Below are 57,671 nucleotides of genomic sequence, written 5' to 3' on the forward strand. Positions count from 1 at the left end.
TAGACGCGCAGCACGCCTGATGCAGGCTCCAGCCATCCCTGCACAGTTTCTTTGCGTGCGTAACTGCTGGTAACAAGCCAAATAACCAGCAATACCAACCACAGTAAAAAGAAGAGCAAAATTGTGCTGTGCGAGAGACGTGGTAATAGCAGGATATCTCCATGCAGGCGATCCGCTTGACGCTGCAATACTTTTTCTCGGAACAACCCTGACACTGCGCTCATCCCTCTGCAATGACTAGACAAGGAGCGTTGTTTTACACGGAGAGGAATTTAATTTCAAAGTTGATTCATTACAATCAATTACAGGATGTCTAGCTTTATTCGGACAACTGATATGTCGAAATTTTTTCCAATAGACCTAAAAAATGTTCTGTGATTTATAGATAAAATTCTATCGGTTCTTAAAAACCTTCAGCCGCTACGCCTTAGTGATTACATATCTATTTGTGAACGCTTCTTCTAGACCAGAAGGCTTTTATCTATCATTGATCTAATATTTTTATTTAGTAGAGACAACGGAAAGCATGCGGCTAATCCTTGCCGGCGATGTCATGACCGGACGGGGTATCGACCAGATACTTCCGAATGCGGGTAGTTCACGGATCTACGAGTCCTGGCTAAAATCAGCCTACGACTATGTAGTCCTTGCGGAGCGTCGCAACGGACCAATTCCCCTGCCAGTTTCTCCGGGCTACATTTGGGGTGACGCTCTTGAAGTCATGCAGGCCCGCCTGCCTGACTTTCGGGTCATCAACCTGGAAACAGCAGTTACCACCAGTAATGACTGCTGGCCGGGCAAGGGAATTCAATACCGGATGCATCCGGCCAACCTGGATTGCCTCACAGTTGCAGAAATTGATATCTGTAGCCTTGCCAACAATCATGTACTCGACTGGGGCTACCCAGGGCTTGGAGAAACATTGACAAGCTTGCACAAGACAGGCATTAGAACTGCGGGTGCGGGCTTGGAAAGTGCGGAGGCCTGTACTGCCATTACTGCGCACTGCGGCAATGCCCGATTGGTGATGTTCGCCTGCGGTCATGGCAGTAGCGGTATCCCACCGGTATGGGGGGCAACGCCCGGTCGGGCCGGGGTGTGCCGGGTTGCCAATCTATCCAACGAGACGGCTGACGATATTGCTCACAGGATAAATGCTGCGCGGCAGCCCGGAGACATCACCATGCTGTCCATACACTGGGGCGGTAACTGGGGCTACGCCGTCCCCACCGACCAGCAGCGCTTTGCCCGCCGGCTGGTAGAGGCCGGCGTTGATATCGTATGTGGGCACTCTTCCCATCACTCAAAGGCGATAGAGATCTACCGCGACAGGCCGATCCTTTACGGCTGCGGCGACCTGATCAATGACTATGAGGGTATCGGTGGCCAGGAGCAGTTCCGGTCAGACCTGCGGGTACTCTACTGCGTAGAGCTCAGTAAAGATGGGGGACTCCAGTCGCTGGAATTGATCCCATTCCAGTCCCGGCGGCTGCAACTGGAACAGGCGCCTGAGAAAAACCGACGGTGGCTCAGGCAGAAGCTTGACAGCGAATGCGGCCTATTCGGGGGGCATCTTCGCTCAGGAACGGCGGATATCAGCTTCTTCCTGGAGTGGTAGCGGCAATGCCCACGACCTATCCAGACTTGGGCGCCCCCTTTCAGTTGCGATCAGCCCTGATATCCCTGCGACTTCCGTGATTACCAATGCCAGGCACAGGTCCCGCCGGATATCCTCGACCACCAGCTTGCTGGCGCCATATGGATTGGTGGTGCCGGCAGGGAATTCTTGCCGGGTCGGGGCGCTGGCCGGGTCGCTTTAGGCGGAGGTATAGGAGCTAAAGGTCGGCGCCCCCCGTGCGCACCCTAAATGTGCGTGCGAATGTGGTTAAGGCTAATGCAACCTTATTCCGGTAACAGTGTAGTGGCGGGGCCAAAGATCACCCGCGGCTTTCAGCCCCGCAAACTGGATTGTCGCCAACGCCTTATACGGGAATATCTTTCCGTCAGGTGATTTCTGATTTCCCTCAACGATTTCGGCGCGAGAAATGTAGTCCTCCTGTCCGGTTGCACTGGAGCGCCGTCTCACTGCTATTACTGGGATCCTCCGCTGCTGGCACCCGGCGTTGATCCGCGCCACTGAGCTGGGACTGAGAATCTGCCGGTTCCACCACTCACGAGTATTGCAATCCGCCGCGCTCCTGCAATTTTCACGTCGGCCTGAGCCCATAGCACATCGCAAAACTGCCGCCTTTTTCAACGCCTATTGGCGCTAACGAGGCGCCGTAGTTGAAGGGGAGGCTATGCTGGAGAGGCGAGTGCAAAAAGTGAATTTTCCTCGCCAGGCGCGCCCAGGTGGCGCCACCCGGTCACATTAGAGCCGGACATAAAGATAGTTTTTGGTTTTGTGCGCAGTGGCGCATCCAGCACCAGTGTCGCCCCCGGGGCGCCACCATCCCCCGACAGTCCATGGCAAGGCTGCCACCCGGCGCAGTATCCCGCGAGCCCGAGCCCCGACTGGAAAACGATGGCCGCCCGACACGCTACAGGGAGTTGTTAATGAACACGATCTTCAGTCATTACCTGGAAAGGTATGAATCCATTCAGGAAGAGGAACTCAGTATCCAGGAGTACCTGGAGCTGTGTAAGGCCGACCCGAGTGCCTATGCCACACCCGCGGAAAGGATGCTGATGGCCATCGGCGAGGCCGAGTTGATTGACACCTCCCGCGACCCACGCCTGTCGCGAATTTTCTCCAACAAGGTCATCAAGCGCTACGCGGCCTTCAGTGAATTCTACGGCATGGAGGAAGCTATCGAACAGATCGTCTCGTTCTTCCGCCATGCGGCCCAGGGGTTGGAGGAGAAGAAGCAGATCCTCTATCTGCTGGGTCCGGTCGGTGGCGGTAAATCCTCGCTAGCCGAACGCCTCAAGGCGTTGATGGAGAAAATCCCCATCTACGCGATCAAGGGCTCGCCCGTATTCGAGTCCCCGCTCAGCCTGTTCTCCCCCGAGGAAGACGGCCAAATCCTGGAGGAGGATTACGGCATTCCGCGCCGCTATGTGAACACCATCATGTCCCCCTGGGCCATGAAGCGTCTGCATGAATTCGAGGGAGACATCAGCAAGTTCCGCGTGGTCAAGGTCCGTCCCTCGATTCTGGACCAGATCGCCATCTCCAAGACGGAGCCAGGTGACGAGAACAACCAGGATATCTCGTCGCTGGTGGGCAAGGTGGATATCCGCAAGCTGGAGGACTACCCGCAGAATGACCCAGATGCCTACAGTTTCTCGGGCAGCCTCTGCCGCGCGAACCAGGGACTGATGGAATTCGTCGAGATGTTCAAGGCGCCCATCAAGGTACTGCACCCGCTGCTCACTGCCACCCAGGAGGGTAACTACAACAGCACCGAGGGCCTGGGTTCCATTCCCTTCAACGGCGTAATTCTCGCCCACTCCAATGAGTCGGAGTGGCAGTCTTTCCGCAATAACCGGAACAACGAGGCGTTCCTGGACCGGATATATATCGTCAAGGTTCCCTACTGCGTGCGGGTGCTGGAAGAGATCAAGATCTACCAGAAACTACTAGAGAACAGCTCTCTGTCCAAGGCACCGTGTGCGCCGGATACACTGCGCATGCTGGCACAGTTTTCTGTGCTGTCGCGGATCAAGAACCCCGAGAATTCCAGCATCTATTCCAAGATGCGCATCTACGATGGTGAGAACCTCAAGGATACGGACCCCAAGGCGAAGACCATGCAGGAGTACCGCGACAACGCGGGTGTGGATGAGGGCATGAATGGCCTGTCCACACGATTCGCATTCAAGATTCTGTCGAAGGTCTTCAACTTCGATGCCACCGAAGTGGCTGCCAACCCGGTGCACCTCCTGTATGTGCTTGAGCAGCAGATAGAGCAGGAGCAGTTCCCACCGGAAAACCAGGAGAAATACCTCGGCTTTATAAAGGAATATCTCGCCCCGCGCTACGTGGAGTTTATCGGCAAGGAAATCCAGACGGCCTACCTGGAGTCGTACGCGGAATACGGTCAGAACCTGTTTGACCGCTACGTGACTTATGCCGACTTCTGGATCCAGGACCAGGAGTACCGTGATCCCGAGACCGGGGAGATCCTCGACCGTGGTGCACTCAACGAGGAACTGGAGAAGACCGAGAAGCCCGCCGGCATTTCCAACCCGAAGGACTTCCGCAACGAAATCGTCAATTTCGTGCTGCGCGCACGCGCCAACAACCAGGGCAAGAACCCGGATTGGCGCTCTTACGAGAAATTGCGCGCGGTCATCGAGAAGAAGATGTTCTCCAATACCGAGGACCTGCTGCCTGTAATCTCCTTCAACACCAAAGCATCAGCAGACGACAAGAAAAAGCATGCCGATTTTGTCGCCCGCATGGTGGAGCGTGGCTACACCGAGAAACAGGTTCGGCTGCTTTCGGAATGGTACTTGCGCGTGCGTAAATCGCAGTAACCGGCAGTAGGCGAGTATGAGCTACATCATCGACCGTCGGCTCAACGGCAAAAACAAGAGCACGGTGAACCGGCAGCGCTTCTTGCGGCGCTACAAGGCGCATATCAAGAAGGCTGTCGGCGAGGCGATGAACAGTCGCTCGATCACCGATATGGAGAAGGGCGAGCAGATCAGCATTCCCACCCGGGATATCAGTGAGCCTGCGTTCAGCCACGGCCCCGGCGGACATGTGGAGCGCGTCCTGCCCGGCAACAAGCAGTTCTCCACCGGCGACCGCATTCCACGCCAGGGCCAGCAGGGCGGCGGCGGGGGTGGCGGCGGGAATGCCAGCGACAGCGGCGAAGGGGTGGATGACTTCGTCTTCCAGATTTCCCAGGAGGAGTTCCTCGACTTCATGTTCGAGGGCCTGCAGCTGCCGAACATGATCAAGCGCCGTCTCGCTGGCAATGAGTCGTTCCAGGTGGTCCGCGCCGGTATCAGCAACGAAGGCACGCCCGGCCGCATCAATGTCGTCCGCTCCCTGCGCGCTGCCAACGCCCGCCGGATCGCACTTACCAGTAGCAAGCGACGCAATATAAAGCTGCTCGCAGAAGAGCTGGAGCAGGAAGAGCAGAAAGACCCGGCGCTTCGCGACCAGCGACGCATCGAGTTCCTGCGGCACAGGATCGAGGATATCCAGGCCCGGGTGAAACGCGTTCCCTTCCTCGACGACTTCGACCTCAAGTACAACCTGCTCGTGCGCCAGCCGCGCCCCCGTTCACGGGCGGTCATGTTCTGCCTGATGGATGTGTCCGGCTCCATGAACCAGGCCACCAAGGACATGGCCAAGAGATTCTTCCTGCTGCTGTATCTTTTCCTGCAGCGCAGCTATGAATATACCGAGGTGGTATTCATACGCCACCATACAAGCGCCAAGGAAGTGGACGAGGAGGAATTTTTTTACTCCCGCGAGACCGGCGGCACCATCGTATCCAGTGCACTCAAGCTCATGCGGACCATTATCCGCGAGCGATACCCCGCCAGCGAGTGGAATATCTATGGCGCCCAGGCATCGGATGGCGACAACTGGAATGATGACTCCAGCACCTGCCACAAGATCCTGATCGACGACATCATGCCGCACGTGCAGTACTACTCCTACGTGGAGATCACCCCACGCGACCACCAGGCGCTGTGGGAGGAGTACGAAAGTGTAAAGGCCCTCTTCCCCGAGCACTTCGCCATGGAACAGATTGTGGATGTCCAGGACATCTACCCGGTATTCCGCCAGTTGTTCAGCCAGAAGGTGAGCGCGTAATGTTCGACCAGTACAGTTCTGCGCCGGATACCAAGCCCGAAGGGCCTATCTCCACCTCTTCCGAGTGGACCTTCGAGCTGATCCGGGAATACGACGAGGCTATCGGCGAACTCGCCGGAGAATTCGGGCTCGACACCTATCCCAACCAGATCGAAGTCATCAGTTCCGAACAGATGATGGACGCCTACTCTTCGGTAGGCATGCCGGTAGGTTACAACCACTGGTCCTTCGGGAAGCAGTTCATCAGCGTGGAGAACAACTACCAGCGCGGGCTGATGGGGCTGGCATACGAGATTGTGATCAATTCCAATCCCTGTATCGCCTACCTGATGGAAGAGAACACCATGACCATGCAGGCGCTGGTCATCGCGCACGCCTGCTACGGCCACAATTCTTTCTTCAAGGGCAATTACCTGTTCCGTTCCTGGACGGATGCCAGCAGCATCATCGACTACCTGATATTCGCCAAAAACTATATCCGCGAATGTGAGCAGCGCCACGGCCTGGACGAAGTGGAATCAGTCCTGGATTCCTGCCACTCACTGATGAACTACGGCGTGGACCGCTACAAGCGCCCGTATCCTATTTCGGCAGTGGAGGAAGAGCGACGCCAGAAGGAGCGGGAAGAATATCGCCAGCGGCAACTCAACGACCTCTGGCGCACCATTCCCAAGCTGGGAGAAGAGGGCGATGGTGTCGAACCGCGCCGCTTCCCCGAAGAGCCACAGGAAAACATCCTCTACTTCATCGAGAAGAACGCGCCCCTGCTGGAGAACTGGCAGCGGGAGCTGGTGCGGATTGTGCGCAAGCTGGCGCAGTACTTCTACCCACAGCGCCAGACCCAGGTCATGAATGAGGGCTGGGCCAGTTTCTGGCACTATACGTTGCTGACCGAGCTATACCGGCGTGGCCGGGTGACCGAGGGATTCATGATCGAGTTCCTGCAGAGCCACACCAACGTCATCTACCAGCCGGCGTTCGACAGCCCCTATTACAGCGGTATCAACCCCTACACACTGGGGTTCAGTATCTTCAGCGACCTGCGGCGAATCTGCGAGGAGCCCACGGCAGAGGATCGCGAGTGGTTTCCGGATATCGCCGGCAGCAACTGGAAAGAGACGCTCCAGTTCGCCATGCGTGACTTCAAGGATGAGAGCTTTATCCTGCAGTTCCTGTCACCGAAAGTGATGCGGGACATGAAACTGTTCTGCGTCAGTGACGACGACCGCGACAGTGAGATCGTGGTAAATGCCATTCACGATGAGGACGGTTATCGCCAGTTGCGGGCTAATCTCGCCGGGCAATATAACCTGGGAAATCGCGAGCCAAACATCCAGGTATTCTCGGTGGCCAATCGCGGTGACCGCTCGCTTACCCTGCACCACACCCAGCACCGTCGGCGCCCCCTCGGCAAGGAGACCAAGGAAGTCATGCGGCATATCCACCGCCTGTGGGGATTTGATGTGCACCTGCACAGCTTCAATGGCGACGAACTCACCGCCAGCTACCACTGTCCCGATGAGGGACGCGACCGGGCGGAGCGGGAGGAAGAGCCAATGCTGGTCCCCAAACCCATCTAATACCGACCGGGCTGGCCGCCGCCAGACTTACATATCCAGCAGCAGCTTTACCTTTGCCACCAGCTCGGCGCGGTCAGCGGGCCCCTGGATCACTGCGTCCGCGCCGCCTTCCAGCCAGCGCTGCGAGTCATTGTCCCCGGCCTCGGTCACTACCAATACCCGCACGTTGGCAAACTCGCCGCGCGAACGCAGGTGGTCGATGATGGCGAACGCATTGGCCTGCTCCAGGCCGGCATCGATGACCAGCAGCGCCGGCTTCGCCGCCGCAAGCATGGTCCCGGCCACGAAGCTGTTGCCGGCGACCTCCACCTCAAAGCCGCCCTGCTGGAGTGCCTGGCGCCCGGTTGCAATCAATTCGGGCCTCTGTGCCAGCACCAGCACCTTGCGGCTTGCGGCGGCAAGCTCCGTCGGCACCGGCATTGCATTGTCCTGCAGGAAGCCCACGAAGTCCTCAACGCAGATCCGGTGGTCGCCGCGCCCGGGCAATTTGTAGGCCTTCAGCTGGCCGCGCTCGATCCAGCGGATCACGGTGCGAAAGTTCACCCCACAGTAGCGCGCTGCCTCACCGGTGGTGAGCACATGCAGTTCGTTCATCGTTCTTGTTCCCCCAAACATCTGCGGTTACTGACCGGCCCGTCGATGCAGGTGCCGCAACCCACGAGAACGGACTCTCCCCGCGCTCATTTATGCTGCAATACCAGCCGAGCCTTATAATTTATGCTGCTCGCTCTTGCAAAATCAGCCGTTAACTCGGCCGTCTAATGTATTAACGAATGTAATCCAAAGTCCCTCAATAAAATCCCGAAATGAATTGTTGACAGGTAAGACAGGTTTAATAGAATTGTCACCATCATACGCTCACCCTGGTGACCGGGCCGGTAAGCCCGGCTGCCCGCCCTTCCCCGGGCACAGTCTTTTCCGGCCCCGCGCCGGCGCGTATACCCTAAGACCCTGGGCCCCCTTGTTTTTTCGGGGCCTTTTTTTTATCTTGCGGAAGCCTTATCCCCCCTTTCACAACGCTCTCCACGGCGCCGGACGCAAGGATTCAAAGTGGTACAGAGCCGACCCCGGCACATACTCATTCCGACCGCGAGGTTCCCGCGGTGAAGATCTACCTGGTAGGTGGCGCAGTCCGCGACAGGCTGCTCGGGCGCCCCATCCATGAGCGCGACTGGGTGGTCGTTGGCGGCACCGAGAACGACATGCGCGCACTGGGCTATACCCCCGTGGGGCGCGACTTCCCCGTCTTCCTGCACCCGGAGACCAGCGAGGAGTACGCCCTGGCCCGTACCGAGCGCAAGAGCGGCCACGGCTATGGCGGGTTCACCGTCCACGCTGCACCCGACGTCACCCTGGAACAGGACCTGCTGCGCCGCGACCTGACTATCAATGCCATGGCCGAGAGCGACAGCGGCGAGCTAATCGACCCCTACGGCGGCCTTGCCGACCTGGAAGCGCGGCTGCTGCGCCACGTCTCCCCTGCCTTTGCCGAGGACCCGCTGCGCATCCTGCGGGTCGCCCGCTTCGCCGCCCGCTACCACCACCTGGGCTTCCGCATCGCGGACGACACCATGGCACTGATGCGGGAGATGGTGGCTGTCGGGGAGGCGGAGCACCTGGTGGCAGAACGGGTATGGAAGGAAATCAGCAGGGCTCTCACCGAGCCGGACCCCGATATATTTGTACGCGTGCTGCGCGAGTGCGGCGCCCTGGCGGTGCTGCTGCCGGAGGTGGACCGCCTGTTCGGCGTACCCCAGCCGCCGAAGCACCATCCCGAGGTGGATACCGGCGAGCATGTGCTGATGGCCCTGCGCGCGGCCCCGGCCCGCCTACCGGTGCGTTTTGCCGTATTGGTACACGACCTGGGCAAGGGCATCACCCCGGAGGAGATATTGCCCAGTCACCGCGGGCACGAGCGCGCCGGCCTGCCGCTGGTGCGCGATGTGTGCAAGCGGTGGCGGGTGCCGAAGCAGCTTACTGCGCTGGCTGCCGGGGTGTGCGAGTACCACCTGCACTGCCACCGCGCCTTCGAGCTGCGCCCGCAGACACTTATGAAGATGCTGCGCGCCCTGGACGCGCTGCGCCGCCCGGAGCGGTTCGAGGACTTCCTGCAGGCCTGTGAGGCAGACGCCCGCGGGCGCGAGGGCCTCGCCGACCGCGATTACCCGCAACCAGACTTCCTTCGCCAGGTACGCGCCGCCGCCGCCGCCGTTGGGGTCGAGCCCCTGATCGAGCAGGGCTACGAGGGCGCGGAGCTGGGCAAGGCACTGGACCGCGCGCGGATCGAGGCCATCACCGCCGTCAAGGAAGCCCGCGAAAAGAGGGAACCCGATGCGTAACGTACTGGTGACCGGTGCCGCTGCCCGCCTGGGCCGCGCCATCGCCCGCGAACTGCACCGCGACCACCGGGTGATAATCCACTACCGCAGTTCCGCCAATGCCGCGCGGGCACTGGTGGAAGAGCTGAATGCCATCCGCGCCGATTCCGCCGCCGCCGTCCAGAGCACGCTCGGCAACAAAGCCGACTGCGAGGCGCTGGCGAGTGAGGCAACCGCGCAATGGGGCGGTATCGACGTACTGGTGAACAACGCCTCCGCCTTCCATCCCACCCCCATCGGCAGCGCCGACGAAGCCGCCTGGGACGAACTGGTGGGCAGCAACCTGAAAGCGCCCTTCTTCCTCAGCCAGGCGCTGGCACCCAGCCTGTCGCGCGACAACGGCTGCATCGTCAACATGGCCGATATCCACGCCGAGCGCCCCATGCCGCAGCACACCATCTACTGCGCCGCCAAGGCCGGGCTGGTGATGCTGACGAAGAGCCTGGCCCTGGAGCTGTCGCCCAGGGTACGCGTGAACGCCGTGGCCCCCGGTGCCATCCTCTGGCCGGAGAAAGAGGACGAGGCCGTAGACAGCGACACCCAGGCAGGGATCCTGGCCCGCATCCCCATGGGCCGCACCGGCCGTGAGGCAGACATTGCCCGGACCGTGCGCTTCCTGGTCAGTGGCCAGGATTACATCACCGGACAGGTGCTGGCGGTGGACGGCGGGCGCAGCCTGAATATCTGAGGCCGACCTGCGCGGCCAGACCTGCGCGGCGCGATTTCACTGCAATTTCACCGGGAAGTTGCCACAATGCCCTTCCAAGTCGGCAATCGGAAAGCCCCGGTGAACAGCCTCAAGATTCTCCTGATCGAAGACAATCCCACCCTCGCCCGCCAGACCGGCGAATTCCTCGAGGGACATGGCTGGCATGTGGATTTTGCCGGTAACGGGCGGCACGGCCTGAAGCTGGCGCTTGAAGAGGTTTACGACCTCATCCTGCTGGACCTGAATTTGCCCGACATGGACGGCGTTGAACTGTGCCGCCAGTTCCGCCAGCGCGCGACGGTCACGGCGCCGGTGCTGATGCTCACAGCCCGCGACGCCTTCACCGACAAGGCGCTTGGCTTCCATTCCGGTGCCGATGACTACCTCTGCAAGCCCTTCGACCCGCGCGAACTGGCATTGCGCTGCAGCGCCCTGGCACGGCGCCGCGAGCTGCACCGCAATGACGAAATCCAAATCGGCGCGTTGCTGGTCCGGGGGCGCGGGCGCGAGGCGGTGCGCGACGGCCAACCCCTCAGGCTCACCGCGATTACCTTCAATATTCTCTGGGAACTGGCCTGCGCCTACCCCGAGCCCCTGAGCCGCGCGGAACTCTGCCACCGCATCTGGGGGGACGACCCACCGGACAGCGACGCATTGAAATCCCATATCTACAGCCTGCGCCGCCAGCTTGATCGGCCGTTCCCGGCCCCCATGCTGCGCACGATCAGCAATATCGGCTACCGGCTGGAGCAACCCGGTGAAAGCTGAGCAACCGCAGGGGAGCCTGCAACGACGGGTTTTTACGGTATTTGGCAGTTTCACCCTGGTGCTCTGCCTGGTTTACACCGGAATCGGGATACTGGCGGCGTATGTCATCGAGGACCAGCTGCTGGACAACCTGATATCGGACGAGGTCCGCTATATCGAGCGGCAATTCCATGCCCGTGGCACCCTGCCGGCACCGCGACTCCCCAACTTCCACCTGTACCCCTCGAGCGGTGACGCTCCCAATACATTCCAGGCCGCTTTGGCAGGCGGCCGGAAAAGCGCCGAGCTGTTCGTTGCCGGGGAACAGCATTACCACCTGCGCCGGCTGCAAATCGGGGACAGGCCCATACTCGCAGCCGACGTGGGTAACCTGCTCACGGTGACACACCAGTCCGGCCGCCTGCTGTGGCTCCTGCTGGCAGCACTGCTGGCCACTACCGCCCTCGCCCTGTGGCTGGCCCACCGCCTGGTCGCCCGCACCATCCGCCCCCTGCTGGGTCTCGCCCGGGAAGTGCAGGCCGGGCACAATGACCTCAAACCGGTCGCACTCTCCGCCACCAATAACCAGGACGAGATCGGTTTCCTGGCGCGGACGCTGGAGCGCAGCATCAACGAACTGCAACAGGCCCAAAAGCGGGAAGCCGAGTTTACCCGCGATGTCAGCCACGAACTGCGCACCGGACTGGCCATAGCCACCAACACCCTCGCCCTGTCCCGCGAGCGTGAACTGCAGCACAGCGAAAAACAGGAACTCTGGTCAACGCTGACGGCGATGGAGAGAACCGTCGCTACGCTGCTGGCCCTGGCCCGCGCCGAGTCGATCGAGCGCTGCGCTTTTGACCTGCGTCCACTGCTGGAGAAAAGGCTGCTGGCCCGGCGCGAGATCGCAACCGGCCAGGGTTTCCAACTGGATCTCGCGCTACCGGAGAGGCTGCCGGTCAGTGGCAATCCCCGACTTACCGAACTGCTGCTGGATATCCTGCTGGACAACGCCATCCGCCATGCCGCAGGGCCCGTCCTGCAGATTCACACCAACGGCAGCGGGTTGAGCTTCGTGAACCCGGTGGAAGACAGCACCAATACAGAAGAAATCTTCCTCCCAGGCACCCGCAGGCCGGGCAGTGACGGTCTCGGCCAGGGCCTGTATCTGGCGAGCCGCATTCTCAATGCGCAGGGATGGGGCTATGGGGCCAACTGCGAGAAGCAGCTGTTTTCAATATCCATCTATCCCGCCTGACATCCCGCCTGGCCCGCGCCATTTTCCAACACCGCGACGGCCGGGCCCGCCCCCAATCCCCACAACATTTCCCGGGGATTTCACCCGCGCTTCACGTGCACTGTCCCACGATGCTCCTGATACAGAAAGGAGACCAATCATGGCCAGGAAAATTCTCGCAACAATATTCTTCACTGTGGCACTGCTCGCCGGCACCGGCTTCTGGCTAAAGGGGTTGATCCCCCCACCGCCGGATCACCACGCCCTGGCGCAGACACAGCCCGAGGATATCCCTTACCTCCAGCAATCCCGGCCGTCCGATGACCGCGGCCGAATCCTGATGGTGGTGACCAGCGCCTCTACCATGGGTGAGCACGGCAAGGACACCGGATACGAACTGACTGAGCTTGCACGGTCCTACTACGTATTCATTGCCAATGGCTTCACCGTGGATATCGCCAGCCCCCGGGGCGGGGAACCGCCCGCGGTGATCGACCGGGACGATATGGGGCCGATTGAATACGCGTTCCTGAACGACCGGCAGGCGATGGCAAGGCTGCACGACAGCATCCCGGTGGCACGGGTCAATGCAGACGATTACCGCGGCATCTTCTTTGTCGGTGGCAAGGGCGCCATGTTCGATTTCCCCGGCAATGCCGACATCCACAACCTGGTTCTATCCATCTATGATGACGGCGGGGTCGTCGGCGCGGTCTGCCACGGACCGGCAGCGCTTGCCGACATGGAACTGGAGCCGGGAGTGCCGCTGTTGCAGGGGCGACGCATCAGCAGCTTTACCAACGAAGAGGAACTGTTCCTGATCCCGGAGGCGGAGCAGGTATTCCCCTTCCTGCTCGAATCCCGGCTGCGGAAAAATGGCGCCGTGTTCGAGGCGGGTCCGCCCTACCTGCGCCAGGTCAGTGTCGATGGCAGGCTTCTCACCGGGCAGAACCCCTGGTCGGTATGGGCGCTCGCCGAGGAAATGGTGAAGACACTGGGATATCAACCGGTCCCGCGAAAAGTTACCAGTGAAGAAAGAACCGTGGAGCTGTTACTGGCCTATGAAGCCGATGGCCACGCCGGCGCCAGGGCCAGGCTGGAAACATTCCAGCAGGCTGCCAACGGTGAGGGGGAAGCAATCAACCGGCGATTGCTAGCGATGCACGGCATCGTCGCGGTGATGCAGGGACGGGTCGGCAAGGCAGTGGATATCGTGCGGCTGCTGTCCACCGCAAAAAAGTGACAACAGGAGAAACAGGTGGAACAAGGACCATCGCCCCGGCTTCGTATTTTCATGTGAGCCAGGCCGCAACCAGCCAGCGCAGCCGGTCCGCAACCTTCACTGCCTCCCTGCCAGCCCCGGTGGGCTCATAGAGCCCACCGCCTGTGGACCAGGCATCCGCCCGGCATGGCAATCCTGCATCGCACACGCTTCGGCCGGAATTTTCACCCAAATTTTACCGGGCCACCTGCAGACTTCTCCTATCAATCAGGAGAACCACATCATGAGTAGCAAACTGAGCTTTACCACCCGAATGATCCTTTTAGCAGGGCTGGCCATCGGCTGCCTTACCGCACTCTGGTATACCTTTGTTGCGCTGAAAGAGGAGCCGGTACCCCGGGATGAAATCGTGGCGTCCTACGCTTACCGGGCGCCGGCTGATATCGGAATGTCGGTGAATGAAATCGGAGAGGGCCTGTTCGAGTTTTCGTACCGGAGCTTTGACGGGGCGCAGGTCAACGGCCGCATCAGCTACCCGCCCGCAAAACAGGAAAAATACCCCGTGCTGGTCGGTGTCGCAGCCATGGGGAGAGGCTACCAGCGCTGGTGGGTGGACTCCTTCAAGGGGCGCCCCACGGTGACGAGGGTGAATGAGATTACCGAGCGCGCCAGCGCCAAGGGTTATGTGGTGGTCGCCATCGATGCCCGCTTTCACGGCACCCGGAAAGACCCCAACCGTACCCTGGGGTCGATCATGAATGACCTGCATTACTTCGGGGACAAACGGGACTACGAAGCAATGATCCGTAACACCGTCCTGGATTACCGGGTCCTGATGGACTGGATTGCACAGCAGCGGGACCTGGACGGTGGCAACCTCACCCTGGCGGGTTACAGCATGGGAGCGCAGGTCGCCCTGCTGGCCTCAGCCCTCGACCCGCGCGTAAACAGGGTTATCGCCATGGTGCCCCCACATATAGATGATAAGACGGCAATCGTGGCGCCCAAGAATCTCGCCAGCCTGATTAAAAGGCCGAAGGTTCTGCTAATCACTGCAGATGATGATGAGTATGCGTCGAGAGAAGATAACCTGCACCTGTACGAGGCGATTGCAAGCCAGGACAAGAGGCACCAGGTTTTTGAGGGAGGTCACATACTCCCGGCTAACTACATAGCCGAGGTGGGGAGCTGGCTGTAAGGCAGCGCAGCCGTTGGTCCTTGCGGGTGGGCCCGCGGCCCTGCGACCCGGTATTGGCACTGGGCCCCGGGCGCAGCACAAACATAGTCAGGGCCAGGGAAAATGTACCGGCCAGAGCTTCTGCCTATCCTTGTCGTAGTCATCCCACATCTTGGCGAAGGTCTTGCCGGTAAGCGGGTGGCGGTGCTGCGGGGCCAGTTCGGCCAGCGGCTGCAGCACGAAGGCGTTCTTCACGATTTCGCCGCGGGGCAGCTTCACCCCGTCGAACTCGCCCACCAGGTCATCGTAGGTGAGGACATCGATATCCAGGGTGCGGGCGCTGAACTTGGCTCCGCCGCGGACCCGGCCGTTGGCATCCTCGATCTCCCGCAGGCGCGCCGCCAGCTGGCCCACCGGCAGGTCGGTGTGCAGGCCCACCACCAGGTTATAGAAGTTGTCGCCGTCGAAGCCCACGGCCTCGCTCTCGAATACCCGCGAGACACTCAGGTTGCCGAATTCCCGCGCCAGCGCATCCAGGCCGGCGCGGATATGCCTTTCGCGATCGATGTTGCTGCCGAGACTGAGGTATACCTGCGCCATGCTCACACCCCCGCCGCCGCACCGCTGGCCGGGCGCTCGCCGCGCTCGATAATCACGCCCACGTCGCGCGAGCCGCGCACCGCGCCGGGCTTCGACAGGCGCAGGCGCAGCCAGGACACTCCGAATTCATCGCGCACGATCGCAGCCGCCTGCTCGGCCATGGTCTCCACCAGCAGGAACTCGCTGCCCTCTATAAAGGAGATCAGCCGCTTGGCCACGGCCTTGTAGTTGAGGGTGTGGTCGATATTGTCGGTGCGGGCAGCCTCGGAGATATCGAAGGCCATCTCCAGGTCCAGGCTCACGGTCTGGCGCACCTCACGCTCCCAGTCGTAGATCCCGATGATGGTGTTCACCTTCAGGTCGCGTATATAAACGATATCCATCAGCCGGCCAGGCCTCCTTGCAATTCTGTCATCGGCCAGCGCGGCCGCACTTCCACCCCCAGGTCGGCGCGCTGGCCAGCTTTCAGGCGCAGGTAGCCGGCATAGGCGATCATGGCGCCGTTGTCGGTGCAGAATTCGTGGCGCGGGTAACAGGCTGTGGCGCCCTCTTTCGCCAGCGCCGCCTCCAGCCGCTCGCGCAGCAGTTTATTGGCGGACACGCCACCCGCCACCACCAGCGTCTTGCGCCCCGTGGCCTTCAGCGCCCGACGGCACTTGATCACCAGGGTATCCACCACCGCCTCCTGGAAGGCCGCGGCGATATCCGCGCAGGTCTGCTCGTCCGGCAGGCCGTCTTCCAGCGCGTTATCGCGCACCGTGGTGAGGGTATAGGTCTTGAGCCCCGAGAAACTGAAGTCCAGCCCCGGCCGGTCGGTCATCGGCCGCGGAAAGGTGAAGCGGGAAGGGTCGCCCTTCTCCGCCAGGGCCGCCAGGCGCGGGCCGCCGGGGTAGTCCAGGTCCAGCATCTTGGCGGCCTTGTCGAAGGCCTCGCCGGCGGCGTCGTCCAGGGACTCGCCCAGCAGTTCGTACTCGCCCAGGCCGCGCACATCCACCAGCTGGGTGTGGCCGCCGGAGACCAGCAGGGCGACAAAAGGAAAGGCCGGCGGGTTCTCCTCCAGCATTGGCGCCAGCAGGTGGCCCTCCATATGGTGGATCTCCACCGCCGGGACATCCCAGCCATAGGCCAGCGCGCGCCCGGCGCAGGCGCCCACCATCAAAGCGCCCACCAGGCCCGGGCCGGCGGTATAGGCAATGCCGTCCAGGTCAGCCGGCGCGGTGCCGGAACGTTCCATTACCTGGCGCACCAGCGGCAACAGCTTGCGCACATGGTCGCGACTGGCCAGTTCCGGCACCACGCCGCCGTAGTCGGCGTGCAGGTCCACCTGGCTGAATAGCGCGTGCTCCAGCAGGCCACGCTCGCTGTCATAGAGCGCAACGCCGGTCTCGTCGCAGGAGGTCTCGATACCCAGAATCCGCACTTGGTCTCACACTCGTGAATGAATCAAAGGGCGCCTATCATACTCGATAAGGGTAGTCGGGGTGCAGGCGCCTCCCGGCAGGTGCCCGGAGAGCCCGAAACCGTGGCGTGGCGCGCGGTTTCACCCGACTCCCTGTCCCCGCCCGGGACACGAAATGAAGGGCCGAAGAGGCTTGCGATCACCGATCCAAGTGTTTAGAATTTGCGCCCTCGCTGTGAACCGGCCCCCGGATTGCAACTGCGAGAGCAATTGCCGGAAGGCCGAGAGAAACGAATTTTACAGGTAACTTATGCCCTCTGTACGAATCAAAGACAACGAACCCTTCGATATCGCCCTGCGCCGCTTCAAGCGCTCCTGTGAGAAAGCCGGTGTACTGTCTGAAGTACGTCGTCGCGAGTTCTACGAGAAGCCGACTGCCGTTCGCAAGCGTAAAGCTGCCGCGGCCGTGAAGCGTCACGCCAAGAAGCTGCAGCGCGAAAACCGCAAGTTCCAGCGCCTCTACTAAGCAGCAGCCTCCGGGGCTGCCTTACGGAGGCCGGCCGGGCGAACCGCCCGGGGCGGCAATCGACAAACGGCGTGCGAGCCCGACTCGCACGCCGTTTTGCGTTGTTCGGGAGCCCAAAACGGCTGCCTGCAACGATTCTCCCGCCGGAGCGGAAGCGCTATGCTTGGCCGGAGACCCGCAACAACAACTTTAAAGAACCGGACGGAAAGCCATGAGCACCCTCAAGGAAACCCTCGCCCAGGCCACCAAGGACGCCATGAAGGCCCGTGACAAGGACCGCCTGGCGACACTGCGACTGATCAACGCCGAGATCAAGCGCGTCGAGGTGGATGAGCGGATCGAACTGGACGACGCGCGCATCCTGGCCCTGCTCGACAAGATGACCAAGCAGCGTCGCGACTCCATCGCCCAGTACGAGAAGGCCGGCCGCCCTGAGCTGGCGGCGGTGGAGCAGGCCGAGATCGATGTCATCAAGGAATTCCTGCCGGAGCAGCTGGACGAGGCCGAGATCGCCGGGATCGTGGACAAGGCGGTGCAGGACACCGGCGCCAGCGGCATGGCGGACATGGGCAAGGTAATGGCCCAGGTGAAACCGCAGGTGCAGGGCCGCGCCGACATGGGCACGGTCAGCAAGCTGGTCAAGGCCCGGCTCGGCTGACAGACAATACCCCGCGACTGCCGCGGCCCCCGCAGGCCGCCGGCAGCGCCCCTTACGCAGCAACAGCAGACACCTCTCGGAACCCCTGAATGGCCGGCAAGATTCCCCAGCACTTTATCGACGACCTGCTTGCGCGGGCCGATATCGTTGAGGTGATCGACAGCCGCGTGAAGCTGCGCAAGACGGGGAAAAATTATTCTGCCTGCTGCCCGTTCCACGATGAAAAGACTCCATCCTTTACCGTAAGCCCCGACAAGCAGTTCTACTACTGCTTCGGCTGCGGGGCCAATGGCAACGCCATCGGCTTCCTGATGGAGTACGACCGCATGGGCTTCCCCGAGGCGGTGGAGAAGCTGGCCGGCAGCCAGGGGCTGGAAGTGCCCCGCGAGCAGCTCGCCCCCGGCGTCGAGCGGCGCCAGCGGGAGAGCCAGTCGCTCTACCAGCTGACCGAGAAAGCGGCCGATTTCTACCGCGCCCAGCTGCGCGCGCACCCCGCCGCGGGGCGAGCGATCACTTACCTGAAACAGCGCGGCCTGTCGGGCGAGGTCGCCCGCGACTTCGGCATCGGCCTGGCCCCGCCGGGCTGGGACAACCTGCTGAACCACCTGGCGGACACGGCGGAGAAGGCCGACCAGCTGGAGCACGCCGGCCTGGCCATTCGCCGCCAGGACAGTGACGGCCGCACCGAGCCCGGGCGGCGCCACCATTACGACCGCTTCCGCAACCGCATCATGTTCCCGATCCGCGACCAGCGCGGGCGCACCATCGCCTTCGGCGGGCGGGTGCTCGGGGACGAGAAGCCCAAATACCTGAATTCGCCCGAGACCCCCATCTTCCACAAGGGCCGCGAGCTCTACGGCCTGTGGGAGGCGCGCCAGGCCAACCGTGAACTCAAGCGGCTGGTGGTGGTGGAGGGGTATATGGACGTGGTGGCGCTGGCCCAGTTCGGCATCCGCTGCGCTGTGGCCACCCTGGGCACAGCCTGCGGCGAAGACCATATCCAGCTGGCATTCCGCCACACCGGCGAGCTGGTGTTCTGTTTCGACGGCGACCGCGCCGGGCGCAGCGCGGCCCAGCGTGCCCTGGAAGCCGCCCTGCCCCACATGCAGGACGGGCGCAGCGTGCGCTTCCTGCTGCTGCCCGAGGGCGAGGACCCGGATACCCTGGTGCGCCAGCTGGGCGGCGAGCGCTTCACCCAGTTGCTGGACGAGCAGGCGCGCCCGCTGGAGGACTTCCTGTTCGACCTGGTGGGCGAGGGTATCAACCTGCAGACCATGGACGGCCGCGCGCGGCTGTCCAAGCTGGCCGCGCCACTGCTCGACCGCCTGCCGGCGGGGGTCTACCGCCAGCTGATGTTCCAGCAACTGGCGGCGCGCACCGGCCTCGACCGGGAGATGCTCGAGGAGATCATCGAGGCCGAGCAGGCCCGCAAAGCGAGCCGCGCACCCGAGCCGCCGGCGGCAACGCGCGCGGAGCCCGCGCCTGCTGCCGACCCGCGCCAAGCCGCACCCGCCCCGGAGGGCATGCCGCCGGCGGAACTGCCGCCGGCCGGCGACTACCCCGATTATGCCTACGCGGAGCAGGCGCTGCCGCCGGACGAGCCCGTGGAGGCACCGGCCCCCGGCCCCGCGCCGCGCCGGCGCAGCGGCCAGTACCGGCTACCACCGGAACGCATGCTGATCGCCCTGCTGCTGCACCACCCGGAGCTGGCCGGCCAGATCGACGACAGCAACCGGTTCCGCAACCGCGGGCTGGCCGACCTGGACCTGTTCGCGGAACTGGTGGAGCTGCTCAAGCGGCGCCCGGACTACAATCTGAACCAGTTACTGGGCTACTGGCGCGCCCACCACGGCGCCGAGTCCTGCGACACCCTGGCACAGCTGGCCGCCTCCCAGCTGGTGAGCGGCGTGCGCCAGCTCGCCCGCGGCGACGCCGGCCTTGAATATGACCCGCAGGCGGAATTCAGCGACTGCCTGCAGCAGCTGGAGCGGGCCGACGCCCGCGAGCACAAGCGTGCCCTGCTGGAGCAGCTGCGCGGTGGCGACGGCGGCGGGCAACTGAGCGATGAACAGCGTGCGCTGCTGGCCAACTGGCAGCGCAAGCAGGATTAACCGTGGCGCAGGCCTTGAAATACTTCGGGCCACCGCCATATAGATTCACCCCGGACGGGATCGGGAACCGAGCACAACAGATTTCGCACCAACGCGTCCCTTGACAGCCAGAGTGGTTATTGCTATCGCAAATACGCTATAATCCCGCGTCTTTGTCCCGTATTTTTAACTCCCCAGATTTCAGGGTTGTGCATGACCGACAAAACCCAACAGCAGACTTCCCGCATCAAGGAACTGATCGCCCGTGGTAAAGAACAGGGCTATCTGACCTACGCAGAAGTAAATGACCACCTGCCCGAGGACATCTCTGATCCGGACCAGGTGGAAGACATCATCGGCATGATCAACGACATGGGCATCAAGGTGTTCGAAAGCGCACCCGATGCCGAAGAACTGTTGATGGCCGAGGGCGACAGCTCCGCCGATGAGATCGCCGCCGCCGAAGCCGCCGCCGCCCTGGCCGCGGTGGAATCCGACGTGGGCCGCACCACCGACCCGGTGCGCATGTACATGCGCGAGATGGGTACCGTGGAGCTGCTCACCCGCGAAGGCGAGATCGCCATTGCCAAGCGCATCGAGGAAGGCCTGCGCGAGCTGATGGCTGCCCTGGCCTACTGGCCCGGTGCCGTGCAGCAGGTGATCGACGAGTACAAGCTGATCGAGGAAGGCGAGCGCCGCATCCCCGACGTGATCGCCGGCTGGCTCGACCCCGCCGACGAGGTCCCGCCGGGCGCCCAGACGGGCCAGGCCACCACGCCCGCGCCGAGCAGCGACGACTCCAGCGACGATGACAGCGACTCCGACGATGACGACGAGGACTCCTCCGAGGAAGAGGAAGAGAACGTCGGCGGTATCGACCCGGAAGAGTTGGCCGAGCGCATGAAGAAGCTCATTGCCGCGCAGAAGAAGGCCGACGCCGCCATCAAGAAGCACGGCCGCGACTCCAAGCAGGCCGGCGAGGCTCTCGAAGCGGTGGGCGAGGTGTTCCGCTACTTCAAGCTGGCCCCGCGCCAGTTCGACCCGCTGTACAACGAGGTGCGCAGCATCCTCGACGAGGTGCGCGAGCAGGAACGCACCATCATGAACCTGTGCATCAAGAAAGCCCGGATGCCGCGCAAGACCTTCATCAAGGAGTTCCCGGGCAACGAGACCAACGAGGACTGGATCCCCGGTATCGTCAAGAAGAAGCGCGACTACTCCGACAACCTGCGCCACCTGGCGGACGACATCATCCGCAGCCAGCGCAAGCTGGCCCAGTGCCAGGAGCGCGCCGGCCTGGATATCGGCCAGATCAAGGAGATCAACCGCCGTATGTCCATCGGCGAGGCCCGTTCACGCCGCGCCAAGAAGGAAATGGTCGAGGCCAACCTGCGCCTGGTGATCTCCATCGCCAAGAAGTACACCAACCGTGGCCTGCAGTTCCTGGACCTGATCCAGGAGGGCAATATCGGCCTGATGAAGGCGGTGGACAAGTTCGAGTACCGTCGCGGTTACAAGTTCTCCACCTACGCCACCTGGTGGATCCGGCAGGCCATCACCCGCTCCATCGCGGACCAGGCGCGTACCATCCGCATCCCGGTGCACATGATTGAGACCATCAACAAGCTCAATCGTATCAGCCGCCAGATGCTGCAGGAGATGGGCCGTGAGCCGACCCCGGAAGAGCTGGGCGAGCGCATGGACATGCCGGAAGACAAGGTGCGCAAGGTGCTGAAGATCGCCAAGGAGCCAATCTCCATGGAGACGCCCATCGGCGACGACGAAGATTCCCACCTGGGAGACTTCATCGAGGACCAGAACCAGGCGTCCCCGGTGGACACCGCCACCCAGACCGGCCTGCACGACGCCACCCGCTCCGTGCTCGGCGGCCTGACCGCGCGTGAGGCCAAGGTGCTGCGTATGCGTTTCGGTATCGACATGAACACCGACCACACCCTCGAGGAAGTGGGCAAGCAGTTCGATGTCACCCGCGAGCGGATCCGCCAGATCGAGGCCAAGGCGCTGCGCAAGCTGCGACACCCGTCGCGCTCGGAGCACCTCCGGAGCTTCCTCGACGAAGGATAAGCCCCCCAAAGCCCGGCACCGCCGGGCTTTCTTTTACCAACAGGTTACAGTCGGGCATCCGGGCCCGGCCGTTGTGACCGCGCCAAGACAGCCCTGTGAGAAGCCGGAGGAAAACCGCCATGCAGGAAGAGTTCGTCAACAAGCCGGGCAAGACCGGCATTCCCCGCCTGATTGATGCCACCAACTACTCCTGGCAGGGCCTGCTCACAACCTGGCGCAACGAGGCCGCCTTCCGCCAGGAGGTGAGCCTGGCCATCTTCCTGATCCCCGCCGCCCTGTGGCTGGGCGCGAGCGGTATCGAGCGCGCGCTACTGGTCGGCGCCACCCTGCTGGTGATGATCGTGGAACTGCTGAACAGCGCAGTGGAGGCCACCGTCGACCGTATCGGCCCGGAGCGGCACCCGCTGTCCAAGGTCGCCAAGGACACTGGCTCAGCGGCCGTGTCACTCTCGCTGCTGCTATGGCTCTTCACCTGGGGCTGCATCCTGCTGCCGCGCTGGCTCGGCTGAGCCCACAGGGAATTATCCGCCATCGGGCCAGGAAGACCCGAAAAACTAGTACAGCCGTCTAAACTTCAACCACTGCTCATCACCCATCGACCACGGAAGGTTTATGGCACCCAAGTCAGCACTTGCCGGCGGGGCTTTCGCACTGCTGTGCGCCGCGGCGCCCTCACCCACCCTCGCGCAGCACCCGGACGCTGGTGAGCTAGCCGTCTATACCCAGATAAAGCGACTGGCCCAGCTGGCCTCCATCGATCAGCTGCAAGGGCTTCAGCAACGCCGCGATGAGTGGCGCAGCGGACCGGTAGGACGCAACAACAGTCGCCTGCAGCTGCAGCACGGCGGCCTGGACTTGGACTGGCAGGGGGAGATTCCCAGCCGCTCCGAGAGCACCCTGACCGGCTTCAGTGTAAGCCGCGACTTCTTCGCCGGTCCCACCTGCCACGGCAGCCAGCAGGCTGGTATCAGCGCCGGCAGCAGCTTCGCCAGCGGCGACAGCTTCGCCCGTCGGCTCGACGGAGAGATCGGCTATGTAGGCAATAACGACCTGCAGAGCCACTTCGTCGGGGCCTACTTCAGCGACTTCCGCAACACCGGCCGCTATCTGGACCTGCAGGCCAAGGTCGCCTATCTGCAAGTGGATAACAGTACCTACCGCGGCGCCAGAAGCGACGCCTACGGCATACAGCTGGCGCTATCGGCCGAGGGCGGGTACGCCCTCGCGCTGACTGAGTACTACGGTGTGGAACCGCAGCTGCAGCTGGTGGCCAATTACACAAACTTCACCTACTTCCAGACGGAGCGCTTCGGGCTGGATTTGGATGTGACCCCGGAGCTGGCCCTAAGGGCCGGCTTGCGTGCCTACCGCAGTGACGGCCCCCACTTCGTATTCGCAAATTTATGGGAGGTGCTCGACGGCGACGACGAGCTCTCCAACTCTCACCGCCACCAGCGCGGCGCCCGCTGGCTGGAGCTGGGGCTGGGCTCGCGCCTGCTGGAACTGCCGTACGCCGACATCTCCTTCGACCTGCGCTACCGCACCTCCGCGGACGACCACGACTGGCAGGGCCTGAGCGCCGGCGTGGGTTTCAGCTGGGCCTGGTAGCATTGCCCGACAGGCGAAAGCCGTTGATTTGACGGGAAAAATCGAGTACTTTTCCCGACCGCCTGCAGCGCCCTGCAGGCACCTTATGGGGGCCCTTAGCTCAGTTGGTTAGAGCATCCGACTCATAATCGGCAGGTCCTGGGTTCAAGTCCCGGAGGGCCCACCATTCTCCCGTCCCCGCAAATCTCAGTTAATCCAACACCCCGCGACACGCCTAGCTTTCCGCGTTATTCTTTGTCTCAAGAAGTCTAATTTGTGCCACTAAAGCTGGGGGCACACGGGGGCAGATCTGGGGGCCCCTAAGTAATTCGCGCCAATAGAGGCCCCCAAACTTCGCCGCAGCCCGCATTGCTAAAGGGATAGAGCCATGCCGTTGACGGAACTTCAGGTTAAGCAGGCAAAGTCGAAGGACAAGGATTACAAGCTGTCTGACGAGAAAGGCATGTTCCTGCTCGTGACCAAGGGTGGCGGCCGCTATTGGCGGCTCAAGTATCGCCACCCTCACACCAAAAAAGAGCGCAAGCTCGCCCTCGGTGTATACCCTGAAACCAGTCTCAAGCGAGCCCGCAAGCTCCGTGACGAAGCGCGCCAGCTGTTGCTTGATAGCATCGACCCCAGTGATCACCGGAAAGCGACGCGAGCAGAACGATACGACTCCGCGACTAATACCTTTGAAGCTCTGGCCCGCGAATGGTTTGCGACCCGGATGGGCGACAAGTCGGAGAGCCATCGCAAGCGCACCATGCGCCTGCTGGAGCGCGACCTTTTTCCCTATCTGGGCTCCCGCCCGATTGCAGACATCACGCCACCTGAGCTGCTTACAGTACTCAAGCGCATCGAGGACCGCGGCGCAGTGGAAACCGCGAAACGCGCCAAACAGACCTCAAGCATGGTCTTCCGCTTTGCCATCGCCGGAGGACGGGCCACTAACGACCCTGCAGCCGTGGTGGGCGACCAGTTAAAGCCTACCCAGCCGCAGCACTTTCCAACCATCACTAACCCCGCAGAGGTCGGGAGACTTCTGGCCGCGATCGACGGCTACCAAGGCACTCCCACTGTGCGCGCGGCCCTGAAGCTGTCCCCCATGCTGTTCTGCCGCCCTGGCGAACTGCGCGCGCTCGAGTGGGCCGAGATCAACTGGGAAGACCAGCGGATAGAGCTGCCCGCCGCCAAGATGAAGATGCGCCACCCGCACATCATCCCCCTGGCGCATCAGGCCGTGGCGATCCTCCGCGAGCTTGAACCACTGACAGGCCGATTTCGCTTTGTATTCCCTTCGCCCAAAGGTGCCAGCCGTTGCATGTCAGAGAACGCGGTACGGACCGCCCTGCGAAATATGGGTTATGGAAATGACACCATCACACCGCATGGCTTCCGTGCAATGGCCCGCACACTGCTGGATGAAGTGCTAAATGAGCGAGTGGAATGGATCGAGCACCAATTAGCTCACTCTGTGAAAGATGCCAATGGAACCGCCTACAACCGTACTAAGCATCTACCCCAGCGCACTGCCATGATGCAACGATGGGCAGATTATCTTCAGGACCTAAAAATACAAGCATCTGAAAATAGCGTGTTGACCACCAAACTCCACGCTCATGGTTAGCAAAAAGGAGCGAGGAAAACAAAAATCCTAATGATCCTGCTTTAACCAGACTGAAATAGACACGAGAGGAAAGATGAAGTCGATAATAAAATCCGTTTCGGATTTACCCAAATGGTTTGATCTAAGCGCTTATGATATCTGCGACAGCTTCTCAAAAAGGGAATGGGCGAAGCAGCTAATAATCCGCCGAGAAGATCTTGCCTGGGCCAGGCGCGCTCAAGCGGTTTGTGAAAAAAAGGGCCTGACAGCCTCTACCTAAAACACTTCAGGATTAAGTTTTCACGCCCCATAGAGTCCAACTGTGTTCGTGAACCAAGAAGCGACGATCAAGCGACAGCTGAACAAGAATCCATATACTTTTCCCCCGACCAGGGCGGCATGGATTTTCACGGCTGTGTCAGACCCGCGATTCTCGGCAAACTTTTTAGCCATGATCATCGCGAGCCAGTAGATATGTTTTTAGCTTACGACGAAGTAGTTTCGTCATACCCACCAAATCGAGCTCATCTTGAGATCAATTTAGACGCATCTGACTCTGCTCTTCAAGAAAAGTTTTTAGACGTCATCAAAAAATATAGAAAACTGCGAGAGTACAATTCGTCCACTAAAAGAGGGTCTGACAAAAGCATTCAACGACTACGACAATATAAGGTATTGCCATACCTCGACCTAACTCACTGGGCCTACCTATGGGGCATACAGATTCATTCTGAAGTGATCGCCAAAGTACTATTCCCCGACTCCCTACAGGGCGGCCGATTCGTCCGCGAAACCTTAGCGCCTTGGGCGGAAGAAGCCATCCAAGCCAGCTTTATAGGCACTTTATTTACGCCGGACTAATCTGTCTATTTTTTATGCCCCCAAATTTTTCAATAATTCTTCGGCTCCATATTTTTCGAATTTCTGCGTGTATGCCGTTTCCTTAGACATCCATATCTTTCCTTGCGTTGATTAGACAACGTAAGGAACATGATCAATGGCTGACTACACCCCACGCCCCCTCCCTCAGGACCCCGACGCATTCTGCCGCGCCAAAGTGTCTGCCCATCACTTGGGCATCGGGTTGAGCACCTTCTGGCTATGGGTTCAACAGGGAAAGATCGCCCCGCCCATAAAGCTAAGCCCCAGGGTCTCTGTATGGAGAGCTGGGTATATCCGTGATCTACAGCGCAAGCTGGTTGAAGGCAGGGCGGAGGAGCAATGAGATTTTTAGTAGAGCTCGCTTTTACAACCGTTACTCCGTTCACGGTAGACGCCGAAAGCGAAGCGGAGCTCCGCAAGCTGATCGAAGAGGGTGGATCAAGCAACCCGCTATTCCTGCAACCTGATGGCGACCCACGCCCTCAACCTCCCCAACTTCAACGGGTAAAGCCATTGGAGGAATGATGGGCAGGAAAGGGATCAATAGTCGAGGCATGAAGCCCAATGGGCGGGGCAAAGGCAAGATGCGCTTTGTCCGCGCCTTGCATGCCATATTTGACCACCCCGACTACATAGCACTCACCAAAACAGCAAGAGCCTTCCTATGGGACTTTGCCCGGCAGTACAACGGCTACAACAATGGGAATTTGAGCGCAGCACCAGCGATCATGGAAAAGTACGGCTGGGAAAAGAAGACTGCCCTTCGCTGCCGAAAAGAACTAGAGCAAAAGGGCTGGATTTCCGTCACGCGCTATCCTCAGGCCAAGAAGGAGCCAACCCTCTATCGCCTGGCTTGGCTTGACGTAGACCGCTGGGAGGGAAAGCCATTCCTGGAGCCGGAGGCTTATCGAGCAAAACGCCGATCCTTAAGCAACAAGAGCTAAGCTAAGTGAGAATCTATTTCTTTGGGCCCAAATTCGGCCCAAAGATCAGAATTAAGGGGACCCACCGCCCCCATAAATTCGGCGCTCCCCATCCTATTGGGGGCAGAGAGCCCCCATGAATACCAATATCCAGCTACTGCTTGGGGGGAATCTGGGCCCCCTTTATAGATATCTACCATGCCTTTATCAGCCCTAGCTTTGAGACCCTGACCCCCTCCTGAAGGCGCACGCTACCAATGAAACCAACTCTTGAAGAGAGGGTATTCGCGATACAAGCCGCTAGCGCAGAGGCGCTCAAAAAACAAACAAAACTATATAAAACTTTAGGTGCCAACTTAAGTTTCACACCCCTCAATTGATGCTCAAAATTTAAGCGAAAGAGGTTGCTCCATGACACAACCGCACAACTATTGGAGATTTTCCGGTACGCGACTATACAAAACCTTACATCGAGCTCTGCTGCCAGCTCTCGTGGCGTGAACTCCCTCACGTTCCTAGGTAGAATCAACCGGATTGTCTGAGTTAACCCGACAAAGTGCTCTGACACCCAGCAAATGGGGCTTCTGGGTTTTACTGACTAGCATGGGTGCGCTGCGGCTAGTTAGTGAGTGCTAACAGTTCAGATCGCTCGGCATCCAGCAAGAATAAGAAAGGGGGAGTTGTGGAGGTCACTGATACCATACAGTCGGCGAATTTCGGCTTCCTCGCTGAGCATGACCAGATATTCCTTCAGCTTGCCGCTTCCGCCGAGCGAGCGTTCTCGAGCGACCCCAACACCACCCTGATCAAACTGCGCCAGCTGGGCGAGGCCCTGGCTCAGCACATTGCCGCCCGGGTAGGGGTGGAGATTGACGAGCAGACTAGCCAAGCTGATCTCCTCTACCGCCTAAATCGAGAACTGCGCCTGGAGCCAACGGTGCGGGAGCTGTTCCACACCCTGCGCATCGAGGGCAACAAGGCTACCCACGAATTCAGAACCCAGCACCGGGAAGCCCTGGACGGACTGAAAGTCGCCCGGGCCCTGGCTATTTGGTTCCATCAGTCCTTCAGCAGCTCGGGGACCAAGTTCAAGCCCGGCCCCTTCGCTCCGCCTGCAGACCCCAGCCAACACCTGCGACAGCTCCAGACCGAGATCGAGAAGCTCAGGCACGATCTGCAGGAGGCCAACGTCCAGCTGGACTCCAGCCAGCAGCTCAATGACCTAATCGCCAAGGAGAAAGCCGAATACGAGGCTTTGGCGGTGGCGATGGACGAGGAATCTCGGTCCAAAGCCGAGGAAGCCGCGACACACGAGCAGGCACTGGCTGCGCAGCGGCAAGAATACGAACAGAAGATCAAGGCCCTACAACAGCAACTGGCTGAGCAAGGCGACAAGACAGTTACAGCCGAGCGCCAGAAGGTCGCCAAGCAAACCCAAGCCGCCAGCCAGCACATCGTGCTGAACGAGGAGCTGACCCGCATCCTGATCGACCAGCAACTGGCTGAGAACGGCTGGGAGGCGGACAGCCAGGAGCTGACCTACCAGAAAGGGGCGCGGCCTGAGAAAGGGGTCAGCCGGGCGATTGCGGAGTGGCCCACCCAGAGAGGCCCCGCAGACTATGTGCTGTTTGCCGGGCTCACCCCAATTGCCGTGGTTGAAGCCAAGAAAGAGAACACCAATGTCGCCGGCAAGATCCGTCAGGCTGAGCGTTACAGCCGTGGCCTCCAGATTGCCGCCCCACTAGACAGCGCCTGGGAGCTGGCCGGTCGCACCGTTGCTTGGCCAGATGAGGCAGATGGACACTTCAAGGTGCCCTTCGTCTACTCCTGTAATGGGCGCCCCTTTATACCCCAGCTGGCGGAGCAGTCCGGCACTTGGTTCCGGGATGTGCGCGAGCCGAGCAATACCCGCCGTGCGCTCCCTAAATTCCATACCCCGGATGGTCTGCTCGACCTGCTCAAGCGCAGCAAGGAACAAGCAGAGCAGAAGCTACAACAGGAGCCTTTCGGCTATCTCAAGCTGCGCGACTACCAACAGAAAGCCATCGTCGCCACCGAGAACGCGCTGGCCGCGGGCGTCCGCCAGGCGCTGCTGGCAATGGCCACGGGCACCGGCAAGACCCGCACGATCATCGGTCTGATGTACCGCTTTCTGAAAGCAGAGCGCTTCAAGCGCATCCTGTTCCTGGTGGATCGTACCGCCCTGGGCCAGCAGGCCATAGACGCCTTCAACGAGGCGCCGCTGGAGCAGAACCAGACCCTGTCCAAGATCTACAACGTGGCCGAGCTTGGCGATATGGCTGCCGAGGCGGAAACCCGTGTACAGGTGGCCACCGTGCAAGCCATGGTTAAGCGGGTATTCATGAGCGATAACCCACCGCCGGTGGATCAATTCGACTGCATCATCATCGATGAAGCCCACCGCGGCTATACGCTCGACCAGGAAATGACCGAGGGCGAACTGGCCACCCGCGATACCAGTCAGTATCTGTCCAGTTACCGCCGCGTGCTCGACTACTTCGATGCGGTCAAGGTCGGCCTCACCGCGACGCCGGCCAAGCACACCAGCGAAATCTTCGGCAAGCCCGTGTACACCTACTCATATCGGGAAGCCGTGGCCGACGACTGGCTAATCGATCACGAGCCGCCGATTCGCTACGAGACCCTCCTGACCCAGAAAGGCATCCAGTTCGAGAAAGGTGCCGCGGTCCAAGCCATCAACACCCAGACCGGCGCTGTGGAAACCGCCGAGCTTGAGGACGAGCTGAACTTCGACGTCGAGGCCTTCAACCGCCGGGTGATTAACGAGAATTTCAATCGGGTGATCTGCGAGCAGCTCGTGCAGGAGCTGGACCCTTTCGGTGACGAGAAGACCATGATCTTCTGCGCTACCGATCTGCACGCGGACATGGTCAAGCGCCTTCTGGATGGCGCCTTCAAGGACCTCTACAACGGCGAGTACAACCAAGCCGCCGTGGCCAAGATCACCGGCCAGAGCGACAAGGTGAACCAGCTAATCCGCGAGTACAAGAACGAGCGCTACCCCAATATCGCCATTACCGTGGATCTGCTTACCACCGGCATCGACGTACCCAAAATCTGCAACCTGGTGTTCCTGCGCCGCGTGCGGTCGCGCATCCTGTACGAGCAGATGATCGGCCGCGCCACCCGCCGCTGTGATGAAATCGGCAAAACTGTGTTCCGCATCTACGACCCGGTGGATATCTACGCGGCACTGCAGGAAGTGAACACCATGAAGCCGCTGGTGAAGGACCCCAACATCAGTCTCGAGCAGCTGGTGGACGAACTCACCACCCCCGAGCAGCTGGAGCGGGCACTGAACAGCCCGGGTGAACAGGAAGGTGAAACCCATGCCGACGCCGTACTGAGCCAGCTCAGCCAGAAACTGATGCGGGTATTGCGCAAGGCCGACAACAAGGCGGACAGCAAGCCTGCGCTCAAGCAGAAGCTGGGCGAGCTGGAGCAACAGTGGGGTATCGCGCCCAAGTCACTGCACAAGCACCTACACGACTTGGGCCCCACCCAGGCAGCCGAGTTCATCCGCCAGCACAGTGGCCTGCTGCAGCAGCTCACCGAAGTAAAGGCCCTCCTTGGCAGTGAGAAGATGCCGCTGATCTCGGAACACGAAGACGAGATCCGCGAGCGGACCCAGAGCTACGGCGCGCACAAGCGACCCGATGACTACCTGGATAGCTTCAACCAGTTCATAAAGGAACAGCTCAACCAGTCCGCGGCCCTCGCGGTGGTTGTGAACCGCCCCCGCGACCTCACGCGGGAGCAACTGAAGGAAGTGAAGCTGCTGCTGGACAACCACGGCTACTCGGAAGCCAACCTGCAAAGCGCAGTGCGCAACCAGACCAACCAGGACATCGCCGCCAGCATCATTGGCCATATCCGCCGCGCGGCCCTGGGGGAAGCCCTGGTACCCTTCGAGCAGCGAGTGGCAAAAGCCATGGACAGAATCTTCACTCAGCACAACTGGACCGTGGCACAGCGCAAGTGGCTACAGCGACTCGCCAAGCAGCTGACCCATGAAGTCGTCATTGACCGCGAGACCATCAACCAGATGCCCGCCTTCGAGGGTGGCGCCCGCCGGCTGAATAAGGTGCTGAATGACCAGCTGGATACCGTGCTGGAAGAATTCAAAGCGGCCCTCTGGCCTACCGCTGAGACCGCATAACTAAATAGATGTAACGGGAAGTACCATGACCAACAACGATATCGTCCAGAAACTCTGGAACCTCTGCGACGTGCTTCGCGACGACGGCATCAACTACTCGGACTATGTCACCGAGCTGGTGCTGCTGCTGTTTATCAAGATGGTGCACGAGAACACCGAGGCTGGCACCCTGCAGAAGCACCCGCTACCCGAGGGCTGTCGCTGGACCGACCTCAACGGTAAGTCCGGCATCAACCTGCTGGACGACTACAAGCGAATCCTGCTGACACTCTCCACGGGCAAGGATGGCGACGGCAACATTGTGCACGAGGACCCGCTGATCAGTGCCGTCTATGCAGACGCGCAGACCCGCCTGCGCGAGCCGCGCCACCTGGAGCAGATGGTCAAGACCCTGGATCAGATCGACTGGTTCAGCGCGCAGAAAGACGGGCTCGGCGACCTCTACGAGGGCTTGCTGCAGAAGAACGCCAACGAGACCAAATCTGGCGCAGGCCAGTACTTCACTCCGCGCGCTCTGATCAACTCCATGGTGCGCTGTATCCAGCCCCAGCCGGGCGAGGTGATCCAGGACCCAGCCGCCGGTACCGCCGGCTTCCTGATTGCTGCCGACCAGTACATCAAGGAGCAGACCGACGACCTGTTTGACTTAACGGCCAAACAGCAGGCGTTCCAGAAGAATCGGGCCTTTGTCGGAATCGAACTGGTACCCGGCACCCGCCGCCTGGCGCTGATGAACTGCTTGCTACACGGCATGGAGGGCGACGACGAGGGCGTGGTGCACTTGGGCAACGCCCTCGGTCAGGCAGGCGCCAGCCTGCCGAAGGCCGATATCATTCTCGCTAATCCCCCATTCGGTACCGCCAAGGGCGGCGAGGCTAGCATCACCCGTGACGACCTCACCTACAAGACCAGTAACAAACAGCTAGCCTTCCTGCAGCATATCTACCGCAATCTTAAGCCCGGCGGTCGCGCCGCGGTGGTACTGCCGGATAACGTGCTGTTCGAGGCCGGAGTGGGCACCGAAGTGCGCCGCGACCTGATGCACAAGTGCAACCTGCACACCATCCTGCGCCTGCCCACCGGAATCTTCTACGCCCAGGGGGTAAAGACCAATGTGCTGTTCTTCACCAAGGGAAGCGTCAAGGACAAGCTGCAGGAAGAAAACTGTACCCAGCATGTATGGGTATACGACCTGCGCACCAATATGCCCAGCTTCGGCAAACGCACTCCCTTTGGCGAGCAGCATCTGAAGCCGTTCGAAAAGGTCTATGGCAAAAAGGCCGGCGGGACCAGTAAACGCAAAGAGGGCGAATGGAGCTTCGGCGCAGAGGAAATCGACTTAGCACCCGAAGCGCAAAAAGCCGACGAGAACCAAGATGTAGACGAGCGCCTGGCCCACAGCCGCTGGCGCTGCTTCAGCCGCGACTGGATCGCCGAACACAAGGGCGACTCGCTGGATATCAGCTGGCTTAAAGATGCCGACAGCGTGAGTGCGGCCAATCTGCCGGAACCTAGCGTATTGGCGGGTGCGGCGATGGGTGAGCTGGTGCAGGCAGTGGGCGAGCTGGACGGCTTGATGCGGGAGCTGGGTGCCGAAACGGAAGCTGATGCTCAGAAAACTTTGCTAGCTGAAATGTTTGGCGAGGTCAAATGATGGAAAAACCGAGCTTACCTTCCAATTGGGCCAGTACAAAATTTACCGAAGTACTCGATATTCAGGGCGGAACACAGCCACCCAAGTCTCAATTTATTGATGCCCCTAAAGAAGGCTACATTCGCCTATTACAGATCCGCGACTTTGGAAAAAAACCCGTCCCCACTTACATCCCTGACACTCTAAAACTGAAGAAGTGTGAAGAGACCGATGTCCTGATTGGTCGATACGGAGCCTCACTGGGGCGCATCTGCACGGGCATGGAAGGTGCTTATAACGTTGCACTTGCCAAAGTTCTTGCCCCAGCCAATATCGAGTCCGACTTCCTGAGAAGGTATCTCGAATCCGAAGTATTCCAGGCGCCTCTTCGGTTGCTCTCGCGTTCTGCTCAGAACGGCTTCAACAAGGGAGATTTGGATGGCTTTGATTTCCTACTCCCCCCCGCAGCCGAACAAAAAGTCATCGCCGACAAGCTCGACACCCTGCTGGCCCAGGTGGAAAAAACCAAAATCCGCCTCAAGAACACCTCTCAGATCCTCAAGCGTTTCCGACAAGCTGTTCTGGCGGAAGCGATAAGCGGAGAATTAACAAAAATTTGGCGCAAAAGTAATCGCTCGGGTAAATGGGTCTCCGGCACACTTGGGGAATTTATAGAAAAGCCAAAATATGGGACCTCTGCAAAATCTCAGAAAGAAGGGCTCATACCCGTACTGCGCATGGGAAATCTGCAAGATGGGAAACTAGACTGGTCCGACTTGGCATATTCATCAGACTTAGAGGAAATAGAGAAATATCGGCTCGAGCCTGGTGACATCCTATTCAATCGTACGAATAGCCCAGAGCTAGTAGGCAAGACCTCCATATATCGCGGAGAAAAAGAGGCGATTTACGCTGGATACCTAATTAAGATCAAATGCTCAGATAAACTAAATCCAGAATTTCTCAACTATCACTTAAATAGCCCTTCTGCAAAAGATTACTGTAAGGCAGTAAAATCGGATGGTGTAAGTCAGTCCAATATTAATGCCAAAAAGCTCAGCGCATACCCGATTTCTTGCCCACCAATTGAAGAGCAGGCCGAAATTGTCCAACGAGTAAAGCAACTTTTCTCCAACGCCGACATTATCGAGAAACAGGTCAAAGAAGCGCGGGCGCGGGTCGAGCACCTCACCCAGTCCGTCTTGTCCAAAGCTTTCCGCGGCGAGCTCACCGAGCAGTGGCGCAAGGAGAACCCGGACCTGATCAGCGGCGACAATAGCGCAAAAGCGCTACTGGAGCGTATTCAGGCTGAGCAGACCACAAATACACCGGCAAAGCGAACTCGGCAAAAGAAGGCAGTGCCTGAATGATGCTCCACGGCTATTGTCCGCAGATTGAAATCGGCATGCTTGGATATGCGCACTGCTACTTACCCGAGCAAACTGCAGGCTAATAAGTATCGAAGTTTATCTGCATTCAACTAAAAATTTCATGAGCACAATGGGCGAGGCTATACACATGCAGCCCTACCCCTCTCTCCTCACAAAGAGCATAAAGAATGACTAATCCTGTAATATTTAGGGTAAATGATGTCACTAGCTGGAGTAAGAGCTTTGAAAGCTACCAAGAAATACTAGATTTCTTCCAACTAGAGCTTAAGTACTGGGAAGAGTCAAAAAGCAACCTGACGCAAGCGGGCGATGACCTACACCCATACTTTCAGTCAGTTAATTATTTTCGAGTTATATTACATCACCTCGAATCCCTAGACGAAGATGAAACGAAAGACTGGGACGCCGCGAGGGCACAAAAATATTTAAGTCAGCTGAACAATCAAATCTCTCAGCTCAGACAACATTGGTTATGGAGCGGGCATTCTTTCACACCTAAATTTTTAGAATGCCATGAAACCTATGGAAAAATCGCCGCCAACGAATTCATCCATTTCCTTATTGGGTACAATGGTAATGATGCGAACAAACTCAAGGAAATTGGAAAAAATCTAGCCTATGAATATCTCGCTCAAGGATCAGAGACCACGTCCAGGGGAATCTTAGAGAGACAGTCAATTGCTCAAATTCAACAATCATTAGATCGAGCCACCAAGAAATTTATTAACAACTCCAGGGAAGCAATTGACAATTTTGAGGAGTGGAAAGCTAGCGCCTCCAGTCTTGCTTGGCGAATAAGCCTTAGATCCGCCAGACTGGAAAGGAAAATGATAAAAAGGCATGAGGGCTTCTTTGAAAACCTGATTTCCGACATTATCGGGCAGAGGGACAAAGCTGAAAAACGCCAATCAGAGCTGGAGCAGACATACCAAAATAAGCTCCGACTTGAAAAACCAGCAGAGTATTGGAACAAAGCAGCGAGACGTCATCGAGACCAAGCAGAAAAGTGGACTACCTGGCTAGTCGCCTCAGCAATCATCGGAATTGGGTCATTTACAGTATTCTTCATTTCCTGGCTTTCCGGCGTCCAGATTGGGATACAGTTCAACACCGTACAGGGGGTTGTACTTTTCGGATCAATCCTTGCAGCCTATGCATTTCTCATAAAGACCTTAGCAAAACTCTCTTTCAGCTCATTCCACCTTATGCGTGACTGCGAAGAAAGAGAGCAGTTAACCTACCTATACCTTGCGCTTATTAACGACGGCAAGCTCAACGAAAATTCGCTCCAAATAGTTCTGCAGTCTTTATTTAGCAGGTCTGACACAGGGCTCCTATCGTCCGACTCTAGTCCTACTATGCCAGGAGGAATAGCCGACTTGTTAAAGCTCACTCCCAAATAACCCATTCAAATGCAACCCGCAACCCTCCCAACACATTACCACAGGGGGCCCTTTTGGGGGCCCCTGATAAATTCACATGAAATGATGCATACAATATCAATACCTTAAAGACGTAGTTCAGTTGACGGAGGGCCCACCATTTTCTCCCCTGCACAGCACTTCCCCGCCAGCATGAATAACCTCTCACGGTAGCGCCAACTGAATCCCGATCTTGCTCGAGTATTAGCAGCTTGCCTGCCATGATAGGGGAAGCATATCTGCCCTCAAGGTTTTACCCTTACACCAGTGATCCGGTCACCCTGACCCCGAAATAAAGAGCCAGCGCTCATATCTAACTGGCACGATCACCTAAGTCCTTGATTTTCAGCGTAACTGAAATATGCTCAAGAGCTACACGGTGCTCTAGGCGAATCGAGCCACTGGCTATTTATCCCTGCTCGATATTTGTTCATTAGCGTGTGACTAATTGAAATTAAGAGAATTCCTAGCCTAAGGGCCCGATCGCCCCTAGAAATAGTAGCGAAAGAAATAGTGAGCCCTTCGCCCCAAGAAAGGCGATTGTTGTGTGTATTGCAGTTTTGGCACGGTCAAGTGCCCTCCGATCCAAGTGGGTAAGCGTTACAAGTAAAGGCATTTAACAAACGCAAGTTGTCGGACTGGTTTTCCGCGGCGTTCCAAACCAGCCACAAATGCGGGCGTTATGCAATTAGAGGAAAAGACGATAGTGGAAGTAGTTTTCTGGTTAGTAGCTGGGGTAATTGGAAGCGCAGTATTAGTCAAATTTGCGCACAACAAATCTCCTGAATCACGCCTAAATATTTTAGGCTGCGCGTTGATCATTGCTTCCTTCGTATACTTGGGCTTTTCTGTTCTAGCTTCGAATTTAATTTGGGTTGGAATTGAATCCGCAGGTGTGCTGATTTACGGTGCTTTTTTCGTCCTATCCAAAAGTCGTGGCGTCAACTTATTGGCCTTAGGCTGGCTTCTTCATCCTATATGGGACGTTGCTCTCCATTTGTTTGGTGTAGGCTCCAGCTTTGCCCCCGACTGGTATGCAATAATGTGTATTTCATTTGATATTACAGTGGCTTGTTACATAGTGATTCGAGCACGAGGTGAACATTTTCACAACAAAATCGTTTAAGATCGATTCAAAACACTTGGCATTTTTAGTATGCGTTGAGGTTAGTGGTTAGGATGCACTGTCAAGGCTTGAGGCTTGAGGCTTGAGAAAAAGGAATTGTGTTCAGTCTCACGACAAAGTAAAAAATCATCAAAGAGCGATGAGCCTCAGTCCTGAGTAAGCACAAACATAGCAATCACAGGCAATTTTCGCCGGCCCCTCGCGGGGCCTCTGCGGGGGTTATACGAAAATTTAGCTCTGAAATAATAAGTATCTAAAAAATGGAAGTTATAAAAAGTAAAGAATTCATTGCAGATCGGGCCTGGGGATCAAAGCAAATCGCCAACATGCAAGGAATAACCACAAAGCTCCACTGGACGGATAAGCCATATAAATGGCACGTAAACGATGGGGAAGAAGTCTTCGCAGTTTTAGATGGTGTAGTAGATATGCACTATCGCTTAAATGGTGCTGAAGAAATAGCCGTTCTGGAGGTGGGAGATATATTCTTCGCTTCTGTTGGTACGGAGCATGTGGCCCACCCAAGAGGTGAAGTGCGCGTACTCGTAGTTGAGAGCGAAGGCAGTGTATAAGAAGGCCGGACAATTTGCTACAGGCCTGCGGCCCTTCGCGGGACAGCTTACCTTGTGCATATGTTGCGCAGATCGCTGCACTCCCATTTTCGCACGAGGTTGATATGACCGCCTCCAGCCACATTCAAAATTCGGCAAAAAGCACCTAAGCTTTACAGACCCATGCCGCCTGGCAGCCGACATGTTAGCTGCTATCACGCTCCCAATCTCGTCGGAAGGAGAACACTATGCTCACTCTTAATGTCGAAACAACCTGCCGCCTCATCGACCTGGCGAAGGAATTTCATGCCCAGGAGGGGGTGAGCTTTCCCGACGAGCCGGATAATGCCAGTGGCGACTGGGCACGGCAGATCGTGGCCAGCCACGGGGGCGACAAGACTTTCCAGGAGTTCAAGTCCATCGTGGAGGACCTGGAGCCAGACCAGCAGCAGGAGCTGGTTGCGCTCCTGTGGTTAGGCCGCGAGGATTACAGCCTGGGGGAGTGGCAAGATGCGCTGGCGCAGGCTGCCGATGACTGGACACCGGAAACCGCAGAATACCTGGTCGGCCACCCGCTGCTGGCCAATTACCTTGAGAAGGGGCTCGAGCAGTTCGGCCATCGCTGCAACGAATAGCCGCTGTCGCCTGCACCTGGTCTCTCATAGCTGGCGGCCCGCCCGATATCTTCGGCGCGGGTATAGTCGAGGCGACTGACCGCACCCTCACTCATCTTTACCTTCTCTTTCCCGGAGCGCGGCTGGTTCTCGTATCTGATAATGCGGGGACCGAGCCAGTGGAGGCCTGCGGAAAAGTCCGGTACGCTAGCGCTAATATCCGCGCCAATTACACAGTACCTTGAGAGTCCAGACCGCAGGTAAAAAACGCGACCTGGTCTGCGCGTTAAAGGTAAGCATCTTAGTGCCAGCAAATATGTGCCTCATTACGAGCAAGCAATATGGCTTCAACACCTGAAATCCTCAATGCCAGCGCCAGCGCGATCCAGCTTGCACTGGCTCCCGCTTTCCTGCTGACCGGGATTGCCGGCATGCTCGCCGTAATGACCGGCCGCCTGGCCCGGATCATTGATCGCGGCAGGGCCCTGGCCGAAGGTGAGATTGACCCCTCGATGATTAAACCAGGTTCGATTGATGACGAGCTTCGAGCCCTTGATCGCCGGAGACACTATTCCAGCGTGGCAATTACAGCCTCCACGATTGCAGCCCTGTTACTATGCCTGGTAATCGCCATGCTGTTTCTCGGTGTGATGATTGATGCACCACTGGGCAGCGTCGTCGGCGCCCTGTTTGCTGCTGCGATGCTGGCGCTTATCGCCGGCCTGGCATTCTTTCTACGCGAGGTTCACCTGGCGATGCAGAGCATTCGCATACCGGACCTCAAGCTCGACTGAAGGTAGCCAGCCGGCCAGCCGGATTCGTCGTGGTTCCCTGACACCAATTACTCTTGTGCAAACTCTTGTTGACGAACCATATCTTCCAATACTATAGTTGCAAGTACCACCTATTTTAATGATGGCATCGATTCCTCATGTCTAAAGATCGACTACGCAAGCAGGGCACGGCCCTCTACCACGCTTTGTCACACCTGGTGCGCGTGTATCAGTCGAGAGACAGGGAGCACATCTGCTGTTATGACATTTCCATCACCCAATGTAACCTCCTTGAGGTGCTGCTGGACCACGGCGCAATGCGTCCGCTCAATCTGGCCCAGCACCTGATGCTAGACAAGAGCACTACCAGCCGGGTCGCAGAGACGCTGGTAAAAAAGAATTACGTCGCGCGTACCCCGGACCCGACCGATGGCCGGGCCCAGCTGATCGACTTGACCGAGAACGGGCGCGAGCTGGTGCTGAAAATCAGGGATGAATTGATTGAGGAAGAGATGGCAATACTGCGAGACCTGCCAAAGTCGGTCCAGGATGAGGCACCGGGGTTATTGATCAGGCTCGCCAAGGCCGCCCAGAAGCGGACCTCCTGCTGCGGCTAAAAAATTTTGACACTATAGTTGTCACTACCACCTATAGTTATCTAGAAGGTGACCTCCTAAATTAGATGGTAAACATATGAACGCGAACACTAGCCACCTGGTTCGCTCTGCCGAACCGGACGACGCCAAGGCGATTACTGCTATTTACAATCAGGGGATCGCTAACCGTACCGCAACCTTTGAAACAAGGGCGCGGAGAGTAGAAGAAATCGAGGAATGGCTGGCTCATTCCCACCGCTGGCCGGTACTTGTCTCTCAGTTGAATGGCGAGGTGGTTGGCTGGGCGGCACTCAAAGAGTATCGCTCGCGCCAATGCTACGCCGGTATAGCTGAATTTTCTATTTATGTGGATGAATGCCATCAAGGCAAAGGACTGGGCAAGCCCCTGCTGGATCAGCTGCTGGTTACGGCGAGGTCCAAAGGCTTCTGGAAGGTCTTGTCCAGAATTTTCACATTCAATAATGCCAGCCTGGCGCTGTGTAAAGCCTGCGGGTTTCGGCAGGTGGGAACCTATCAAAATCACGCAAATCTCGACGGGCGCTGGCTTGATGTCGTCATCGTCGAAAAACTGTTTTTAGAGAACCAAACCTGATTCGGGTTTTCACACAAGGAAAGGCATCATGAGCACTCCAGTATTCTCTCCTACCAACCACACCCGTTTGCCCGTGGCCATCATTGGCGCAGGCCCCGTTGGGCTCGCGGCGGCAGCACACCTTCTGGAACGCGGTATAGAACCGCTGGTTTTGGAGCAGGGCAATGAGGTCGGCCACTCCATTCTGAAGTGGGGGCATGTACGGCTCTTTTCCCCCTGGCGATACAACATTGACCAGGCGAGCCGGCGACTCCTGGCTGAACGCGAATGGCAGGAGCCTTGTCCCGATGAATTTCCGACCGGGACACAATTGGTAAAACAATACTTGCGGCCGTTGGCCGAGCATCCCGACATTGCATCGCGCCTGCTTTTAAAGAACAGGGCCATTTCTATAACCCGGAAAGGGTTTGACCTGTTATCCAGCGCGGGCCGGCATGGGGCTCCCTATGTGGTTCGGATTGAGCGGGGCGGGCAGGAGGAGGAAATTCTCGCTCAGGCGGTGATCGATGCCTCCGGGACCTACTTGACCCCGAACGTAGTGGGAGCCGATGGTGTTGCAGCAATTGGCGAGAAATCAAATGCTGGATCGATTTTTTACGGTATACCCGACATTCTCAACAAACAGCGCGAGCACTATGCAAACCGCCGCGTTCTGGTTATAGGCGCGGGGCATTCGGCTTTTAATGTGCTGCAAGATCTGGTGAAAATGGCCGAGTCGGAGCCGCAGACGGAGATACATTGGGCGATTAGAGGCGCTTCTCTCGACAGGATATTTGGCGGTGGCGAAAATGACCAGCTGAAAGAACGCGGGAAATTAGGCTTGGTTATCAAGAAACTGGTTGCCCAGGGAACAATTCACCTACATCTGGGGGTTCGCGTTGGGCGTATTACTCGCGGCGACCAAGGCCTTGTTGCTCACTCTGACAATGTGAGCTTACCTGCGGTCGACCAAATTGTCGCGGTGACCGGCTTCCGGCCAGACCTGTCGCTCTGCGATGAAATCAGGCTTGCACTGGACCCCGCAACACAGAGCCCGGTTGCACTGGCTCCCCTGATCGATCCTAACGAACATAGCTGCGGTACGGTAAGGCCTCACGGCGCCGACGAACTGAAGCACCCGGATGAGAATTTTTATATCGTGGGCATGAAAAGTTATGGCCGCGCGCCCACCTTCCTGATGCTGACCGGGTATGAACAGGTCCGCTCTGTGGTAGCGGCTATTGCGGGTGACTGGCAGGCCGCAAAGCAGGTCGAATTGGTGCTACCTGAAACCGGTGTTTGCCATACGCAGTTTTCGCCTCGCTTACTCCAAAAGCAGCCCCCCATAAATAAACTGCGGGACTCCGGCACCAGTAGCTGCTGTGCACCTGAGTGTTGTGCCTGAAACCGCACTTGCAGTAGAGCCCGCAGTAGGGCGCGCACTTATTGTTCGGTCGTACAGAGGCGGTTGGCGCCGGGCGCTCAACCCCCTCTTTGCGACCCTTTCTGCGACCAGAGTAATGCCTGAAACGCGCTAGCAAGGCGCCTCCGCTTACCGATCCAGGGTTCCGCGGGGCGGGTAGTCATTTTCCAGCACGAAGTCGACTGCCCCCAGGAGGTCCTCGATGCGTGGCCGCGCGAACGGGGCGGACTGTACATACGCCGCAAACAGGGTCTGGTCCGGCTTGATGATAAAGACGGCGGGCTCGCTGAACATCTGCGGCTCCTCTTCCTTGATGCTTTCCGAGAAGAACAGTCCCCAGTCCCTGGCCTGGTCTTCGGTCAGGCCGTAACCCACCGCCAGCTTGTCGATATCCCACTCTTCTTTGCTGCGTGAGGCGCGGTCCTGGCTGTCCATGCTCACCACAAAAACCTGGGTGCCCTTGTCCTCAAACTTACCCACATTCTTGTTGAGTTCTTGCAGGATGCTCTTGCAAATGGGGCAATGCAGCCCCCGGTAGAAAATCAGCAGGGTGAAATTCTCCGGCGTTTGTTTGGCCAGTTCCCAGCTGCCACCATCTGTGGTGCTGACAGACAAATCCGGTGCTTTTGCTCCCGGCAGCGGCGGTGTCGATCTGCTACTCATATTCCCTGTCCCTTGGCTTTGAAAGTTTTCCCCGGCTCATGTTGCAACCAGCCCTCTCGCGGTAAGCGGTAGAAACCTGTCGGCGGATCAATTGCTGGAAACCGTGTCCACGGTTCCCTCGGACAGGTTCCCACCCACTCTCCCCATGTGGGGCAGCACGGGCCAGAGTATTGTAGAAGACGGAATACCCCCTACCCGCTCGTGGCGGCTTTACCGCCGGGCGGCGCAGCACCCGAGCTCAGTAGCCGGTCATCTCCAGGTAGCCCTCACCCCTGTGGCTGCCGCCGACAGTCACCGGACCCTCCCAGTAGCGGAAGCTGCCGGGGTTCCAGTAATCGCCGTCCCAGGAGCGCACCTCCAGCTCTAGCCCGGCGCCGGGCACCTGTAGGCGCCATTCCACCGGCACCCTGCCGTAGCGGGTGTCCCGGTATGCGAGCGGCGCGAGGCTGAATTCATTGGGATCCAGCGTGCGGGCGCTGCCGTCGGCGGCTACCAGGGTGCCGGCGAAAAAGTCTTCGGTGCCGCGGATGCGGAACAGCATCAGGTGGCGACCGTCCTGCAGGTGCAGCGCCAGCCAGTCCCACCCCTGCTGGTCCGGCTGCAGGTACTGGCTGCTCCATTCCCGGTCGAACCAGCCCCGCCCCTTCACCCGGAATTTCTTGCCAGCCAGCGTCACCTCGCCCTCGCTCACGCGTAGCGGGTAGCTGAAGTACATGGAGCCGCCGCCACCGGCGGACTTGGCGCTGAAACCGCGCTCGCCGTGCAGCACGGCGGGCAGTTGTGGCTCCAGCTGCAGGCGATAGGCGAAGTCGTCGCTCTCTACCGCCAGGGCCCACCGATTAGCCCCGGCGCTGCCCAGCTGCCAGTGATCGATCCAGGCGGTAAATGGCTCGGCCTTCACGCCGGCCTGGCCGGTTCCGCCGCGGGCGCTGCGGGATTCGAAGCGGTGTTCGCCCGGCCGGCTCAGGGCGGCGTGGGCCAGCCAGATTTCCTCGCGGCGCCAGCCCGGCTCATTCGTTTCGAACGGGCCGGGCTTCACACCCATGCGAAACAGGGTCCACTGCACGCCGAAGCGCTCGTCGCTCTCATCATTCTCGCTATGCAGGTTGGCGGTGAGGTACCACCACTCCAGGCGGTAGCGCCGGTGCGGGCCCAGGTCCCGTGGCAGTTTCACGGTGGTGCCCGGCGTCGCCTGGTGAAAGCCCGCGGGCGGCTCACTCATGGCGCCGATGGACGCGTCGCGCCCGGCCGGCTCACCGCAGCCGGCCAGCAATAACACCAGCAGCAGTATTGGCCCCGCCCTATTCATTCTTGAGGGTCTCCAGTCGCACCGGGTCCCGCATCAGCGCGCCCACCACGGCGCCGATCAGCAGGCAGGCCAGCCACACCTGCAGCCAGAAACCCGGGTAAAGATACAGCGGCAGCGCCCAGCCAAAGGCAGCGGGGTTCACGCCGGCCACCAGCACCCAGCTGAGGAAAATTCCCAGCGGCGTCGCCAGTATTCCCTGCAGGCCGGTGACCAGCATGCTGTGCACAATCAACCGGTGTCGCAGCTGCCGCCGCGGCACCCCGTAAACGTGCAGCAACGTATAGCTGCGCTGGCGCAGCCGGAATATCACCACCCCCATCAGCGCCAGCGCCGTACCGGCCAGTGCCAGGGTCAGGCCGTTTAGCAGCCTGGTCATCTGGAAGGTGCGGGCGAAGGCGGTGTTGGCGGCCTGCTTCAGGCCCGCCTGGTCCCGCAGGCGGCTCCCGGCCAGCCAGGGGTATTGCGCCGGCCAGTCGCGCCAGCCGGAATCCGCGTCCGCCACACCCAGTACAAAAGTCGTATAGCGCCCGGGCAGCGCGTCGGGCACCGCGCCGACCGGCAGCAGCAGCTCGCCCTCGGGGCGACCGTAGTCGGCGTAGATACCGATCACCGAGCGCGTCAGCGGCTGCGCCCCGAGGACAAAGCGGATCTCGTCACCGACGCCCAGCGACTGCCGGCGGGCCAGCTGCTCGTTCACCAGCACGCCCTGTTGCGACAGGGCGGCCCAGGGCCGGGGCACGGCATCCAGGAAAGGCCAGTCCCGCAGCAGCGGCGAGGCCGGATCCACCGCCAGTACATCCACCGACCTGGCGCCGAGCAGGCCGCGGCCGCGCACCATGGGCAGCACCGTGTTCACCCCGGGCAGGTCGCGCAGCCGCCCGCTCCAGTCCGCGGGGTCCACCGGGCGGCCGGGGTCCAGGTACAGGTCGCCCTGCAGGCGCTGGTCCAGCCAGCGGGCAAAGGTGGACTCGAACCCGGTGACCATGGCCTGCACGCCGACGGCCGCGGCGATCGCAAATGCCAGCGCCACCAGCGGAAGTTGCAGCAACCGGCAGAGCGCGCGCATTTCCGCGCACGACCATTCCAGCAGCGGCCGGCGGCTGTGGCGTTCTGCCCGGGCCAACAGGCGGTCCAGCAGGCCCGGCAACAACAGGCCGGCGCCGGCCAGGCAGCCGGTGGTGGCGACGAATATCAGCCAGAGTTTCTCCGCTGCCAGCAGCGCAGCCAGGGAAACCGCTATCAGCAGCAGGGGCACCAGTGAGCCCGCCCACGGCCGGCGCCGCCCGCCCATCCGCGCCGCGCGCTTCTCTCCATTGCGACCATTGCGACGCAGCATCAGCAGGTCGAGCGAGGCCCAGCCCACCACTATTGCCAGGATCAGTACCATGCCGAGCCAGGTCTCCGCCGCGGGCGGGCGCTGCGCCAGGGCCTCCACACTGAAAAGACCGCTCAGGGTCCAGCGGAAGCCCCCGGCCATGGCCGATGCCAGCATCCCTCCCAGCCAGACACCGACGCTGCCGCCCACCAGGGCCAGTAAAAGTACCTCCGTGGCCAGTACCAGCCGCAGCCGCGATACCTGCACGCCGAGACGCACCAGGATCTCCAGGGTGCGGCGCCGCTGCTCCAGCGCAAAACGGTAGATGCTGCGCACCAGCAGCGCAGCCACCAGCAGCGCCAGCGCGCCCAGCGCATCGAGGTTCAGCAGGAAGGCCTCGACCAGGGAATCCGGCTCGACACCATAGTCTTCTACCCGCGTACGGTAGCCGGGCGGCAGCGACCGTGTTTCCAGTTCTGCTGCCGGCAGCAGTATCTCGAGCTGCGCGCGCCCGGCCGGGGCCAGTTCAGCGGCCACGGCGATATCGGCCAGCAGGGTTCCCGGCGGGACCCCGCCGGCCTGTTCGAGCCGGTAGTCAGCGGCACCCGGCAGCGACAGCTCGCGCCAGCGGGCCAGGTCCGCGGCACTACCGAGCAGCAGCGGCCGGTCGAGGTCGGCCATCAGTTCATCGATCGCTTCCTCCAGCAGTGGCGCCCCGCCACTGTACTGGCGCAGGCAAGCGGCGGTGAAAGGGTCGATCCCCACGAGTTCCGGTGCCTCAGGGGCCGGGAAGTACACCTGTAGCCGGGGCGAGGCGCAGAGCCCCGCCCGGCGCAGGCGGGCAAAATCGTCCACGTCGACCGCCCGGCCGTCGACACGCACCACGACCAGGCGCGGCTCCAGTGCGGCGCGGGACTGGGCAACGGCCTCCTCGGCGCGGCCGGTCAGCGAGCGCACGCCGCTCCAGAGCATGGCGGCGCACACCAGGATCAGCAGCAGGCCCGCCAGCTGCCCCGGGTGGCGACGGTAGTGGCTCAGGAAGACAGTGCCGAGTCCCATGGCTCCAGGGCTCCCTGCCGCAGCTCCAGCACCCGGTCGCAGCGCCGGGCCAGCTCGGTGTTGTGGGTGACGATAAGGGCGCCCAGCGCCCGCTCGCGGATGGCGTCGAAGAACAGAGGCGCCACCCGGGCGGCGGTGGCCTGGTCGAGGCTGCCGGTGGGTTCGTCGGCGAGAATCAGCTCGGGCTCCATGGCGAAGGCGCAAGCCAGCGCCGCCCGCTGGCGCTGGCCGCCGGAAAGCTGGTCGGGATAGCGGTTGGCGGTGGCGGTGATATCCAGGCGCTCGAGCAACGCCTGGCCGGCGTGCTCCTGCAGGCCGGCGAGCCCGGCGCGAAAGGCAATGTTGCGGGCGACGGTGAGGGTGGGAATCAGGTTGCCGTCCTGGAACAGGGTGGCGATGCGCGTTCGGCGCAGCTCGGCCCAGCGGGCCTCGCCCAGCTGCGCCTGGTCCATGCCGAATACGCGCAGCTCACCGCTGTCCGGTGGCAGCAGGCCGTTCAGCAGGTTCAGCAGCGTGCTCTTGCCCGAGCCCGAGGGCCCGACCACGGCCACCGCCTCGCCGCGCCGCAGTTCCAGCGACAGTCCGCGCAGCACGCTGACCTGTTCGCGGCCGTTGCGGTAGGAGCGGTTGAGATCCCGCGCCTGTACCAGGATGTCGTCCATAGCATTCCCTGTCCGGGCCGCTCCCGATTCGCGGCTGGTGCCAGTGTTGCCTCCCTGCCAGGCCCGGCCGCGCCTAGGCGGAGTGCAGGGGGCGGTCGTCCTCCGGGGGCGGCTGCCGGCGATCTTCCTCCAGCGAGCGCTGGATGGCTGCATCCAGTTCCTGCAGTGCGCGGCGCAGTTCCTCGGCGGATTGTTCCATGGCCTCGGACGCCCGCTCGCCCAGTTCCTGCTGTGCCTGTCCCAGCTCCTCCAGCATGCGCTCCATCTGTGTATTCACTTCGTCAGCCGAGTCATTGAACTGGCTGGAAAACTCTTCGCCGAGCCGCTCGAGCTCGTTGAACAGGTCGCCGATCGCACCGCCACTGAAACTCCGGGTGGTGCGTTTATAGTCAACCAGCCACGCGCCGTCGCGGCGCACCAGGTAGGTGACAAGGGAGCGGCTGCGCTCGCGCGCCCCCTGCTGGCGGGCGAGTTCCGTCTCTACGATGGCCTCGTCGCCGTCGATGACCACCCTGCCCCAGGCCAGCTGGTAGCCCGCCCACTTGCTGCCGAAGCCGTCGTAGCCATCCGGGTCGGCCAGCGTCGAGTACCGGGCGACATCGCGGCGGTCGTCATCGATGACCGCCTCCCAGAAGGCCGTGGTTACCTCCTGGGGGGTTTCCGGCCCCGAACAGGCCGACAGCAGGGCGGCGATGCAGGAGAGGAGGAAAAGGCGAAGGTACTGGATTCTCATACGCGGATGGCTGCTCGATAGTCGGTGAGAGGTTATGCCTGGCGTGTCCCCGCCGGGCTGGGGAACCGCGATTATAAATCAAGCGGCCGGCGTTTTCGTGCATGCCTTCGGCAGCATCACTCCGCCCGGTAGGGATACTGGTTGATGAAATTTCCCACCGGCGCGTAATTGCAGGCGACGTAGGTCTTGTACCACCGGCCGGCCCGGCACTGGTAGGAGCCGCAGCCCACCGCCTTCGGCAGCCGGTTGCCGGCGCTGTCGAAGACCTCGGTCGAGTTCCAGATCACCTGGGTGTAGTGGCCGACCATTGGCCCGCGGGTGCGGAATCGCCGGTATCGATAGTCAGCCGCCTCCGACACCCACAGGTCCACGGCCCGGGCGATCGCGTCCCTGCCCGGAGGGAACCCGGTCGACGCAGTGTGGGAGAAGACGGCCAGGTTCTCGCCGACATGGGTGTAATTCCTGTTGCCGCCGTTGGCGTGGTAGTCGCGCACGCGATTGCGGTTGTGCTGCATGGCATCCCGCTCGCACATGTGCCTGGCCCAGTTGAAGGCGGTAACCGCGAGCGCCCGGTCGTGCACCAGCATGTCCACCGGTGGCAGGGGTTTGGGGCTGTTGGGCAGCTTGCCGCGGTTCAGCCGCTGGCGGACCTGGTTGTGCAGGCGCACCGCCGGGCAGCTGTCGCCCTCCAGGCACAGGCCCGGATGGGTTGCCCCGGAAGCGGCGGGGCCCGCCGCAGCGGGTGCGGCGGCGATTGCGCCGGCCAGCAACAGGGACAGGATCAGGCCGGTGGCCGGTAACTGTTTCATTGCGATTCCCCGAACTACTGTTGTCTTCACTCTGATCGATGCCGGCTGGCGCAGGTTCCCCGGCAGGGCGGCCACGCACAGCACGGCATCCCGTTCCGCCTGCACGGGCAGGATGCGCGAAGCTGGTCTAGAGTCAGGATAGTTGGCGCGATTTTTTGTGCCCGGTGTTTGTGCCCGGCGATGGCTGCTGGAGGTTTCCCGGATGAACTGGTACTTCAAGGTCCTGAGAAAATATGCCGTGTTCAGCGGCCGGGCGCGGCGCAGCGAATACTGGTTTTTTTTCCTCTTCAACCTGCTGTTCACCCTGATACTGACCGCGATCGATATCTCGCTGGATTTCTACAACGCCGAGGCCGGCATCGGCGTGCTCAGCGGAATCTACGCCCTGTTTGTGCTCATCCCCTCCATTGCCGTCACCGTGCGGCGGCTGCACGATACCGGTCGCACCGGCTGGTGGTTCCTGATCGTGCTGGTGCCGGTGCTCGGCGCCCTGGTGCTGCTGTTTTTCATGGTGCTGGATAGCGAGCGCGGCACCAACGAGTTCGGGCCCCACCCGAAAAACCCGCTGGAGGATTCTCTCTAGTCCCGCTGAGGGCTCTCTTTAGTCCCGCTAAGGGCTTTCTCCAGTCCCGCCGAAGGCTCTCTTTAATCCCGCTGAGGGCTCTCTCTAGCCCCGGTCCGGTAATTCCGGCCCTTCCCGGGAGGAGCGGCGGAACTGCTGTGGCGTCGCGCCGAAGCGCCGCTTGAACTTGCTGCACAGGTGGGCGCTGTCGGTGAACTCGCAGCGGTGGGCAATATCCGCGATACGCAATTCCGTGTACGCCAGCAGGTGCGCGGCGTGTTGCAGCTTCCGGTCCAGCAGGAAGTCCTGGTAGCGCAGGTTCAGCGTGCGGTGGAACAACCGCGAGAAGTGGCTGCGGGAGATACCGCAGAGGGCGGCGGCATCATCCAGCGGCAGCGTCAGCTGGCGGCTGTCGCGAAAGTGCTCGAGCAATGGCCGCAGCCGCGTGATGGCAGGCGCGGGCACCGCAGGCGCGCCTGCCCCCGCCACTAGCTGGGCCAGGTTGTGCAGCAGCAACTGCACCAAGCGATCGCCCGGGTGCAGCTGGCCCGGCTCCCGCCCGAGGTCGCAGCACCAGTCCAGCAACATGGCCAGGCGCTCCATACTGCGGTTGTCAGGCCGCTGCAGGAAAGGTCCCTCCGCCCGCAGGGCGCGCGCGTCCTGTGCGTCCAGCTGCAGCGGGTCCAGTTGCAGCAGGAAGAAATCCTGTGCCGCGCCTTCCAGGTGCAGCTCATGCACCGTCAACGGCGGCAGGAACAGCACGCTGCCGTCGCCGATATCCAGCGGCTCGCCGTCAAGCAGGGCACGGCCGCAGCCGCGCAGGAACACCAGCACCTCCAGCAGGCCATGAACATTCGGCCCGACTGACAGCAGCTCATCCGCGCCCCGCTGGCAGCGCAACACCCGCAGCGGCTGCCCCGGTGGCAGCTCGGTGTTTTCGGCCCAATATGCGCTGTGCATGGTGGTTTGCCTCAGAGGGTGGCGAGGCTTGCCAGTAGCGTGAGTAGCACCCCGGCGCCCAGCAGGCCGCTGTAGAGCACGCCGATTACCACATATTTGCACACCGTGAGCGGCCAGCCCTGGCCGTAGACCCGCTTCTGCATCAGCAGCAGGTAAACCGGCATCCAGAGTACCAGCGCGGTTGACAGCCATCCGGCCGTATTCGATGCCAGAGGGACACTCGCCGCCAGCGAGACCTCGAGAGAGGACAGCAAGGTCAAAAGTATCAATCCCAGAAACAGGAACGCGTGACTGTGAAGTGCTACGATGACGTGTTCCATATACAGCCAGCGTCGGTATATGTAGAGCAGCCACAGCAGTAGCGAGAAAACCGGCAGCAGCACGATCAACACTGGTGGGATATTGCGTAAGAAGGCATCCTTCAACCGGTCGGGACGCTCCAGCGCCACCTTGAAATTTGCATTCATCCGGTCCACTTTTTGTTCCAGCCATTCCTGCGCGGGCCATCCCTCGAAGGTCACATCGGAGTGAACCTCTTTGTCACAACTTCCGTCCCGGTCGCAGGTTGGCTGCAGGGCTGGCTCAAGGCTCGTCCATTTCACCGGCGTGTTCTTGGGCGGCGGCTCGCCGTTCAATTCCGCAATGCGATAGGCGGCCGCCGCACTGATACTCTCGCGGGCGGTATCAAAACTGCTGGCGACCAGGCCACTGGCGGCCAACGGGTCCGCCGGGGCCTTTTCGCTCGCCTTGTCCAGCTCTGCCAGCATTTCCGCGCGCAGGTTCTCTACTTCCGTCACGGTGGCGGCCTTGCTGAAGCGCTCTTCGCTAAGTTCGGCGATCTTGATGTTGCCATCGGTATTAATGGCCAGCCGCATAAGAAATACGGCTGCAAGGGACAGGAAAATAAACAGGCGCACCGGGCTGACGTAACGCACCCGGCGGCCGGCAAAATACTCCCGCGACAGAAAGCCAGGCCGTATGAGCAACGGCCCTACGGTCCGCCACACCCTGGAATCAAGGGCGAGCAGGGTGCTGAAGAAATCACTGAGGATACCCGGCAGATGGCGGGCCAGTCCGTCACGGGACTGGCCGCAATGATAGCAGTGCGCGCCCAGCAGGGGGGTGCTGCAGTTTGCGCAGGCCGGTGATTGCTCGGCGGCCATGGGAAGCCTGTGCCTCTCGACGGTCTCTTCGCTGCTTGAGTTCGGGATTACTTCGGTTTCCATTTTTCGCTTTTACTTATCATTATTCACAAGCTTATTGCAGGCCGCCTGGCCTGTTCCCTCCTGCGCGGTATTCTTATCACACGTAGCCTTATATGACTGGTACGGGATCAGAGAGAGGCGAGACTCGCCAGCACGGTGAACACCACCGCGACCACCAGCAGGTAGCTGTAGATAAGGCCGAACAGCGAGAATTTAATGATGGTGACCGGCCAGCCCTGCCCGTACACCCGCTTCTGCATCAGCAGCAGGTAGAGCGGTATCCACACCGACAGGGCAACGAATAGCCATCCGGCCAGGCTCGCCGCCAGCGGCAGGCTCCCCTCCAGCCATTCCTCCAGCGAAGACAGCAGGGTCAGCAGGACCAGCCCCAGGAACAGGAAGGCGTGGCTGTGCAGCGCAACGATGACGTGCTCCATGTACAGCCAGCCGCGGTACAGGTAGAACAGCCATAGCAGCAGCGCGAACACCGGCAGCAACAAAATCAGCAACGTGGGGATATTGCGGAAGAAGGTGTCCTTGAAGCGGTCGGGGTTCTCCATTGCCACCTTGAGGTTGGCATTGATGGAGTCGGACTTTTCCTCCAGCCATTCCTTTGCGGGCCAGCCCTCGAAATCGACGTCGGCCACCACCCTCGGCGTGCAGTCGTCTTCTGCTTCACAGGTCCCGAGCAGCAGGGCCTTGGGCTCGGGCTGCGCCACCGGTGCGGCCCCCTCGGGCAACGGCTCGCCGGTCAACTCTGCGATGCGCGCGTCAGCAGCGGAATTGAGCTTGTCGCTGACGGCGTCGAGAGCGCCGATGGCCAATTCATTCCCGGCATCCTGGCGCGTCCGGTCCAGCTGGGCCAGCATTTCCGTTCGCATTCGTTCCACCTCCGCCACCGTGGCGGCATCGTCGAAACGGCTCTCCTGCAGCTGGGCGCCATCGACACTGATTGCCACTCGCATCAGGAACACCGCCGCCAGGGACAGGAAGATGAACAGGCGCACCGGGCTGACGTAGCGCGCCCGGCGACCGGCGAAATACTCCCGCGACAGGAAGCCCGGTTTCGCGAACAGGGGCCCAAGGGTGCGCCACACCCTGGAATCGAGTGCCAGCAGGGTACTGAAGAAATCACTCAGGATACCGGGCAGGTGACGCACCAGGCTGTCCCGTGACTGGCCGCATTGGTAGCAGTGCGGCCCCAGTAAAGGCGTGCCGCAGTTGGCACACGCGGGCGGCTGCTCCGCAGGGACGGGCGGGCTGTGGCTTTCAGCAGCCTCTTCGCCGGTGGAGTTCGGGAGTACTTCGGTTTCCATCTGTCTCTTTTACTTATTGTCAGTCAGGTATATCGCGTGCCAGCCGGCGCACACCCGGAAGGCCCGGGCATGCGCCTGTTACGGCAATCTTATTACAGCACTTCAGCAATCCTGCAGGAAGCGCGCTATGGTCCGCAGGCCGTGGCCCTTGGCGCCCTGGGCCCACTGGTCGTTGGCAGACGGCAGGTAGGAGCCGGACAGGTCAATATGCACCCAGTTCCGGCCGGTGTCGCGCACGAAGCGCGCCAGGAAAGCCGCCGCGGTGGAGGCGCCGGGACTGCCGTCGATACCCACGTTGGCGATCTCGGCAAAGCCGGAGGGGATCTGTTCCAGGTGGAAGCGCTCCAGCGGCAGGCGCCAGGCCTTCTCGTGCTCGGCGGCGGCGGCGTCCAGAACCCGCTGGGCGGTCTCGTCCTCGAAACTCATGACGGAGTTGAAGTCGCGCCCCACCGCCATCTTGGCGGCGCCGGTCAGGGTGGCCGCGTCGAGAATCCAGCGCGGTTCCTGCTCGGATGCCGCGATCAGGCCGTCCGCCAGCACCAGCCGGCCCTCGGCGTCGGTGTTGAGGATTTCCGCAGTCACGCCATTCTTGTAGCGGATGATATCCCCCAGCTTGAAGGCGTGACCGGAGATCAGGTTCTCCGCGCAGCACAGGTACAGCTTGATGCGCTTGTCGAGGCCGCGGGCGATCGCCAGGGCCAAGCCGCCACTGACCATCGCCGCGCCACCCATGTCGGACTTCATTGTCGCCATGTTGCTGGATGGCTTGATGCTGTAGCCGCCGGAGTCGAAGGTGATGCCCTTGCCTACCAGGCAGGCGTCCACCGGCGCATCGGGGTTACCGGTGGGGTTGTAGTCCAGCTGTAGCATGGCGGGCTCGCGCACACTGCCGCGCCCCACAGTGTGGATACCGGCAAAGCCTTCCTGCAGCAGGGTATCGCCGGCGATGATCTTGTAAGTGACCGCGTCCGGCGCCAGCTTCTGCAGCATGGTGGCGGCGCTCTCGGCCAGCACCCGGGGGGATACATCCTCCGGGGTGCCGTTGGTGATTTCGCGCACCCAGCGCGCGGCGGCCTCGCGGGCCTCCAGTTCCTTCAGCTGCTTGCCCGCGGCCAGGCCCCAGTCGAGGCGGTTGTCGCGCAGGGGATTGTAGTAGCCGGCCCAGAATGCCCAGCGGCTCTCCAGGTCCCAGCCGTCACCGGCCAGGGCCACTGCCGGCACGCCCATGCCGTCGAGGCGACGCGCCGCCCGCTGGGCGGCCACTACCACGCCACCGTTTGCCTCAGTGGCGTGCACCGTGGCGGTGGCACCGGAGAAACTGAGCAGGGCCTTCTCTCCCCATGCCTCCGCCGCGGCGCCCTGTTCCAGCTTGACCTGCATTACTTTCGTCATAGAACACCTTGTTGTGAATTGGCTTACAGTAAGTTCCATCAATTTTGCGCAACATTCTAACAGGTGAGCGCACCGCTGACGGAGGCCTGCCCCTCGGTGGCGGACAACGCCGGGCATCGGGTTCCCACCTCCGTGATCGAATCCAGGAAACCAGTATGGCAGTCGTCTGCAACTACCACCCCGGCACCCGGGCGACGCACAAGTGCGATCGCTGCCAGCGGCATTTCTGCCTGACCTGTTTCCCCGGCGCGGCGGCTAACCCCGCGCAGTGGCGCGAGCGGACGCTGCGCTGTCCCATCTGTCGGCGCCCCCTGGCCGAGTGCGGTCCAACGCCGTTGGCCCGGGTTCTGTGGGAGCGGCTGGGGAAATTGCTGCGCAGCCTGATCCACCCGGTTCCCCTGCTGTTACTGGGCCTGGCAGTGGCAACCGGCCTGCTCCTGCCGCAACCGCACCGGTGGCTGCTGTGGCCTCTCTGCACCACGGCCCTGCTGCTGGCCGGCCTGTTCCCACTGCTCCGGCGCCGGGCTGCGCCGGCGGCAGCGTCCCCGGTGCCGCGCAAGGCACCGCGTGGACGCACGGCAGTGGCAGGGGATACCGACCGCGACGACGCACTGTCCCGGGTAAAAATCCTGACCATAGAGGGCGATTACAACGGCGCCCGGCGGGTGCTGATGGACGCGCTGCGCCAGTACCCCAACGACCCGGAGGTGAATGAGCGTTACTACCGGCTGCTGCTGGCCGCGAAAGACACCCGGTCGCTGCGCGAGCTGGCACCGCACCTGCTGGAGAAACTGGTGCGCCTGGACCGCGCCCACAAGGCCGCCAAATTTTACCTCGCCACCAATCCGCGGCCGGCCATCGACAGGTCCCACCTGCGGCACGCGCTGGCGGAGGCGCTGTTCCGCCAGCGCAAGTTCCGCGAGGCCGCGCAGCTGCTGAAAAACCTCCACCGGGAGGACAAGCATTACCGGCGCCTAGACGCCGCCTACCTGCTGCTGGCGCGGGTGTATCTGGAGGGACTGAAAAGGCCCGGCGACGCCGCCCGCCTGCTGCAATTCCTGCACCGGCATTTTCCGCAGAGCCCGCTGGCCCGGCAGGTCCAGGCCCTACAGCAGCGCTTGGTGAACTCCCGGCAGCCCGGATGAACCAGGGGCCGGGTTAAAGGCTTCCAAGTGGGGGACAAAAAGAACTTTCAGCACGCGGGAGAAAGACTGCCCTGGGCCCGGATGAAAAGAGCCCTGAGTAGCTGGGGGATGAAGAGCCGATAGCGAACCTTTCGCGAACGGACAAGGCCTTCAGCGGGCGCCCGCAAGCTTTCTGGCAGGTCAGTCCGCGGCGCCGGCCGGCTGGGTCAGCCGCAGTATTTCGCGTGCGCGGACTTCCTCGCCCAATCGTCGGTAATGCTCCACCAGGGCCATCCCCAGCCGGGGCAGCAGCGGGTGCTCGACCTGCTGCCGGTTGAGCCGGTGCAGCAGGTCCTCCAGCCAGTCCCAGTTTTTTTCCCGCGCGGCACGACGGGCCAGCAACAGGCAGGCCCGGTCGGTCAGCGCCCGGGGACGGCTGGTCGCCTCGAGGTAACGGTAGTAAGCAGTGGCGATACTGCGCCCGTCCACGCCGGCCTCTTCCGCCAGCCCGAACAGGGACAGGTTGGCACGATGATAGGCCTCGCTGTCGGGATTCACCGCATTGAGGTCGATAGCCAGCTCGATCAGTGCCACTGAATGGGGGAACTGGCGCAGCGCCGCCATGGCCGCGCGCGCGGCCTCCTCCGGGCGCCCTTCCTCGCGCAGGTGATCGATGCGCTGCAACGCGTGGCTCTCGCCGGAGGGCAGGCCAGCCTCCCCGTCTCTGCTCTCGACCGGCAGCGTATGGATGCCGCCGCGGCGGGTGACATACACCAGTGCCGCGACAAAACCGGCCACCAGGCCACCGAGGTGGGCCCAGTAGGCAATACCCGCATCGCCGTAGAGGTACCCGAAGAGCTCCTTGCCCAGCCACAGCGGCAGGACCAGCAACGCGGGGAAACTGAACTCCCCGAACATGAACCCCAGGGTGTAGAAAAGCCGCAAACGCCGGACCCCGTACACCGCCACGAACATGCCCACCACCGCCGACACGGCGCCCGACGCGCCCACCATCGGCGCGGCGCTGCCGGGGTCCACCAGCATGTGGAGTGCGGCGGCGGCCAGGCCGCCGAGCAGGTAAAAGGCGGCGAGCCAGACACCGCCAAGCACCAGCTCCACCGACAGGCCGAACAGGAGCAGGAACAGCATGTTGCCGATCAGGTGATCCCAGCTGCCGTGAAGGAACATATGGCCAACCAGGCCCGCCGGGTGGGGATCCGCGGGCACCAGCCCCAGCGCCAGCGTGCTGACCCGGTCGCGCAGGTCTGCGAAACGCTTGCGCTGTGCCAGCCATTCCACCTCACCCTCACTGGCGAGCTGGGGCAGCAGCCAGTGGTGGAACTCGATATTCCACAGCATCTCCCGGTAAACGAAATCCTCCCCCATGGCATCCACCTGGACGCGCCACTCGGGGTGTTCCTCGTTGACATAGATCAGGAAGCGCTGCTCTTCGAGTACCGGCAGGTCACTGGAGAAATAGTAGTTTTCCGCCTTCTGCCAGCGCTCTTCATCCCCGCCCTGGTAAAACACGAACATCAGCACGTTGATCGCGATCAGGGCAAAGCACATCAGCGGCGGCCGGCGCCAGTCGGGCTTGTTCTGGACGGGAATGATCAGCAAAAGGTTATCCTCGCGGCGCGCCCTGTCTGGAAGGGAACTATTTACTCATTCTTGCGGCCAAATGTGGCCGGAAAGTTCCATAGGCCTCCAGCTCATAAACTGCAGGATCGGGGCGTCGGCGTCAATTGAAAGCGAGACTGGCACGGGCGACAAGGTCACGAAGTGGCCCGGCTTCCGCCCCGGCGGCGCGTATTCCTGCTTCGCACATTAGCAAACCCGCTTGGGATATTTCACCTATTTCTTGGGACATGCCATTCATGGCACAAAGAGGGGAACACTATTCCTTTTCAGGCCGCTCGAGGGGTACCCGAGGCTCCCAGCTGCGCACATGGATGTCCCGCTGCGGGAAGGGCACCTCGATACCGCGCTGGTTGAATTCGCGCAACAGTTCGAGGTTGTAGAGGGCGTAGGGGTCGTCCAGGGGCGACACCATATTGCTGTTAATCCACACCACCAGCTTGAAGTTCAGCGCGCTGTCGCCGAACTCCATCAGCCAGACCTCGGTCTTGCGGCGCCAGTCGGTGTGGGTGATGCTGACCCGTTCGGCGGCCTCCATCGCCGCCTCGCGCACCGCATCCGGGTCCGAGCCGTAGGCCACGCCGAACGGAATATGGATGCGGCGTACCGGATCGTCCAGGGTGTGGTTGATCACGCGCCCGGCGACGAACTCGCTGTTCGGTACCAGGATGTCAATATTGTCTCGCGTGGTGATGCGGGTGGAACGCACGTTGATATCGCGGATGCGCCCGAACACCCCCGATTCCAGCTCCACCAGGTCCCCCACCCGCAGTGGCTGCTCGAACAGCAGGATCAGGCCGGAGATGAAATTGGAAAATATCGCCTGCAGGCCGAAGCCGATACCCACCGACAGCGCGCCGGCCACCAGCGCCAGCTTGGTGGTATCCAGACCCAGCATCACCAGCGTAGCCAGCAGCGCGATACCGATGATGCTGTAGTGGAGCACCCGCCCCAGGTTGTACATGGAGGATTCGCTGGCCTTCTCCCTGGCCACCAGCCGGTTGAGGAACCTGCGCATGAGACCGGAAACCATAAAGGCGCCGATCAGCACCAGCGCGATTTTGGCGACCAGCCTCAGGGTGACGGGATTTTCGGCGATGCTGAACAGCTGGTAATTGGCCAGGTTGCGCCAGCCGCTGACCAGCTGGTTGCCCAGGTGCCCGGTGCGCTCGCGGAGGGTGGCCCACCAGCCCTTGCGCTGCTGGAACACATTCAGCTGGGCTCGCTGGTAGCGCAGGACGTCTTCCACCAGTTCATCCACACGGGTGACTGCACTGCTGACCTGCTCAAACGCCTTCCACCAGCGGCGCATCGCGTCGCTGTCTTCCGTCACCCATCCCACTACCTGGCGCTGGCGCACGTTGAGTTCCCGCAGCGTCTTGTCCGCCAGCTCGCGTGCGTCCTCGACCAACTCGCGG

Annotated in this window: 49 protein-coding genes, 1 tRNA gene and 1 pseudogene (2 of these 51 only partly in view); 34 read left to right on the forward strand and 17 right to left on the reverse strand. The window is 60.8% G+C overall.

What is annotated here, in order from left to right:
• Positions 1–215: the 5' end (the start) of an HlyD family secretion protein gene (locus BLT26_RS12225; protein ID WP_091515216.1), read on the reverse strand. 1,033 nt of this gene lie to the left of the window's left edge; 215 of the gene's 1,248 nt are visible here — the first part of the coding sequence; its start codon is at positions 213–215; its stop codon lies beyond the left edge, outside the window.
• A 311-nt stretch (positions 216–526) separates the two neighbouring features.
• Here BLT26_RS12225 and BLT26_RS12230 point away from each other — a divergent pair, with 311 nt between their 5' ends.
• From BLT26_RS12230 to BLT26_RS12245, 4 genes are all read left to right on the forward strand, one after another.
• Positions 527–1,618, forward strand: coding sequence for a CapA family protein (locus BLT26_RS12230; RefSeq protein WP_091514574.1), 1,092 nt, complete (start codon positions 527–529; stop codon positions 1,616–1,618).
• Between the two features lie 938 nt (positions 1,619–2,556).
• The gene (locus BLT26_RS12235) at positions 2,557–4,482 is read left to right on the forward strand and encodes a PrkA family serine protein kinase (protein WP_091514577.1); all 1,926 of its coding nucleotides are present in this window, start codon (positions 2,557–2,559) and stop codon (positions 4,480–4,482) included.
• A gap of 16 nt (positions 4,483–4,498) precedes the next feature.
• Positions 4,499–5,779, forward strand: coding sequence for a YeaH/YhbH family protein (locus tag BLT26_RS12240; RefSeq protein WP_091514581.1), 1,281 nt, complete (start codon positions 4,499–4,501; stop codon positions 5,777–5,779).
• Positions 5,779–7,359 (forward strand): SpoVR family protein, encoded by a 1,581-nt coding sequence (locus tag BLT26_RS12245; protein WP_091514584.1) that lies wholly within the window; start codon positions 5,779–5,781, stop codon positions 7,357–7,359. Before BLT26_RS12240 ends, BLT26_RS12245 begins: the two co-directional genes overlap by 1 nt.
• Positions 7,360–7,386: 27 nt before the next feature.
• Here the strand turns inward: BLT26_RS12245 and BLT26_RS12250 are convergent, their stop codons facing one another.
• Positions 7,387–7,953 (reverse strand): helix-turn-helix domain-containing protein, encoded by a 567-nt coding sequence (locus BLT26_RS12250; RefSeq protein WP_091514588.1) that lies wholly within the window; start codon positions 7,951–7,953, stop codon positions 7,387–7,389.
• 509 nt (positions 7,954–8,462) lie between these two features.
• On the opposite strand from BLT26_RS12250, the gene BLT26_RS12255 reads away from it, so the two are divergent.
• From BLT26_RS12255 to BLT26_RS12280, 6 genes are all read left to right on the forward strand, one after another.
• The gene (locus BLT26_RS12255) at positions 8,463–9,698 is read left to right on the forward strand and encodes a multifunctional CCA addition/repair protein (RefSeq protein WP_091514592.1); all 1,236 of its coding nucleotides are present in this window, start codon (positions 8,463–8,465) and stop codon (positions 9,696–9,698) included.
• Complete coding sequence (locus BLT26_RS12260; protein WP_091514596.1) at positions 9,691–10,425, forward strand: pteridine reductase; 735 nt, start codon at positions 9,691–9,693, stop codon at positions 10,423–10,425. The genes BLT26_RS12255 and BLT26_RS12260 overlap by 8 nt, the downstream gene beginning before the upstream one ends.
• A 66-nt stretch (positions 10,426–10,491) precedes the next feature.
• Positions 10,492–11,214: a response regulator transcription factor gene (locus BLT26_RS12265; RefSeq protein WP_245720700.1), complete on the forward strand. Its 723-nt coding sequence runs from the start codon at positions 10,492–10,494 to the stop codon at positions 11,212–11,214.
• Positions 11,204–12,451: a sensor histidine kinase gene (locus BLT26_RS12270; RefSeq protein ID WP_175453109.1), complete on the forward strand. Its 1,248-nt coding sequence runs from the start codon at positions 11,204–11,206 to the stop codon at positions 12,449–12,451. Before BLT26_RS12265 ends, BLT26_RS12270 begins: the two co-directional genes overlap by 11 nt.
• Positions 12,452–12,590: 139 nt before the next feature.
• Positions 12,591–13,673: a type 1 glutamine amidotransferase domain-containing protein gene (locus BLT26_RS12275; RefSeq protein ID WP_091514603.1), complete on the forward strand. Its 1,083-nt coding sequence runs from the start codon at positions 12,591–12,593 to the stop codon at positions 13,671–13,673.
• A 262-nt stretch (positions 13,674–13,935) separates the two neighbouring features.
• Positions 13,936–14,850 (forward strand): alpha/beta hydrolase, encoded by a 915-nt coding sequence (locus tag BLT26_RS12280; protein WP_091514606.1) that lies wholly within the window; start codon positions 13,936–13,938, stop codon positions 14,848–14,850.
• A gap of 87 nt (positions 14,851–14,937) precedes the next feature.
• Here the strand turns inward: BLT26_RS12280 and folK are convergent, their stop codons facing one another.
• Genes folK through tsaD form a run of 3 tightly spaced genes read right to left on the reverse strand, consistent with a single transcriptional unit; the run spans position 14,938 to position 16,849 of the window.
• The gene (folK, locus tag BLT26_RS12285) at positions 14,938–15,429 is read right to left on the reverse strand and encodes a 2-amino-4-hydroxy-6-hydroxymethyldihydropteridine diphosphokinase (protein ID WP_091514612.1); all 492 of its coding nucleotides are present in this window, start codon (positions 15,427–15,429) and stop codon (positions 14,938–14,940) included.
• 2 nt (positions 15,430–15,431) lie between these two features.
• On the reverse strand, positions 15,432–15,812 hold the full coding sequence (folB, locus tag BLT26_RS12290; RefSeq protein ID WP_091514616.1) for a dihydroneopterin aldolase: 381 nt from the start codon (positions 15,810–15,812) through the stop codon (positions 15,432–15,434).
• Complete coding sequence (gene tsaD / locus BLT26_RS12295; RefSeq protein WP_091514620.1) at positions 15,812–16,849, reverse strand: tRNA (adenosine(37)-N6)-threonylcarbamoyltransferase complex transferase subunit TsaD; 1,038 nt, start codon at positions 16,847–16,849, stop codon at positions 15,812–15,814. The genes folB and tsaD overlap by 1 nt, the downstream gene beginning before the upstream one ends.
• A 289-nt stretch (positions 16,850–17,138) precedes the next feature.
• Here tsaD and rpsU point away from each other — a divergent pair, with 289 nt between their 5' ends.
• The 22 genes and pseudogenes from rpsU to BLT26_RS12400 all read left to right on the forward strand — a co-directional run bounded on the left by rpsU (position 17,139) and on the right by BLT26_RS12400 (position 41,488).
• Complete coding sequence (gene rpsU, locus BLT26_RS12300) at positions 17,139–17,354, forward strand: 30S ribosomal protein S21 (RefSeq protein ID WP_020411530.1); 216 nt, start codon at positions 17,139–17,141, stop codon at positions 17,352–17,354.
• Between the two features lie 211 nt (positions 17,355–17,565).
• A complete protein-coding gene (locus BLT26_RS12305) occupies positions 17,566–18,012 on the forward strand; it encodes a GatB/YqeY domain-containing protein (RefSeq protein ID WP_091514623.1) in 447 nt (148 codons plus the stop codon).
• Positions 18,013–18,101: 89 nt separating this feature from the next.
• A complete protein-coding gene (dnaG, locus tag BLT26_RS12310; protein ID WP_091514625.1) occupies positions 18,102–20,123 on the forward strand; it encodes a DNA primase in 2,022 nt (673 codons plus the stop codon).
• Positions 20,124–20,315: 192 nt separating this feature from the next.
• On the forward strand, positions 20,316–22,187 hold the full coding sequence (gene rpoD, locus BLT26_RS12315; protein ID WP_091514627.1) for an RNA polymerase sigma factor RpoD: 1,872 nt from the start codon (positions 20,316–20,318) through the stop codon (positions 22,185–22,187).
• A 119-nt stretch (positions 22,188–22,306) separates the two neighbouring features.
• Complete coding sequence (locus BLT26_RS12320; RefSeq protein ID WP_091514630.1) at positions 22,307–22,696, forward strand: diacylglycerol kinase; 390 nt, start codon at positions 22,307–22,309, stop codon at positions 22,694–22,696.
• A 103-nt stretch (positions 22,697–22,799) separates the two neighbouring features.
• Positions 22,800–23,795 (forward strand): autotransporter outer membrane beta-barrel domain-containing protein, encoded by a 996-nt coding sequence (locus BLT26_RS12325; protein WP_091514633.1) that lies wholly within the window; start codon positions 22,800–22,802, stop codon positions 23,793–23,795.
• 89 nt (positions 23,796–23,884) lie between these two features.
• Positions 23,885–23,961 (forward strand) — tRNA-Ile (locus tag BLT26_RS12330).
• Positions 23,962–24,162: 201 nt separating this feature from the next.
• Positions 24,163–25,401 (forward strand): tyrosine-type recombinase/integrase, encoded by a 1,239-nt coding sequence (locus BLT26_RS12335; RefSeq protein WP_091514636.1) that lies wholly within the window; start codon positions 24,163–24,165, stop codon positions 25,399–25,401.
• 378 nt (positions 25,402–25,779) lie between these two features.
• Positions 25,780–26,241 carry a DUF6387 family protein gene (locus BLT26_RS16340; protein ID WP_139169540.1) on the forward strand — a complete coding sequence of 154 codons (462 nt, stop codon included), beginning with the start codon at positions 25,780–25,782 and terminating at the stop codon, positions 26,239–26,241.
• A gap of 545 nt (positions 26,242–26,786) precedes the next feature.
• Positions 26,787–27,206, forward strand: coding sequence for a helix-turn-helix domain-containing protein (locus BLT26_RS12345; protein WP_175453110.1), 420 nt, complete (start codon positions 26,787–26,789; stop codon positions 27,204–27,206).
• Positions 27,207–27,867: 661 nt separating this feature from the next.
• Positions 27,868–31,386, forward strand: coding sequence for a type I restriction-modification system endonuclease (gene hsdR, locus BLT26_RS12350; RefSeq protein WP_091514646.1), 3,519 nt, complete (start codon positions 27,868–27,870; stop codon positions 31,384–31,386).
• Positions 31,387–31,411: 25 nt separating this feature from the next.
• Positions 31,412–33,040 carry a class I SAM-dependent DNA methyltransferase gene (locus tag BLT26_RS12355; RefSeq protein ID WP_091514649.1) on the forward strand — a complete coding sequence of 543 codons (1,629 nt, stop codon included), beginning with the start codon at positions 31,412–31,414 and terminating at the stop codon, positions 33,038–33,040.
• A complete protein-coding gene (locus tag BLT26_RS12360; protein WP_217631434.1) occupies positions 33,037–34,389 on the forward strand; it encodes a restriction endonuclease subunit S in 1,353 nt (450 codons plus the stop codon). The genes BLT26_RS12355 and BLT26_RS12360 overlap by 4 nt, the downstream gene beginning before the upstream one ends.
• Positions 34,390–34,577: 188 nt before the next feature.
• Entirely contained in the window at positions 34,578–35,813 is a 1,236-nt protein-coding gene (locus BLT26_RS12365; protein ID WP_091514653.1) for a DUF6161 domain-containing protein, read from the forward strand.
• Positions 35,814–36,360: 547 nt separating this feature from the next.
• Positions 36,361–36,441, forward strand: a pseudogene (locus tag BLT26_RS16760) (hypothetical protein); the annotation flags it as partial.
• 96 nt (positions 36,442–36,537) lie between these two features.
• On the forward strand, positions 36,538–36,957 hold the full coding sequence (locus tag BLT26_RS12370; protein ID WP_091515227.1) for a DUF6010 family protein: 420 nt from the start codon (positions 36,538–36,540) through the stop codon (positions 36,955–36,957).
• A 260-nt stretch (positions 36,958–37,217) separates the two neighbouring features.
• Positions 37,218–37,529, forward strand: coding sequence for a cupin domain-containing protein (locus tag BLT26_RS12375; protein WP_091514656.1), 312 nt, complete (start codon positions 37,218–37,220; stop codon positions 37,527–37,529).
• 227 nt (positions 37,530–37,756) lie between these two features.
• Positions 37,757–38,143, forward strand: coding sequence for a DUF3775 domain-containing protein (locus BLT26_RS12380; protein WP_091514660.1), 387 nt, complete (start codon positions 37,757–37,759; stop codon positions 38,141–38,143).
• Positions 38,144–38,463: 320 nt separating this feature from the next.
• Positions 38,464–38,916 (forward strand): DUF2721 domain-containing protein, encoded by a 453-nt coding sequence (locus BLT26_RS12385; RefSeq protein ID WP_091514663.1) that lies wholly within the window; start codon positions 38,464–38,466, stop codon positions 38,914–38,916.
• Positions 38,917–39,053: 137 nt separating this feature from the next.
• Entirely contained in the window at positions 39,054–39,512 is a 459-nt protein-coding gene (locus BLT26_RS12390) for a MarR family winged helix-turn-helix transcriptional regulator (RefSeq protein WP_091514665.1), read from the forward strand.
• A gap of 76 nt (positions 39,513–39,588) precedes the next feature.
• Positions 39,589–40,104, forward strand: coding sequence for an arsinothricin resistance N-acetyltransferase ArsN1 family A (locus tag BLT26_RS12395; protein WP_091514668.1), 516 nt, complete (start codon positions 39,589–39,591; stop codon positions 40,102–40,104).
• Between the two features lie 28 nt (positions 40,105–40,132).
• A complete protein-coding gene (locus BLT26_RS12400; RefSeq protein WP_091514672.1) occupies positions 40,133–41,488 on the forward strand; it encodes an FAD-dependent oxidoreductase in 1,356 nt (451 codons plus the stop codon).
• A 147-nt stretch (positions 41,489–41,635) separates the two neighbouring features.
• Here the strand turns inward: BLT26_RS12400 and BLT26_RS12405 are convergent, their stop codons facing one another.
• The 6 genes from BLT26_RS12405 to BLT26_RS12430 form a co-directional block, all read right to left on the reverse strand.
• The gene (locus tag BLT26_RS12405; protein WP_091514676.1) at positions 41,636–42,169 is read right to left on the reverse strand and encodes a redoxin domain-containing protein; all 534 of its coding nucleotides are present in this window, start codon (positions 42,167–42,169) and stop codon (positions 41,636–41,638) included.
• A 238-nt stretch (positions 42,170–42,407) separates the two neighbouring features.
• Positions 42,408–43,478: a lipocalin-like domain-containing protein gene (locus BLT26_RS12410; RefSeq protein ID WP_091514679.1), complete on the reverse strand. Its 1,071-nt coding sequence runs from the start codon at positions 43,476–43,478 to the stop codon at positions 42,408–42,410.
• Positions 43,471–45,852 (reverse strand): ABC transporter permease, encoded by a 2,382-nt coding sequence (locus BLT26_RS12415; RefSeq protein ID WP_091514682.1) that lies wholly within the window; start codon positions 45,850–45,852, stop codon positions 43,471–43,473. Before BLT26_RS12415 ends, BLT26_RS12410 begins: the two co-directional genes overlap by 8 nt.
• On the reverse strand, positions 45,828–46,514 hold the full coding sequence (locus tag BLT26_RS12420) for an ABC transporter ATP-binding protein (protein WP_091514686.1): 687 nt from the start codon (positions 46,512–46,514) through the stop codon (positions 45,828–45,830). Before BLT26_RS12420 ends, BLT26_RS12415 begins: the two co-directional genes overlap by 25 nt.
• Before the next feature lie 73 nt (positions 46,515–46,587).
• Positions 46,588–47,247 (reverse strand): hypothetical protein, encoded by a 660-nt coding sequence (locus tag BLT26_RS12425; protein WP_091514688.1) that lies wholly within the window; start codon positions 47,245–47,247, stop codon positions 46,588–46,590.
• Positions 47,248–47,363: 116 nt separating this feature from the next.
• Entirely contained in the window at positions 47,364–48,056 is a 693-nt protein-coding gene (locus tag BLT26_RS12430) for a CAP domain-containing protein (RefSeq protein WP_091514691.1), read from the reverse strand.
• A 202-nt stretch (positions 48,057–48,258) separates the two neighbouring features.
• Between BLT26_RS12430 and BLT26_RS12435 the strand changes: the two genes are divergently transcribed.
• Positions 48,259–48,639, forward strand: a complete 381-nt coding sequence (locus BLT26_RS12435; protein WP_091514694.1) for a DUF805 domain-containing protein — start codon at positions 48,259–48,261, stop codon at positions 48,637–48,639.
• 84 nt (positions 48,640–48,723) lie between these two features.
• Here BLT26_RS12435 and BLT26_RS16505 read toward each other — a convergent pair whose 3' ends face one another.
• The 4 genes from BLT26_RS16505 to pepB form a co-directional block, all read right to left on the reverse strand.
• On the reverse strand, positions 48,724–49,578 hold the full coding sequence (locus BLT26_RS16505) for a helix-turn-helix transcriptional regulator (RefSeq protein WP_175453111.1): 855 nt from the start codon (positions 49,576–49,578) through the stop codon (positions 48,724–48,726).
• Positions 49,579–49,589: 11 nt separating this feature from the next.
• Positions 49,590–50,804 (reverse strand): DUF3667 domain-containing protein, encoded by a 1,215-nt coding sequence (locus BLT26_RS12450; RefSeq protein WP_091514698.1) that lies wholly within the window; start codon positions 50,802–50,804, stop codon positions 49,590–49,592.
• Between the two features lie 107 nt (positions 50,805–50,911).
• Positions 50,912–52,099, reverse strand: a complete 1,188-nt coding sequence (locus BLT26_RS12455; protein WP_091514701.1) for a DUF3667 domain-containing protein — start codon at positions 52,097–52,099, stop codon at positions 50,912–50,914.
• 102 nt (positions 52,100–52,201) lie between these two features.
• Complete coding sequence (gene pepB, locus BLT26_RS12460; protein WP_091514706.1) at positions 52,202–53,491, reverse strand: aminopeptidase PepB; 1,290 nt, start codon at positions 53,489–53,491, stop codon at positions 52,202–52,204.
• A gap of 155 nt (positions 53,492–53,646) precedes the next feature.
• On the opposite strand from pepB, the gene BLT26_RS12465 reads away from it, so the two are divergent.
• Complete coding sequence (locus BLT26_RS12465) at positions 53,647–54,636, forward strand: tetratricopeptide repeat protein (RefSeq protein ID WP_091514710.1); 990 nt, start codon at positions 53,647–53,649, stop codon at positions 54,634–54,636.
• A 180-nt stretch (positions 54,637–54,816) separates the two neighbouring features.
• On the opposite strand, the gene BLT26_RS12470 is transcribed toward BLT26_RS12465, so the two are convergent.
• Both BLT26_RS12470 and BLT26_RS12475 read right to left on the reverse strand, forming a co-directional pair.
• Positions 54,817–56,235, reverse strand: a complete 1,419-nt coding sequence (locus BLT26_RS12470) for a rhomboid family intramembrane serine protease (RefSeq protein WP_091514714.1) — start codon at positions 56,233–56,235, stop codon at positions 54,817–54,819.
• A 277-nt stretch (positions 56,236–56,512) separates the two neighbouring features.
• A protein-coding gene (locus tag BLT26_RS12475; RefSeq protein WP_091514718.1) for a mechanosensitive ion channel domain-containing protein crosses the window boundary here: on the reverse strand, positions 56,513–57,671 show its 3' portion. The gene runs 1,010 nt beyond the window's last position; the window shows 1,159 of its 2,169 coding nt (coding positions 1,011–2,169); its start codon lies off the right edge, out of view — the gene reads right to left on this strand; it ends in the stop codon at positions 56,513–56,515.

Source organism: Microbulbifer yueqingensis (genome assembly GCF_900100355.1).
Lineage (GTDB): Bacteria > Pseudomonadota > Gammaproteobacteria > Pseudomonadales > Cellvibrionaceae > Microbulbifer > Microbulbifer yueqingensis.

Coding starts and splice junctions, on each gene's coding strand:
- BLT26_RS12385 (WP_091514663.1), top strand. CDS start 38,464: ATGGCTTCAACACCTGAAATCCTCAATGCCAGCGCCAGCGCGATCCAG.
- BLT26_RS12375 (WP_091514656.1), top strand. CDS start 37,218: ATGGAAGTTATAAAAAGTAAAGAATTCATTGCAGATCGGGCCTGGGGA.
- rpsU (WP_020411530.1), top strand. CDS start 17,139: ATGCCCTCTGTACGAATCAAAGACAACGAACCCTTCGATATCGCCCTG.
- BLT26_RS12325 (WP_091514633.1), top strand. CDS start 22,800: ATGGCACCCAAGTCAGCACTTGCCGGCGGGGCTTTCGCACTGCTGTGC.
- BLT26_RS12465 (WP_091514710.1), top strand. CDS start 53,647: ATGGCAGTCGTCTGCAACTACCACCCCGGCACCCGGGCGACGCACAAG.
- BLT26_RS16505 (WP_175453111.1), bottom strand. CDS start 49,578: ATGCACAGCGCATATTGGGCCGAAAACACCGAGCTGCCACCGGGGCAG.
- BLT26_RS12410 (WP_091514679.1), bottom strand. CDS start 43,478: ATGAATAGGGCGGGGCCAATACTGCTGCTGGTGTTATTGCTGGCCGGC.
- BLT26_RS12245 (WP_091514584.1), top strand. CDS start 5,779: ATGTTCGACCAGTACAGTTCTGCGCCGGATACCAAGCCCGAAGGGCCT.
- BLT26_RS12430 (WP_091514691.1), bottom strand. CDS start 48,056: ATGAAACAGTTACCGGCCACCGGCCTGATCCTGTCCCTGTTGCTGGCC.
- BLT26_RS12250 (WP_091514588.1), bottom strand. CDS start 7,953: ATGAACGAACTGCATGTGCTCACCACCGGTGAGGCAGCGCGCTACTGT.
- BLT26_RS16340 (WP_139169540.1), top strand. CDS start 25,780: ATGGATTTTCACGGCTGTGTCAGACCCGCGATTCTCGGCAAACTTTTT.
- BLT26_RS12395 (WP_091514668.1), top strand. CDS start 39,589: ATGAACGCGAACACTAGCCACCTGGTTCGCTCTGCCGAACCGGACGAC.
- BLT26_RS12260 (WP_091514596.1), top strand. CDS start 9,691: ATGCGTAACGTACTGGTGACCGGTGCCGCTGCCCGCCTGGGCCGCGCC.
- BLT26_RS12265 (WP_245720700.1), top strand. CDS start 10,492: ATGCCCTTCCAAGTCGGCAATCGGAAAGCCCCGGTGAACAGCCTCAAG.
- BLT26_RS12360 (WP_217631434.1), top strand. CDS start 33,037: ATGATGGAAAAACCGAGCTTACCTTCCAATTGGGCCAGTACAAAATTT.
- BLT26_RS12435 (WP_091514694.1), top strand. CDS start 48,259: ATGAACTGGTACTTCAAGGTCCTGAGAAAATATGCCGTGTTCAGCGGC.
- BLT26_RS12455 (WP_091514701.1), bottom strand. CDS start 52,099: ATGGAAACCGAAGTACTCCCGAACTCCACCGGCGAAGAGGCTGCTGAA.
- BLT26_RS12390 (WP_091514665.1), top strand. CDS start 39,054: ATGTCTAAAGATCGACTACGCAAGCAGGGCACGGCCCTCTACCACGCT.
- dnaG (WP_091514625.1), top strand. CDS start 18,102: ATGGCCGGCAAGATTCCCCAGCACTTTATCGACGACCTGCTTGCGCGG.
- BLT26_RS12240 (WP_091514581.1), top strand. CDS start 4,499: ATGAGCTACATCATCGACCGTCGGCTCAACGGCAAAAACAAGAGCACG.
- BLT26_RS12230 (WP_091514574.1), top strand. CDS start 527: ATGCGGCTAATCCTTGCCGGCGATGTCATGACCGGACGGGGTATCGAC.
- rpoD (WP_091514627.1), top strand. CDS start 20,316: ATGACCGACAAAACCCAACAGCAGACTTCCCGCATCAAGGAACTGATC.
- BLT26_RS12365 (WP_091514653.1), top strand. CDS start 34,578: ATGACTAATCCTGTAATATTTAGGGTAAATGATGTCACTAGCTGGAGT.
- BLT26_RS12420 (WP_091514686.1), bottom strand. CDS start 46,514: ATGGACGACATCCTGGTACAGGCGCGGGATCTCAACCGCTCCTACCGC.
- folB (WP_091514616.1), bottom strand. CDS start 15,812: ATGGATATCGTTTATATACGCGACCTGAAGGTGAACACCATCATCGGG.
- BLT26_RS12405 (WP_091514676.1), bottom strand. CDS start 42,169: ATGAGTAGCAGATCGACACCGCCGCTGCCGGGAGCAAAAGCACCGGAT.
- BLT26_RS12320 (WP_091514630.1), top strand. CDS start 22,307: ATGCAGGAAGAGTTCGTCAACAAGCCGGGCAAGACCGGCATTCCCCGC.
- BLT26_RS12450 (WP_091514698.1), bottom strand. CDS start 50,804: ATGGAAACCGAAGTAATCCCGAACTCAAGCAGCGAAGAGACCGTCGAG.
- BLT26_RS12280 (WP_091514606.1), top strand. CDS start 13,936: ATGAGTAGCAAACTGAGCTTTACCACCCGAATGATCCTTTTAGCAGGG.
- BLT26_RS12400 (WP_091514672.1), top strand. CDS start 40,133: ATGAGCACTCCAGTATTCTCTCCTACCAACCACACCCGTTTGCCCGTG.
- folK (WP_091514612.1), bottom strand. CDS start 15,429: ATGGCGCAGGTATACCTCAGTCTCGGCAGCAACATCGATCGCGAAAGG.
- BLT26_RS12335 (WP_091514636.1), top strand. CDS start 24,163: ATGCCGTTGACGGAACTTCAGGTTAAGCAGGCAAAGTCGAAGGACAAG.
- BLT26_RS12235 (WP_091514577.1), top strand. CDS start 2,557: ATGAACACGATCTTCAGTCATTACCTGGAAAGGTATGAATCCATTCAG.
- pepB (WP_091514706.1), bottom strand. CDS start 53,491: ATGACGAAAGTAATGCAGGTCAAGCTGGAACAGGGCGCCGCGGCGGAG.
- BLT26_RS12305 (WP_091514623.1), top strand. CDS start 17,566: ATGAGCACCCTCAAGGAAACCCTCGCCCAGGCCACCAAGGACGCCATG.
- BLT26_RS12355 (WP_091514649.1), top strand. CDS start 31,412: ATGACCAACAACGATATCGTCCAGAAACTCTGGAACCTCTGCGACGTG.
- BLT26_RS12345 (WP_175453110.1), top strand. CDS start 26,787: ATGGGCAGGAAAGGGATCAATAGTCGAGGCATGAAGCCCAATGGGCGG.
- BLT26_RS12275 (WP_091514603.1), top strand. CDS start 12,591: ATGGCCAGGAAAATTCTCGCAACAATATTCTTCACTGTGGCACTGCTC.
- BLT26_RS12425 (WP_091514688.1), bottom strand. CDS start 47,247: ATGAGAATCCAGTACCTTCGCCTTTTCCTCCTCTCCTGCATCGCCGCC.
- BLT26_RS12415 (WP_091514682.1), bottom strand. CDS start 45,852: ATGGGACTCGGCACTGTCTTCCTGAGCCACTACCGTCGCCACCCGGGG.
- BLT26_RS12380 (WP_091514660.1), top strand. CDS start 37,757: ATGCTCACTCTTAATGTCGAAACAACCTGCCGCCTCATCGACCTGGCG.